53 protein-coding genes (1 of these 53 running past the window's edge) are annotated in these 56993 nt (G+C 60.9%); 34 read left to right on the top strand and 19 right to left on the bottom strand.

Translation table 11 applies throughout. From position 1 onward, the window contains the following. Positions 1–1205: the 3' portion of an alkyl sulfatase dimerization domain-containing protein gene (locus tag D8U71_RS00265; RefSeq protein WP_130886921.1), read on the top strand. Its footprint begins 769 nt before the window's first position; the window shows 1205 of its 1974 coding nt (coding positions 770–1974); the start codon falls outside the window, past its left edge; its stop codon occupies positions 1203–1205. Positions 1206–1542: 337 nt separating this feature from the next. On the opposite strand, the gene D8U71_RS00260 is transcribed toward D8U71_RS00265, so the two are convergent. Continuing rightward, complete coding sequence (locus D8U71_RS00260) at positions 1543–2394, bottom strand: helix-turn-helix domain-containing protein (protein WP_130886920.1); 852 nt, start codon at positions 2392–2394, stop codon at positions 1543–1545. Between the two features lie 97 nt (positions 2395–2491). Here D8U71_RS00260 and D8U71_RS00255 point away from each other — a divergent pair, with 97 nt between their 5' ends. After that, positions 2492–3436, top strand: coding sequence for a LysR family transcriptional regulator (locus D8U71_RS00255; protein WP_130886919.1), 945 nt, complete (start codon positions 2492–2494; stop codon positions 3434–3436). Further along, positions 3433–4452 carry an AraC family transcriptional regulator gene (locus D8U71_RS00250; RefSeq protein WP_130886918.1) on the top strand — a complete coding sequence of 340 codons (1020 nt, stop codon included), beginning with the start codon at positions 3433–3435 and terminating at the stop codon, positions 4450–4452. The genes D8U71_RS00255 and D8U71_RS00250 overlap by 4 nt, the downstream gene beginning before the upstream one ends. Positions 4453–4567: 115 nt before the next feature. Here D8U71_RS00250 and D8U71_RS00245 read toward each other — a convergent pair whose 3' ends face one another. Next, positions 4568–6265: a sulfatase-like hydrolase/transferase gene (locus D8U71_RS00245; RefSeq protein WP_130886917.1), complete on the bottom strand. Its 1698-nt coding sequence runs from the start codon at positions 6263–6265 to the stop codon at positions 4568–4570. 388 nt (positions 6266–6653) lie between these two features. Here D8U71_RS00245 and D8U71_RS00240 point away from each other — a divergent pair, with 388 nt between their 5' ends. The 18 genes from D8U71_RS00240 (at position 6654) to D8U71_RS00155 (ending at position 25955) form a co-directional block, all read left to right on the top strand. Continuing rightward, a complete protein-coding gene (locus D8U71_RS00240) occupies positions 6654–8006 on the top strand; it encodes a UDP-glucose/GDP-mannose dehydrogenase family protein (protein ID WP_130886916.1) in 1353 nt (450 codons plus the stop codon). Next, a complete protein-coding gene (locus D8U71_RS00235; RefSeq protein ID WP_130886915.1) occupies positions 8003–9037 on the top strand; it encodes an NAD-dependent epimerase in 1035 nt (344 codons plus the stop codon). Before D8U71_RS00240 ends, D8U71_RS00235 begins: the two co-directional genes overlap by 4 nt. A gap of 14 nt (positions 9038–9051) precedes the next feature. Then, a complete protein-coding gene (locus D8U71_RS00230) occupies positions 9052–9798 on the top strand; it encodes a sugar transferase (RefSeq protein WP_110646483.1) in 747 nt (248 codons plus the stop codon). Continuing rightward, positions 9798–10445, top strand: coding sequence for a CpsD/CapB family tyrosine-protein kinase (locus D8U71_RS00225; protein WP_024012451.1), 648 nt, complete (start codon positions 9798–9800; stop codon positions 10443–10445). Before D8U71_RS00230 ends, D8U71_RS00225 begins: the two co-directional genes overlap by 1 nt. Positions 10446–10466: 21 nt before the next feature. Then, the gene (locus D8U71_RS00220; protein WP_041478599.1) at positions 10467–11489 is read left to right on the top strand and encodes a polysaccharide biosynthesis/export family protein; all 1023 of its coding nucleotides are present in this window, start codon (positions 10467–10469) and stop codon (positions 11487–11489) included. Between the two features lie 16 nt (positions 11490–11505). Further along, complete coding sequence (locus tag D8U71_RS00215) at positions 11506–13098, top strand: Wzz/FepE/Etk N-terminal domain-containing protein (RefSeq protein WP_130886914.1); 1593 nt, start codon at positions 11506–11508, stop codon at positions 13096–13098. After that, complete coding sequence (locus tag D8U71_RS00210; protein ID WP_130886913.1) at positions 13095–14186, top strand: glycosyltransferase family 4 protein; 1092 nt, start codon at positions 13095–13097, stop codon at positions 14184–14186. Before D8U71_RS00215 ends, D8U71_RS00210 begins: the two co-directional genes overlap by 4 nt. After that, positions 14183–15553, top strand: coding sequence for an O-antigen ligase family protein (locus D8U71_RS00205; RefSeq protein WP_130886912.1), 1371 nt, complete (start codon positions 14183–14185; stop codon positions 15551–15553). The genes D8U71_RS00210 and D8U71_RS00205 overlap by 4 nt, the downstream gene beginning before the upstream one ends. Continuing rightward, complete coding sequence (locus D8U71_RS00200; RefSeq protein WP_130886911.1) at positions 15550–16518, top strand: glycosyltransferase; 969 nt, start codon at positions 15550–15552, stop codon at positions 16516–16518. Before D8U71_RS00205 ends, D8U71_RS00200 begins: the two co-directional genes overlap by 4 nt. Beyond that, positions 16511–17647 carry a glycosyltransferase family 2 protein gene (locus D8U71_RS00195; protein ID WP_122700568.1) on the top strand — a complete coding sequence of 379 codons (1137 nt, stop codon included), beginning with the start codon at positions 16511–16513 and terminating at the stop codon, positions 17645–17647. Before D8U71_RS00200 ends, D8U71_RS00195 begins: the two co-directional genes overlap by 8 nt. Positions 17648–17660: 13 nt before the next feature. Further along, a complete protein-coding gene (locus tag D8U71_RS00190) occupies positions 17661–18662 on the top strand; it encodes a polysaccharide deacetylase family protein (RefSeq protein WP_041478593.1) in 1002 nt (333 codons plus the stop codon). Further along, positions 18659–19963, top strand: coding sequence for an oligosaccharide flippase family protein (locus D8U71_RS00185; RefSeq protein WP_125926656.1), 1305 nt, complete (start codon positions 18659–18661; stop codon positions 19961–19963). Before D8U71_RS00190 ends, D8U71_RS00185 begins: the two co-directional genes overlap by 4 nt. Continuing rightward, positions 19960–21879, top strand: coding sequence for a hypothetical protein (locus D8U71_RS00180; protein ID WP_130886910.1), 1920 nt, complete (start codon positions 19960–19962; stop codon positions 21877–21879). The genes D8U71_RS00185 and D8U71_RS00180 overlap by 4 nt, the downstream gene beginning before the upstream one ends. Before the next feature lie 68 nt (positions 21880–21947). Beyond that, positions 21948–22637 carry an N-acetyltransferase gene (locus tag D8U71_RS00175; RefSeq protein WP_125926658.1) on the top strand — a complete coding sequence of 230 codons (690 nt, stop codon included), beginning with the start codon at positions 21948–21950 and terminating at the stop codon, positions 22635–22637. Positions 22638–22641: 4 nt separating this feature from the next. Then, positions 22642–23829: a GNAT family N-acetyltransferase gene (locus D8U71_RS00170; RefSeq protein ID WP_122700565.1), complete on the top strand. Its 1188-nt coding sequence runs from the start codon at positions 22642–22644 to the stop codon at positions 23827–23829. Further along, positions 23801–24592, top strand: coding sequence for a ChbG/HpnK family deacetylase (locus D8U71_RS00165; protein WP_125926659.1), 792 nt, complete (start codon positions 23801–23803; stop codon positions 24590–24592). The genes D8U71_RS00170 and D8U71_RS00165 overlap by 29 nt, the downstream gene beginning before the upstream one ends. A 57-nt stretch (positions 24593–24649) precedes the next feature. After that, a complete protein-coding gene (locus tag D8U71_RS00160) occupies positions 24650–25342 on the top strand; it encodes an N-acetyltransferase (protein WP_122700563.1) in 693 nt (230 codons plus the stop codon). Between the two features lie 304 nt (positions 25343–25646). Then, a complete protein-coding gene (locus tag D8U71_RS00155) occupies positions 25647–25955 on the top strand; it encodes an addiction module antidote protein (RefSeq protein ID WP_071171759.1) in 309 nt (102 codons plus the stop codon). 115 nt (positions 25956–26070) lie between these two features. Here the strand turns inward: D8U71_RS00155 and D8U71_RS00150 are convergent, their stop codons facing one another. Further along, entirely contained in the window at positions 26071–26868 is a 798-nt protein-coding gene (locus tag D8U71_RS00150; protein ID WP_130886909.1) for a class I SAM-dependent methyltransferase, read from the bottom strand. 308 nt (positions 26869–27176) lie between these two features. Here D8U71_RS00150 and D8U71_RS00145 point away from each other — a divergent pair, with 308 nt between their 5' ends. Then, entirely contained in the window at positions 27177–27368 is a 192-nt protein-coding gene (locus tag D8U71_RS00145) for a hypothetical protein (RefSeq protein ID WP_038862015.1), read from the top strand. Next, the gene (locus tag D8U71_RS00140) at positions 27358–27627 is read left to right on the top strand and encodes a type II toxin-antitoxin system RelE/ParE family toxin (protein ID WP_130886908.1); all 270 of its coding nucleotides are present in this window, start codon (positions 27358–27360) and stop codon (positions 27625–27627) included. Before D8U71_RS00145 ends, D8U71_RS00140 begins: the two co-directional genes overlap by 11 nt. A 76-nt stretch (positions 27628–27703) precedes the next feature. On the opposite strand, the gene D8U71_RS00135 is transcribed toward D8U71_RS00140, so the two are convergent. Continuing rightward, positions 27704–28603: a LysR family transcriptional regulator gene (locus D8U71_RS00135; RefSeq protein ID WP_130886907.1), complete on the bottom strand. Its 900-nt coding sequence runs from the start codon at positions 28601–28603 to the stop codon at positions 27704–27706. A gap of 191 nt (positions 28604–28794) precedes the next feature. Here D8U71_RS00135 and D8U71_RS00130 point away from each other — a divergent pair, with 191 nt between their 5' ends. Both D8U71_RS00130 and D8U71_RS00125 read left to right on the top strand, forming a co-directional pair. After that, the gene (locus D8U71_RS00130) at positions 28795–29814 is read left to right on the top strand and encodes an alpha/beta hydrolase (protein ID WP_122707088.1); all 1020 of its coding nucleotides are present in this window, start codon (positions 28795–28797) and stop codon (positions 29812–29814) included. A gap of 108 nt (positions 29815–29922) precedes the next feature. After that, entirely contained in the window at positions 29923–31350 is a 1428-nt protein-coding gene (locus D8U71_RS00125; RefSeq protein ID WP_130886906.1) for a mechanosensitive ion channel family protein, read from the top strand. A 209-nt stretch (positions 31351–31559) separates the two neighbouring features. On the opposite strand, the gene ycaC is transcribed toward D8U71_RS00125, so the two are convergent. From ycaC to D8U71_RS00095, 6 genes are all read right to left on the bottom strand, one after another. Further along, complete coding sequence (gene ycaC, locus D8U71_RS00120) at positions 31560–32183, bottom strand: isochorismate family cysteine hydrolase YcaC (RefSeq protein WP_016774080.1); 624 nt, start codon at positions 32181–32183, stop codon at positions 31560–31562. A gap of 68 nt (positions 32184–32251) precedes the next feature. Next, positions 32252–34090: an amidohydrolase gene (locus D8U71_RS00115; RefSeq protein WP_110598921.1), complete on the bottom strand. Its 1839-nt coding sequence runs from the start codon at positions 34088–34090 to the stop codon at positions 32252–32254. Between the two features lie 40 nt (positions 34091–34130). Beyond that, complete coding sequence (locus D8U71_RS00110; RefSeq protein WP_130886905.1) at positions 34131–34757, bottom strand: antibiotic biosynthesis monooxygenase; 627 nt, start codon at positions 34755–34757, stop codon at positions 34131–34133. Continuing rightward, a complete protein-coding gene (locus tag D8U71_RS00105) occupies positions 34750–35163 on the bottom strand; it encodes a DoxX family protein (protein ID WP_024012430.1) in 414 nt (137 codons plus the stop codon). Before D8U71_RS00105 ends, D8U71_RS00110 begins: the two co-directional genes overlap by 8 nt. 640 nt (positions 35164–35803) lie before the next feature. After that, positions 35804–36727, bottom strand: a complete 924-nt coding sequence (locus D8U71_RS00100) for a LysR family transcriptional regulator (protein WP_039762138.1) — start codon at positions 36725–36727, stop codon at positions 35804–35806. Between the two features lie 54 nt (positions 36728–36781). Then, positions 36782–37765, bottom strand: a complete 984-nt coding sequence (locus D8U71_RS00095; RefSeq protein ID WP_130886904.1) for an MBL fold metallo-hydrolase — start codon at positions 37763–37765, stop codon at positions 36782–36784. Positions 37766–38001: 236 nt separating this feature from the next. On the opposite strand from D8U71_RS00095, the gene D8U71_RS00090 reads away from it, so the two are divergent. Both D8U71_RS00090 and D8U71_RS00085 read left to right on the top strand, forming a co-directional pair. Continuing rightward, positions 38002–38433 carry an AraC family transcriptional regulator gene (locus D8U71_RS00090; RefSeq protein WP_071171751.1) on the top strand — a complete coding sequence of 144 codons (432 nt, stop codon included), beginning with the start codon at positions 38002–38004 and terminating at the stop codon, positions 38431–38433. Positions 38434–38567: 134 nt separating this feature from the next. Continuing rightward, positions 38568–41492, top strand: a complete 2925-nt coding sequence (locus D8U71_RS00085; RefSeq protein WP_130886903.1) for a winged helix-turn-helix domain-containing protein — start codon at positions 38568–38570, stop codon at positions 41490–41492. Here D8U71_RS00085 and D8U71_RS00080 read toward each other — a convergent pair. Both D8U71_RS00080 and D8U71_RS00075 read right to left on the bottom strand, forming a co-directional pair. Beyond that, positions 41457–42929, bottom strand: a complete 1473-nt coding sequence (locus D8U71_RS00080; protein WP_130886902.1) for a winged helix-turn-helix domain-containing protein — start codon at positions 42927–42929, stop codon at positions 41457–41459. The two genes, D8U71_RS00085 and D8U71_RS00080, sit on opposite strands and share 36 nt — an antisense overlap. Before the next feature lie 90 nt (positions 42930–43019). After that, positions 43020–43970: a GlxA family transcriptional regulator gene (locus D8U71_RS00075; RefSeq protein WP_130886925.1), complete on the bottom strand. Its 951-nt coding sequence runs from the start codon at positions 43968–43970 to the stop codon at positions 43020–43022. 220 nt (positions 43971–44190) lie between these two features. Between D8U71_RS00075 and D8U71_RS00070 the strand changes: the two genes are divergently transcribed. After that, positions 44191–44913 (top strand): pirin family protein, encoded by a 723-nt coding sequence (locus tag D8U71_RS00070; protein WP_130886901.1) that lies wholly within the window; start codon positions 44191–44193, stop codon positions 44911–44913. 41 nt (positions 44914–44954) lie between these two features. On the opposite strand, the gene D8U71_RS00065 is transcribed toward D8U71_RS00070, so the two are convergent. Together D8U71_RS00065 and D8U71_RS00060 are read right to left on the bottom strand one after the other, a co-directional pair. Next, on the bottom strand, positions 44955–45461 hold the full coding sequence (locus D8U71_RS00065) for a hypothetical protein (protein WP_241664185.1): 507 nt from the start codon (positions 45459–45461) through the stop codon (positions 44955–44957). Positions 45462–45642: 181 nt separating this feature from the next. Next, the gene (locus tag D8U71_RS00060) at positions 45643–46518 is read right to left on the bottom strand and encodes a LysR family transcriptional regulator (RefSeq protein ID WP_130886900.1); all 876 of its coding nucleotides are present in this window, start codon (positions 46516–46518) and stop codon (positions 45643–45645) included. A gap of 111 nt (positions 46519–46629) precedes the next feature. Between D8U71_RS00060 and D8U71_RS00055 the strand changes: the two genes are divergently transcribed. The 3 genes from D8U71_RS00055 (at position 46630) to D8U71_RS00045 (ending at position 49947) form a co-directional block, all read left to right on the top strand. Continuing rightward, the gene (locus tag D8U71_RS00055) at positions 46630–47829 is read left to right on the top strand and encodes a YbfB/YjiJ family MFS transporter (protein ID WP_130886899.1); all 1200 of its coding nucleotides are present in this window, start codon (positions 46630–46632) and stop codon (positions 47827–47829) included. Positions 47830–47890: 61 nt separating this feature from the next. Continuing rightward, positions 47891–48889 carry an NAD(P)H-quinone oxidoreductase gene (locus D8U71_RS00050; RefSeq protein WP_130886898.1) on the top strand — a complete coding sequence of 333 codons (999 nt, stop codon included), beginning with the start codon at positions 47891–47893 and terminating at the stop codon, positions 48887–48889. Positions 48890–49002: 113 nt separating this feature from the next. Continuing rightward, entirely contained in the window at positions 49003–49947 is a 945-nt protein-coding gene (locus tag D8U71_RS00045) for an alpha/beta hydrolase (protein WP_130886897.1), read from the top strand. 30 nt (positions 49948–49977) lie between these two features. On the opposite strand, the gene D8U71_RS00040 is transcribed toward D8U71_RS00045, so the two are convergent. Continuing rightward, complete coding sequence (locus D8U71_RS00040) at positions 49978–50307, bottom strand: hypothetical protein (RefSeq protein ID WP_024012417.1); 330 nt, start codon at positions 50305–50307, stop codon at positions 49978–49980. 186 nt (positions 50308–50493) lie between these two features. Between D8U71_RS00040 and D8U71_RS00035 the strand changes: the two genes are divergently transcribed. Continuing rightward, positions 50494–50769, top strand: a complete 276-nt coding sequence (locus tag D8U71_RS00035) for a hypothetical protein (RefSeq protein WP_024012416.1) — start codon at positions 50494–50496, stop codon at positions 50767–50769. A gap of 127 nt (positions 50770–50896) precedes the next feature. Beyond that, the gene (locus tag D8U71_RS00030; RefSeq protein WP_016774063.1) at positions 50897–51112 is read left to right on the top strand and encodes a hypothetical protein; all 216 of its coding nucleotides are present in this window, start codon (positions 50897–50899) and stop codon (positions 51110–51112) included. An 81-nt stretch (positions 51113–51193) separates the two neighbouring features. Here D8U71_RS00030 and D8U71_RS00025 read toward each other — a convergent pair whose 3' ends face one another. The 4 genes from D8U71_RS00025 to D8U71_RS00010 all read right to left on the bottom strand — a co-directional run bounded on the left by D8U71_RS00025 (position 51194) and on the right by D8U71_RS00010 (position 54719). Then, entirely contained in the window at positions 51194–51481 is a 288-nt protein-coding gene (locus tag D8U71_RS00025; protein WP_122707059.1) for a hypothetical protein, read from the bottom strand. A gap of 173 nt (positions 51482–51654) precedes the next feature. Next, the gene (gene rtcA, locus D8U71_RS00020) at positions 51655–52683 is read right to left on the bottom strand and encodes an RNA 3'-terminal phosphate cyclase (RefSeq protein ID WP_130886896.1); all 1029 of its coding nucleotides are present in this window, start codon (positions 52681–52683) and stop codon (positions 51655–51657) included. 9 nt (positions 52684–52692) lie between these two features. Continuing rightward, complete coding sequence (locus tag D8U71_RS00015; RefSeq protein ID WP_125926674.1) at positions 52693–53481, bottom strand: nucleotidyltransferase domain-containing protein; 789 nt, start codon at positions 53479–53481, stop codon at positions 52693–52695. An 11-nt stretch (positions 53482–53492) separates the two neighbouring features. Next, entirely contained in the window at positions 53493–54719 is a 1227-nt protein-coding gene (locus tag D8U71_RS00010) for an RtcB family protein (RefSeq protein ID WP_130886895.1), read from the bottom strand. Positions 54720–54914: 195 nt separating this feature from the next. Between D8U71_RS00010 and rtcR the strand changes: the two genes are divergently transcribed. Further along, positions 54915–56519, top strand: a complete 1605-nt coding sequence (gene rtcR, locus D8U71_RS00005; protein ID WP_125926751.1) for an RNA repair transcriptional activator RtcR — start codon at positions 54915–54917, stop codon at positions 56517–56519. The last annotated feature ends 474 nt before the right edge of the window (positions 56520–56993 follow it).

The following is a 56993-nucleotide window of genomic DNA, read 5'->3' as shown; positions in this document are numbered from 1 at the left end:
TGATCGCGCCTACCGATCTGATTGCCGAGCCGTTGGAAACCCGCACCATCGCTGGCCTGCAAGTCGAATTCCAGCTGACCCCGGGCACCGAAGCGCCAGCGGAAATGAACCTTTATCTACCGCAGCTGAAAGCCCTGTGCATGGCCGAAAACGCCACGCAGATGATGCACAACATCCTCACCCCGCGCGGTGCGCAGGTGCGTGACGCCAAAGCCTGGTCGCAATACCTCGACGACAGCCTCATGCGCTACGGTGACAAGGCCGACGTGCTGTTCGCTCAGCACAACTGGCCGACCTGGGGTGGCGAGCGGATTCGTACTCTGCTCGCCGATCAGCGTGACATGTACGCGTTCATCAACGACCGCACCCTGCACTTGCTCAACCAGGGCCTGACGCCGCTGGAAATTGCCGAAGCAATCAAGAAACTGCCCGGCTCGCTCGATCAGAAGTGGTACACCCGTGGCTATTACGGCTCGCTGAGTTTCAATACGCGCGCGGTGTATCAGCGCTACATGGGTTTCTACGACGGCAACCCGGCCAACCTCAATCCGCTGCCGCCGGTCGATGCGGCTAAACGCTCGGTCGAGGCCATGGGCGGTACCGCGTCGGTGCTGGAGAAAATGCGCAGTGCGATGGCCAGCGCTGACTACCGATGGGCCGCGCAGTTGGGCAACCAGTTGCTGTTCGCCGATCCGGACAACGCGGATGCCCGCACCGCTCAAGCCGAGACGCTGGAGCAGTTGGGTTATCAAAGCGAGAACGCCACCTGGCGCAACATGTACCTGACCGGTGCGATGGAGCTGCGCAACGGCGTGCCGCCGCAGTCAGCCAATACCGTGTCGGTGGACATGGTCCGGGCGATGAGTCCGGAAATGTTCTTCGACTACCTCGCGGTACGCCTGGACAGCGACAAAGCCGTGGCCCATGACCTGACGCTGAACTGGACGTTCGACGATGTGCAAAGGGATTTCACCCTGAACTTGCGCAACGGCGTGCTGACTCACCGCGCCGGTCTGAATCCGGCGGCGGATGCGAGCGTCAGCCTGAGCCGCGATACGCTGGAGAAGATCAGCCTGAAGCAATTGGACTTCCCGACAGCGATGCAAAAAGGACTGGTGAAGTTGCAGGGCAATGGTCAGAAATTCGGACTATTGATGGGCAGCCTGGATACGTTCGGGCCGCAGTTCAATATCGTCACGCCTTAGGCCAAACGGCCCTCACCCTAGCCCTCTCCCGGAGGGAGAGGGGACCGACCGAGTTGCATGTACGAGATACGCCGACGTGGGATACCGAGTTGAATGCAATTTTGAATAACACGCACATCAGCTCCCATGATTCATAAGCCCCCTTCCCGGAGGGAGAGGGGACTGACCGTGTTGGATGTACGAGATACGCCGACGTGGGATACCGAGTTGAACTCAGATTCCGAACGCCATGAAGATCGGCTCCCTTTCCCCCTCGCCCCCTTTGGGGAGAGGGCTGGGGTGAGGGGGTAAATCTTGCTGGCACCCTCGATAACGATCAATCACCTCAATCCTGCTTTCAACAAACCTGCCCCGGATTCAACCGAAACTGCTTCGGCGTAATCCCGAACTGTTTGCGAAACGCGCGGATAAAGTTACTCGGCTGGCGATACCCCAGCCGCTCGGCTATCCGTTCGATCGGTTGATCACCCGCCGTCAGCCAGTGTCGCGCCATTGTCAGATTGTCCTCACGCGCAGGTGCGCGAGTTTCAGCGTGCCAGTGGCGCAGCATGCTCCGGTGCAGAAACGGGTTGGCGCCCAGCAAGGTCTGATCGAGCCTCGAGCGCGGCAAGGTCAGGCACAGATGCTCGCCCTGCTCCACCGCGACACCCACTTCACGCAGCCAGCCACCGGCCATTTGCGCCGGACGCAGGCTGACATTTACAAACACATCTCCAGGCGCCGAGCCCAATCGACGGGCAATGTTGCGCACCAGCGTTATCACTGCCGCATCCAGAGCGAAATGATACAACTGCCCCTGCAGCGAACGCAGGCGCAAATGAGCGAAATCGCCCGCCTCGACCAGTTCCACCGCAACGTAACTGATCACCCTTGGCAAGCAGTCGATGAAGCACTTCAGACTGGCCCGCAAGGTCGCGGACGAGTCGAGCAGGATATTCAGTCCTTGCAGGCAATCGGTCGCCATCCCGTCGGCCAGTTCACAGCCAAACGTCGGCGCTACCCCTGACCGTTCACACTCACGCCACAACTGTTCAACCGCTTGTGCGGCGATCAATTGATGCTGCCCGGCGAGCACTGACGGGCAGATCCCCACGCGCGCCATCAAGCGTTGCGGGCACAGTCCGGACTGGCGAGCATGCGCGAGAATCGTGCGGGTGAACGCGCTGGAGGCGAACAGAGACTGAGACATGAAGGCGTGCCATCGAAGAACAGGCGTGTACTTATGCCAGCGGACGTGCTATCGATCCAATGCATTAAAAGTATCCGCAAAATGCAGGAGACGCATGATGGATCTTCGCCAGCTTCGCCACTTGGTCGCCCTCGCTGATTACCGCAACTTCGGTCGCGCCGCCGAGGCGATCAACCTCAGCCAACCGGCGTTCAGCCGCAGCATCCAGACTCTGGAGCGTGACCTTGACTGCGCGCTGGTCGAGCGCAGCAGCCGCGAATTTCGCCTGACCGGTCAAGGCGAGCTGGTGCTGCAACATGCGCGGCGCCTGCTCGCTGGCAGTCAGGCGCTGCACAACGAATTGACGCAATACAACGGCCTCACCGGAGGTGAACTGCAATTTGGTTGCGGTCCGTATCCGGCGCAGGTGCTGGTGCCGGAAGCGCTGGCCGACTTCATTGATGCGCATCCGGCGATTCGCACGCGGTTTCATCAGGGCGACTGGCAGCAATTGACGCTGTGGTTGCGCGAGCAGCAGATCGAGTTTTTTGTCGCGGACGCGCGGCACTTTGTCAGCGATCCGCAGTACCAGGTGCACCTGCTGCGCACGCGGCCGGGACGGTTTTTCTGTCGCGCCGGCCATCCGCTCCTCGCGCAACGAGACCTGCGATTGCGCGTCCTGCTCGATTACCCGATCGTCGGCACGCGCATTCCACCGATGATCCGCAAGGTGCTCGCCGATATCCTTGGTGAGCAGGACTTCAACCCGAGCGTCGAGTGCGCGCAATTCGACGCGATCCAGCGCGTAGTGCTGCGCTCCGACGCGGTGGGGCTGGCCACGCTTGAGGCCTTGCGTGAACAACTTGATCGAGGCCTGATCGAGCTGCTCGACTTTGTCGACGTCCCCCATGACGAGCCGGCGCTGCAACTGGGTTATGGCATCGTCAGCCGCGCCGGTTTTACCCTGACGCCAGCAGCGCGGGCGATGATCGAGGCGATCCTCAGCGTCGATCAGCGTTTGCTGGCGGCTAACGGAGCGACGGGAGACGCGCGCGCAACATGAGCAAAACCCATCCGCAATCCGTTAACGCTTTTTACGCGCCGACCCTGCTGCCGGCCATTGAAGAATTGCTCGCGCGCGGCGTTACCCAAGGCGCAATCGAAGCACAACTGCGCCGCAGCCTGTTCGATATGCGCACGCCGTTCACGCGCATGCCGTTGCTGATGTCGCGGCGCTTCTGGGCGTTTGCCGTGGAACAGAGCGGCGATCCACTGATCGGTCTGGCGGCGGGTGAACGCTTCGTTTCGACGGCCACCAATGGACTGACCTATCTGTTCGATGTCGCCGTGTCGCTGGAACGTGCCTGTGAGTTTTTCGCCGAGTACTTCGCGTTTTTCAACGGACATTTCCGTGTGCAAATCCTGCGTGAAGATGGCGGCGTAACACTGCGTCTGGTCGAAGCCGGCAGTCTTGGTCCTCCGGCGGCGCTGATCGACTACCTCCTCGTCAGCCTGTGCAGCCTGGTGCGACGCAAATTGCTCGCCAGCGGCGTGAATCGTGATCCGGTGCTGGGCGTGGCTCTGGTGTCGGCCAGCCGCGAGGAACATGCATCGGCGTTGCGCACCCCGGTAAGCGCAGAGCAGTCATGGGCGGCGATTTATCTGGATCCTCAGCTGTTCGTGATGCCGTTGACACCGGGTAATCCGGGATTGGAAACAACGCTTGTCGATCTGCTGGAACAGACCCGCCGCCTCAGTGAATCGACCTTGCTCGGACAGCTCAGCGATTATCTGATCGAAGATCTGGCTTCAGCGGATTGGCAGCAGTTCTGTGCTACACAGCATGTGCTTGAGCGCACGGCGGCAAGGCGCTTGAAGGCGTTGGGCTGGACTTTCAGCGAACTGCTCGATGAGCATCGGCGCTATCGGGCCGAGGACCTGTTGCAGTCCGGGGCGCTGGAGCTGGTCGAAGTGGCGGATCGGTTGGGTTACAGCGATGTGCAGGGATTCAACCGGGCTTTCGCGCGCTGGCTGGGGTGCGCGCCTGGGGAGTATCGGGCGCGGTTCAACAAGGGTTGAGACTGTCGCAGCCTGTCCCGACTTGTTCGCGAGCAGGCTCGTTCCCGCCCCTGGAATGCAATCCCCTGTGGGAGCGAGCCTGCTCGCGAAGAGGCCCGCCCGAGCAATCCAGAACTCACTGCCCCGAAGCCACACTCGCCGGCGCCCGCTCCGGCGTCACGATGCTGCCCAGATCGATATGTTTCCACTCGGGCTTGGCCCCCAACCGCGCATTGAAGCGGTAGTTGAAAGTGAACTCATCCGCCGTCGGCACGCTTAGCGGTTTGCCATACACCGCTTCGATTGCGCCCAAGTCGTAGCCCATCACCTGCAACAGCGTCGGGAAGATGTTGTAGTGGCTGGAGCGGTCCTTGTTTGCCGGCAGATTCGCCGCCCAGTCCGGCGTCTGCAATCCACGACCCTGGATCACCACCAGCGGCACCAGCCCCTCCTCTTCCACCGGGTCGCCGCCGCAATGAGTATTCAAGCCCGGGTTGCCGCGCTCATGCAGATCCTGGCCATGATCGGAGGTGTAAATCAGCAGCGCATTGTTCAGGTTGGCCTGGGCAAACACCCGGGCGAAGAACTCGCCGACGTTCCACAACAGCGTGTTCTTGTAGGCGTTGCGATACAGCACCCAGTCATCCGGCTGGCCGTTGAAACCGTTGCGTTCGCCAGTGTCGGCGACTTCGGTGAACTGTCCGCGGGGCAGCGTTGGCCGGTAGGCCATGAACGCGTCCGGGTACTTGTCATGCACCGGAAAATGCGCGCCGACCTTGTTGATCACGATCAGCTCGGGGCGATTGTCGTTGAGCAGTTCGATCAGCTTCGCCGCTGCCGCCATGTCGCGGTCGCGCACGCTGGTCTGGTCGAATTGCACGAAACTGTCGATGTCGTTTTTCTCGGCGGCGGTCATCAGGTTCTGCAGGTTGCCGGCGGTGCGCTGGGCGTCGATGTAGACCGTGCCGAGCCCGGCCTTTTTCGCGTACTGCCAGATCGACGGCAACGTGCTGTTGATGCGTCTGTAGTCGGCGCGGGTGCCGCCGTAGCGCAAGGTGACGTTGGTGTCGGCGCTGCAGTTGGCAATGGACGCGGCATAACCAAAGTTGAAGACATCGACCCCGGCCGGCGCTTGCTTGAGGTTGCTGTGCACGCCGAACGGCGCGTTGATGTCGAGGTAATTGCCGGAAATGCTTTCGTCGATGATCAGCACAATGTCATGGCCGACGGCGGGCGTGGCGCGCGCAAGCGTCACCGCTTCACGGGGGCCGACAGTATCGTGCAGCGCCTCGTAGGCAAACAGGTTCAGGTAGGCCAGCGGCGTGTACATGATCGGCAACCCACGTGCGCCCTCACCCGCTCGTAGAAACAACAATCCGCTGAGCATCAATACGCCGACGAGGGGCGCCGCTACCCGCAACGTGTTGGGTATGAACAGCGCATGACGCGGCTTGAGTCCGATGCCGAACAACAGCAGCAAGCCACTGAGCACCGCGCGCAGGATCGCATCGCGATACTGATAGGCCGCTTCCTGAATGAAGCCGCCGGAGTACACCAGCGAAACGAAATCGCTGTACCTCAGGTAATCCGCGGTAACCCGTGTGTAAACATCAAAAAAAACCGCTGCGGCAAACATTGTTAATGCGAATGCATGTCGAACGAGAGCCTGACGTATATAGGCAGTTAGATATAACGCGAAAGTAAGCGCCAAAAACATCGCGCCAAAAACAAGTACATTGAAACCCCACCCGATAGCATTTAACCGATCCACGTAATAGTCGGAAAAGAGCAACAGATGGGCAACTAAGAGCAGTTCCTTGGCGTATTTGAACATGGCGATACCGGTGATCGGAAAAGGGCAAATGTCAAAGGTTTGTCGGTCAGAACCTGACACTAGCACCCGGCCATCAAAGCGCAAGAAATGACTGATAGGCGGGGAAAGCGTCAAAAAAACGGCGACTCAAATCTGACACACCTGTAGCGGTGAAAGCCTTTAATATCGGGGACTTAGACCGTCTGTCGGTTAAATAAAATCTGAACAAATCTGCAAGAAATCAACAAATTCAATGGCAGCAATGACTTGATGGCCAATCGCCAAAAACGCCTCAAGTGTTATACCCGTGCAACATGTCATTTTGCTGACACGCTTTCCAAACCCTGCGCTATACCCCTTTAACAATCTCATCCGTAATTAACTTTTCTGGTTTTATTGAGGTGCGCAGATGGACGTGAGCGTATTTGGCACTGGCTATGTCGGACTTATACAAGCCGCTGCACTTGCCGATGTCGGCCATCGGGTTTTATGCATTGATATTGATCCGAACAAGATCAAACAACTGCAACAAGCGGTGCCGCCCATCAGTGAACCAGGCCTGTCCGCAACACTTGAAGAAAACATCAAGGCCGGGCGCTTGTTGTTCAGCACTCAGGCCAGTGATGCGGTGACTCACGCCGAGCTGATTTTCATCGCCGTCGGCACCCCGGCGGACGAAGACGGCTCTGCCGACCTCAGCCATGTGCTCAACGTCGCCCGGCAAATTGCCGGCCTGATGGAGGCCGATCGCACGCTGATCATCAAATCCACGGTGCCGGTCGGGACTGCCGATCAAGTCCTGGCCACGGCCACCAGCGAATTGCTGTTGCGCGGCAAAACCGAGCTGCAGGTGCGCGTGGTATCCAACCCGGAATTTCTCAAGGAAGGCAGCGCCCTCGCCGACTGCATGCGCCCGGACCGGATCATCATCGGCACCCGCGACGACGCTGCCCGCGAGCAGATGAGCGAGCTGTACGCGCCGTTCTGCCGCAATCACGAAAAACTGATGTTCATGGACAACCGCAGCGCCGAGCTGACCAAGTACGCGGCCAACGCGATGCTCGCCACCCGCATCAGTTTCATGAACGAACTGGCCAATCTCACCGAGCTGCTCGGCGCCGACATCGAAGCGGTGCGCAAAGGCATCGGCTCCGACCCGCGCATCGGCTACCACTTCATTTATCCGGGCTGCGGCTTCGGTGGCTCGTGCTTTCCCAAGGATCTGCGGGCCTTGCTGCACACCGCCGAACACAACGGCATGCCGCTGAAATTGCTGCGCAGCGTCACCGACGTCAACGACAGCCAGCGGCACATCCTGTTCAGCAAATTGCGCACGCAGTTTCCCCAGGGCCTGGCCGGCAAATCCATTGCGGTCTGGGGCCTGGCGTTCAAACCGAACACCGACGACATGCGCGAAGCCCCGAGCCGTTATCTGATGGACGCGTTGTGGGCCGAAGGCGCCAGCGTGCAGGCCTACGATCCGGAAGCCATGTCCGAGTGCCGGCGCATCTACGGCTACCGCAACGACCTGCACCTGTGCGCGACCCGCGACGACACCCTCGAAGACGCCGACGCGCTGGTGATCTGCACCGAGTGGAAAAACTTCCGCGTAGTCGATTTCGAGCTGCTCGCCGAGAAACTGCGTTCGAAGGTGATCATCGATGGGCGCAACCTGTACAACCCGGAACAGGTTGCCGCCGCCGGCCTGCATTACAGCGGCATCGGTCTGCGCCACATCGCCCCTGAAGGGCTGCGGCCATGAAGATTCTGGTGACCGGTGCCGCCGGCTTCATTGGTGCTCATTGCGTCCTGCGCTTGCTGCGCGACGGGCATTCGGTGGTCGGCCTGGACAATTTCAACCACTACTACGACCCGCAGCTCAAGCACGACCGCGTGCAGTGGGTGCGCGAGCAGGTCGGCGATTTTCCGCTGGCCACGGTGGATCTGGCCCACGCTTCGGCGATCGATGCGCTGTTTGCCCGCGAGCTGCCACAAGTGGTGATCCACCTCGCCGCGCAGGCCGGGGTGCGTTATTCGCTGGACAATCCACGGGCGTATCTGGACAGCAACCTCAACGGTTTCCTGAACATTCTCGAGAGCTGCCGGCATCACCCGGTCGAGCACTTGATCTACGCCTCGTCGAGTTCGGTGTACGGCGCCAATCAGCACACGCCTTACTCGGTCAAGGATGGCGTCAACCACCCGCTGTCGCTGTACGCCGCGACCAAAAAAGCCAACGAACTGATGGCGCACAGCTACAGCCATCTGTTCGGCATTCCCTGCACCGGCCTGCGTTTTTTCACCGTGTACGGGCCTTGGGGCCGGCCGGACATGTCGCCGATCCAGTTCTCCCGGGCGATCAGCGAAGGCGAGCCGCTGAAGCTGTTCAATTACGGCGAGCACCAGCGCGATTTCACCTACATCGACGACATCATCGAAAGCATCGCTCGCCTCATCGATCAGCCACCGCAAGCCAATCCGCAGTGGGATCGCGAGCAGCCCGACCCCGCCAGCAGCATGGCGCCGTGGCGCCTGTTCAACATCGGCGGGCAGCAGCCGGTCGCGCTGAAAACCTACCTCGCGCTGATGGAAAAACATCTCGATCGGCAAGCCATTGTCGAGCTGCTGCCGCTGCAACCGGGCGACGTGCTCAACACCTGCGCCGAGGCCAGCGATCTGGCCCAGGCCACCGGATTCCAGCCCCGGATAGAACTGGATGAAGGACTGGGCCGCTTCATCGCCTGGTTCCGCGACTACTACCCCACTGCCCGTGCGCCGCTTGCGGCTGATTGAATGCGGAGGACGCCATGACTGGACATGAAAGAAGTGTGTCGATTGCACAGATGCGCCCTGACAAGCGCGTCGACCCGGAACATCGCATGCGCCTCGACGCAGCGATCCACCGTCAGGGTCGCGGCTGGCTCAGCGGCCGCGATGGTGGCCGCCCATGGCAGCTGTCGCGGACCAATCGGGTGGTCGCCTGCCTCGGTGCGCTGACGATTCTCGTGCTGATCTCGCCGGTGCTGCTGGGCCTGGCCCTGGCCATCAAGTTCACCAGCCCGGGGCCGGTGCTGTTCGTGCAGAAACGCACCGGTTATCGCGGGCGCAAGTTCGGCATGTTCAAGTTCCGCACCATGGTCAGCAACGCCGAAGAACTCAAAGAGTCGCTGCGCCACCTGAACAAGCACGGGGCAGACGCCATCGACTTCAAGATCGACAAGGACCCGCGCGTCACCGGCATCGGCAGTTTCCTGCGGCGCACCAGCCTCGATGAGCTGCCCAACCTGATCAACGTGGTGACCGGCGACATGCGCCTGGTCGGCCCTCGCCCGACCTCGTTCAACGCTTACCGCTACAAGGACAATCACCTCGCGCGTCTGGCGATCTACCCCGGCATGACCGGTCTGTGGCAGATCTCCGGACGCAGCAACATCGACTTCGACCAGCGCGTTGAGTTGGACCTCAGTTACATCGCCGAGCAGAGCCTTCTGCTTGATCTGAAGATTCTGTTGAAAACCCCCTTCAAAGTATTCAGCGGCCACGGAGCAAGCTAATGGACGGTTCAACCAATAAAAGCCTGAGCATCGCCAGCCCCAGCGAATCGAATCTGACTTCGACCGTGCTGGATCTCGACCTGCGCATTCTGTTCCTGACCGCCGCCAACCCCGGCGCCGGCACCACCACCAGCGCGCTGGCACTGGCCAGTCAACTGGCGCAGATGAGCAGCGGCCAGGTGCTGCTGGTCGATGCCAGCCAGTCGGCGAACAACCTCACCCAGCAGATGAACCTCGGCAAGGAGCGCGGCCTGCGCGACCTGCTGTTCAACCCGGGCAACCCGCCGCTGCTGCAGGACTGCGTGGTGCAGGTCTCGAGCCTGCCCTTCCATGTGCTGCCCAACGGCCGGCCGATCCGCACGCTGGAACACCTGACCGCCGAGCGCCTGAGCCCGTTGCTCGACCAGTTGGGCAGCCAGTACCGCTTTGTGGTGATCGACGGCGACGCGGTGTATTCCGCCGCCGACACCCTGGTCATCAGCACTCAGGTCGACGGCGTGGTGTTTGTCGTGCGCGCCGAAGACACCCGCTGGGAAGTCGCCCAGGCCGCTGTGCAACGCCTGACTCAGGCCGGGGCGAAAGTGGTCGGCAGCGTGTTCAACCGGCGCAAGTACTACATGCCCAAATGGCTTTACAAAAACCTGTAAGCGAACGCAAAGGATGACGCCATGAACGCCAGAATGCTTGTCCTGCTGTTGCTGCCGCTTGCGGGCTGCTCCAGCACTTCCGACACCCAGAACATGCCGGTGAATATTCTCACCGCTTCCCCGGCCAACGCCCAGGCGACCGATATGCCGAAGATCGAGCAGACCCTGCGCCCGCAGGATGTGCTGGACGTGATCTTCCATATCAGCACCAGCGGTTCGGACGCCTACCGCGTGCAATCGGGCGACCAGATCGGCCTGAATTTCACCGCCGCCAGCCAGCTCAACGGCAATCAACTGGTGCTGCCCGACGGCACCATCGAACTGCCGGGCGCCAACACCTCGGTGAAAATCGCCGGGCTGACCAGCGAAGAAGCCCGTCAGGAAATCCAGCGCGTCTATCAGCGCAAACAGCTGTTCCAGCCCAACCGCAACCAGCTCACCGTGCAGATCATCAGCCCGCTGAGCAACGAGCAGAACCTGAAAAGCGCCCTCAATCACCCGGCCACCGGCATGAGCCGCGAGATCACCGTCGGCACTGACGGCTACGCGAGTTTTCCGGAAATCGGCGCCGTGCCGCTGCAAGGCATGACCGTCAATCAACTGGAAACCTTCCTCAACAAAAAGTACGCGCAACTGCCGGGCCGGATGACTGTGGACGTGCTGCTCAAGTCCACCGCCGGCAACGAGATCTACGTGCTGGGTGAAGTCGCACAACCGGGCTCGTATCCGATCCGCCGGCCGGTGTCGGTGCTCGAGGCGCTGACCCTGGCGCGCGGTACCAACGTCAAGGCCCGGCTGGATTCGGTGGTGATCATGCGGCGCAACGGCAATCAGGTGAAAGCGGTGCGCTACGACGTCGAAAAAGCCCTTTCCGGCGATGCCCCGCAAATCGCTTACCTGCAACCGGACGACATGCTCTACGTGCCAAAAACCAAACTGGCCAGCGCCGGCGAACTCGCCCGCCAACTGGCTGATGTGGTGCTGTTCCAGGGCGTCGGTTTCAGCTTCGGCTACCGCGTCGACAACAAAGACAGCGACAACTAACTCACAGGTGACCGACATGAACCCAAAGGAAAACTACCTGCATGAGTTCTTCAGGATTTTCTTCGCCAACAAGCAACTGGTGAAGCGCGTCTTCCTGACCTTTGCAGTCATCGCCCTGCTCCTGCCGCTGCTGCTCAAACAGAGCTTCGATATCACCGCGCAGGTCATCGTGCAGTCGAAAAAACTCTCTCAGGGTGACGCCACCACGTCGCTCACGGTGGACAACGCCACGTTCATTCCGCCGTCGCTGGCGGACATGGAAACCGAGAGCAACATCCTCCGCTCGCCAGCACTTATCCGTCAGACCATCAGCGAACTGCGCGACAACGGTGAATACAGCCCGCCACCCGGGGTGTTCGCCAAGTTGCTTGGCGAACCGTTCAAGCGCTACGTCTCGACACCGCTGCGCGAGTACGTCATCAACCCGCTGCGCAACGGGCTCGGCATGGAAACCGATCCGGTGCGTGACACCACCCTCGACGCCCTGACCCAGCAAGCCGTCGACAGCCTGAAAATCGAGACCCTGCCCGGCTCCAACGTGATCTCGATCACCTACAGCTTCCCGGATCCGCAGCAAGGCACGACGTTTGTCAGCGCCCTGCTGCAGAACTACCTGGTGAGCCGTCAGGCCCTGCAATCGATCGATTTGCCGCAGTCGTTCTACGAAACCAAAAAGCACCAGTATCAAGTGCGGCTCGATGGTCTGGAAGGTAACCGCCAAGCGCTGCTGGAAAATGTCGGCGCGGCGGATCCGAAGGAGGAAATCACCTTCCGCCTCAACGCCATCAACACTGAAGAACAGGCGCTGAACCTGTATCAGGATCGCCTGCTGCAAAGCCAGCGTTGGCTCGAGTATCTGAAAACCGCGCTGGCCGCCGCCAGCAGCAGCAAGCTCAACGACTACACCTTTCCCTACACCTTCACCACCACCGTCGACAACGTGGCGTTCGAGGATCGGGAAATCAAACAGATGGGCGAGCAACTGACCAGCCAGGTCAGCCGTTACATGAACGATCTGGCGGTATTCCAGCCCGGCAGCGAGCCGATGCTGTTGACTCGCGAACAGATCGCCCGCACCCGTCAGCAGTTTCTCAAAGTGGTGAGCAACCGCATCCAGGAACGCACCGCCGACCTGGCCGTGGTCAAGCAGGTGATCGAGCAGAAGACCGCGCGCATCGCCGAGTTCAAGAGCCGCATCCGTGACCTGCAGCAGACTCAGAGCAAACTGCGTCAGATGGACACCGAGATCGATGCGCTGCACGCAGCGTTTTCGACCTATGCCCAGCGCTTCGCCGAAAGCAGCACTACGCGCTCGCTCAACGATGACCTGTCCAACGCCCGGGTGCTCAGCCCACCGTTCGAACCGACCGAGGCGGCGTTCCCGAAACCGCTGCTGATCATTCCGTTCGGGCTGTTCACCGGCCTGCTGCTGGCGATCGCCTTCGTCTACGTTCGTGAATTCTTCGATCACCGCTTCAAGCATCCGGCGCAAATCAGCCATGAGCTGGGCCTGCCAGTGCTGTTGGTGCTCAACGAAGAAACGTCGCAGCCGGGCAATCCGCACAAGAACTGGACCATGCCGAGCCTGGTTCACTGGGTGCGCAATTGAACGCGGTGTCCACCCCAATCGTCGCCCTGCCGATCATTCATTTGCTCAGCAGCGGCGGCTTCTACGGGGCCGAGCGGATGTTGCTGGATCATTGCCTGGCCACGCCGGGGCAGCACCAAGTGCTGTTCCTCGACGCACCGCCTGAGCTGATCTCGCGCTTTCGTGAAGCCGGGGTGGACGCTCGCGCTTGTTCAGGGCTGGGCGAGCTGTTGCGGCACTTGCGTCAGCGCCGTGGCGACAAACCGTTGCTCAACACCCACAACTTCAAAGGGCTGTTGTTCGGCTGGGTCGGCGCCACGCTGTTGCGCCTGCCGCTGGTGATCACCCAGCACGGCTTCACCCCGCGCAGTCGCAAGCAGAAGTTCTACACCTGGCTGAGCCTGCAACTGTGCCGCACGGCGTCGGTGAAACGGGTGGTTTGCGTGGCACAAAGCATCGCCACGCTGCATCTGCAGGCCAGCGTGAGCGCGGAGAAGTTGCAGGTGATTCCCAACGGTTTGCCGGCAGCACCGGCAATGCAGCCGGTGGCGGAGCGGCAACGCTGGCTGGCCGGTTACGTCGGGCGGTTGAGCAGTGAAAAAGGCCCGGATCTGTTTCTCGATGCGCTGATTGCGTTGTGTCACCAGCATCCGCAACTGGACGCGGTGATGCTCGGCGACGGCCCGGAACGCGAGGCCTTGCAGGCGCGCATCGATGCTGCCGGGTTGCAGCAGCGGATTCGCCTGCCGGGCTACCAGACGGCGATGCAAGGCTGGTGGCAGCAACTCGATGCGCTGGTGATCAGCTCGCGCACCGAGGGCACGCCGATGATTCTGCTCGAAGCGATGCAGGCCGGCGTGCCGGTGGTGGCGTTCGCGGTCGGCGGCATTCCGGATGTCTTGCAGGATCGTCACAACGGCCTGCTCGCGGCGCCGACGGATACCGCCGCCCTCGCCCGCCAGCTCGACACCTTGCTGGCCGAACCGAAGCTGGCCGCGCAGTTGCGCGACAACGCCAGACGCACCCAACAGGAGCGCTACGACCTCAAGGCTTTGGCCGAACGCTGGTCGCAGCTGTACATCCAAACGGCACGGGAGACACGCGCATGATTTTCCCGCTCTCGATCGTCAGTCTGTTCGCCCTGGTCAGCCTCGGTTTGCTGGCCAGTCCCTGGCCGTATCTGGCACCGGGGGCGGTTATTGGTCTGGTCGGTTTCACCGTTCTGTACCGCAAGCCGACCTGGGGCCTGCTCGGCATTGCCGCGCTGGTGCCGTTCGAAGGGTTCTTCAAGGACAGCTCGGTGTCGGGCAGCAAGTTGCTCGGCGCCTCGCTGGCAGTGATCGTGATGCTGCAATTGGCGCTGCACCAGATTCCGTCGCAGCGCCTGCGCAGCAATCTGTGGCACTGCCTGATCGGCTTCATGGTTCTGTATTTTCTCAGCTTGCTCAATACCGATGACATGAGCATGTCGCTGGGGCACCTGCGCGAACTCAGCGTTGGTCTGGTGCTGTTTGTCATTACGTTGTTGATCGGCCGCGAACTGAACCTCGACCTGTTCGCCCGGCTGGTGACCCTCGCCGTCACCGCGACCTGCGCCATGGCGATGTTCTCGGCGAAGTTTCAGGATCAGGGCCGCGCCGCCGGCCTGCTCGAAGACCCCAACGCCTTCGCCATGCTGATCGCCTTCGCCATTCCTCTTGGACTGCTGCTGGTGATCCGCAGTCCGAACCTGCTGCACCGCTTGTTCTGGGGCGCTTGCTGCCTGCTGTTGCTCGGTGGCATGACCAAGACCGAATCGCGCTCAGGCCTGGTGGTATTGGCGTTGAGTCTGCTCATCGGCATCTGGCACTACCGCGCGCAACTGACCCACATCCGCCCACGGCACCTGGGTTTCGTCATGCTCGGTGCGGCCATCGTGATTCCGCTGGCGATCTACGCCATGCCGGCCGGTTACATGGCACGGATCCAGTCATTGAGCATCCTCAGCGCCGGCTCCAAGGCGCAGGACGAATCCCTCGGCCGCCGTGCTTCCTACATCGTCGTCGGCAGCCAGATGATCCGCGAGCACCCGGTGCTCGGCTCCGGCCCCGGGACCTTCCCGCTGCATTACGCGACCACCGGTTACGCCAAGGCGTTTTCCGCCAACCGCAAGATCGGCGACCTGTACCGCCGCGCCCACAACACCTATCTGGAAATCTTCAGCGAACTGGGCGTGCCCGCCGGGCTGTTCTTCGTCGGCATGCTCGGGCTCGGTCTGTACAACCTGATCCGCGCGCGGGCGGCGTGGATGCTGCGCGGTGACGGATATCGGGCTGACATGATGACCCACCTGGGGGTGAGCTTTCTGTCGCTGACCCTGTTCCTGATGTTCCTCAGCGCACCGAACCAGAAATACGTGTGGATCATGCTGGCGCTGACCAGCGTGCTGCGCATCAAGGCCGAGCAGGCGCCACTGACTACGGAGACGCAGGCATGAAGCGGATCAGCATCGTCATCCCGATGTACAACGAGGCGCGGCACATTGGCCGTACCCTGCTCGCTGCGCAGAAAGCCGCACACGCGGCCAATGTCGAGTGCGAGCTGATCGTGGTCGACAACGGCTCGACCGATCAGGGCCCGCAGATTGCCCGGCAGTTCGGCGCAACCGTGCTCAGTTTGCCGGGGCTGTTGATCGGCGCGCTGCGCAATCGCGGCACGGCGATCGCCAGCGGGGAATGGCTGGCCTTCATCGACGCCGACGTGGAAATGCCGGAAACCTGGTTGCAGCCCTTGTTCGACATCCAAGCCAGTGGCCAGGCCGATGTGTTCGGCTTGGATCTGCACACCCCGGCCGAAGCGCCATGGTTCGCCACGGCCTGGCAACGCCGCTCTTCGCAGCCCTCGCACCGCGTCAGCCACAGCGTCGATTGGCTGCCCAGTTCCAACCTGCTGATGCGTCGCGACTGGTTCGATAAGGTCGGCGGTTTCAACGAGACCCTGCGCACCGGCGAAGACAAGGAATTCACCCTGCGCCTGCACGAACAGGGCGCGCGTCTGCTGTCGGTCAATGACAAGGTCGCGCTGCACTGGGGTTACGAAATGAACTGGCGCGAATGGATGGGCAAGGAAATGTGGCGCCAGGGCAGCCATCTGCAACTGCTGCGCACCCATGGCATGAGCCTGCGCCTGCTGCGCTTTCCAATGCTGTCGTTGTTCGTCTGGCTGCTGGACTTTCTGGCGATTTCGGCGCTGCTCGACGGTTTTCCGCACCACGCAGCGCTAATGGTGACGCTGACCCTGATGCCGGGGCTGGTACTGAGCGTTCGCCAGAGTCTCAAGCACCGTGATCCGCTCCTGACCCTGCAACTGTGGGGCCTGCACTGGCTGCGCCTGCATCTGGCCGGCGCGGCGTTCATTTTGAGTCTGTGTCAGTGGAACGCAAGGAGGCCTGCCCGTGGCTGAGTTCATTTTCTGGATGTGCCTGTTGCTGCCGGTCTATGCCTACATCGGCTACCCGCTTTTGCTGACGATTCTCGCGCCGCTGTTTCCGGCGTGGCGACACACGCCGGCGCCGCCGCTGAACGTCAGCATCGTCATCGCCGCACACAACGAGGCGCGGCATATCGAGCACAAGTTGCGCACGCTGCTGGCGCAGGATTATCAACCGGCGACGCTGCAGATCATTCTCGCCAGCGACGGCTCGACCGATGACACCGTGGCCTGCGCGCACAAGGTGATTGATCCGCGCATCACCGTGCTCGACCTGCCGCGTCAAGGCAAAGCCGCCACGCTGAATGCCGGCGCGGCCCTGAGCAGCGGCGACATTCTGGTGTTCACCGATGCCGACAACCAATGGTCACGCGACACCCTCGGCCACTTGCTCGCGCCGCTGAGCGATCCACAGGTAGGCGCTTGCGCCGGGCACATGGTGATCCCGGTTACTGGTGGCGGCCTGAGCATCGGCGACAGCCTGTACCGGCATTACGAAGGCTGGCTGCGCCGGGTCGAGAACCGCACCGGCTGCATGGTCTCCGCTGACGGCGCCCTGCTCGCCCTGCGCCGCGAGTTGTTCCAGAACGTACCGGCCGAGGTCAACGACGATTTCTTCATCAGCACCTGCGCACCGGTGGCCGGCAAGCGCATCGTCTACGTGCCCGAAGCGCAGGTTATCGACCATGGCGTCGACGAGGCGGACAAACAGTTTCGCCGTCGTCAGCGTGTCACCGTCGGCGGCCTGCAAAGCCTGGCCCAGCGCCGCGAGCTGCTCAATCCGCTCAAGCATGGCCTGTATTCACTGGCGTTGATCAGCCACAAACTGATCCGCCGCCTCGCGCCGGTTCTTCTTCTGCCATTGCTGCTGAGCAATTGCTGGCTGTGGGACGAGCACGGCTTCTATCGCCTGAGCCTGATCGCGCAACTGTTCGGCTACAGCGTGGCAATTGCCGGCCTGCTGGATGCGCAACACCGCTTGCCGAAACCGTTCCGCCTCGCCGCGTTTCTGCTGGTCACCCTCGCCGGGATGAGTCTCGGCCTGTGGCAGTTCCTGCGCGGCCAGCGGTATGCCCAGTGGAATCCGGAACAGAACCGTTAAGAGGACCGAAGCCATGGCGATCAAACAACTGATAAAAAGCACCAGTGGCTGGCTCTACCTCAACTCGCCGGTGGGCCGTCAGCAGTTGCAGGGCGCGGGGGTGATTCTGATGTTGCATCGCGTGCTGTCCAACGACCGCGCCGCCGACCTGCCGCACCGCAATGAACTGTGCGTCGGACCGAAAGCGTTCGAGCATTTGCTGGTGTGGCTGCGCAAGCATTTCGATTGCGTGCCGCTGATGGAAATTCTCCAGCCCAACGCCCTGCGCAGCGAGCGCCCACGGGTGGCGCTGACCTTTGACGATGGCTGGCGTGACAACGCAGTCAACGCCTTCCCGTTGCTGCAGAAACACCAGGTGCCGGCGAGCATTTTTCTCTCCACCGATTTCATCGGCAGCCGCCAGCGCTTCTGGTGGGAAAGCCTCGGCGAAACCCTTTGGGGCAGCCATGGCGATAAAGCCCGCATGCACCTGATCGAATGCCTGCATGCGCGCAAGCATCCGCTGCCGGTGCTGCTTGATGACATCGATGTCGAGCGCCGCAGCCTGGCGCTGCTGCATTATCTGCAAGGGCTGAAAAGCCTGGCTCCGCAGGAACTGGAAGAGCTCACCGACGAATGCCCGAAGGACTCGCTGCCACAGGCACTGGATTGGCATCAGGTGCGGGCGATGGAAGCCTCCGGTCTGGTGCGGTTCGGCCCGCACGGCGCCAGCCACGCAATCCTCACCGGTCTCGATGATGCGCGCCTGAGCGAAGAAATCCGCCGCAGCCGCGACGCATTGAACAACGGCTGCAACCGACCTCTACCGGTGTATTGCTACCCCAACGGCGACAACGATGATCGCGTTCGCCAGCAGGTCGCGGACCACGATTACCCGTTTGCGCTGGGCACCGGCACCGGGATCTATCGCGGCGACGGCGATCCGCTGAACCTGCCGCGTTTTGGCGTCAGCCAGCGCACCGCGCGCCATCCGCAATTGCTGTCGTGGCGGATCTATCGGGGAGCGCGGCCATGAGCCGAGGCAACTACCTCAAGCATCTGGCGCTGAGCATGGGCACCAAGCTGGCGATGATCGCCTTGCGTTTGCTGCGCAACGTCTTGCTCGCGCGGATTCTCGGCCCCAGCGAACGCGGCCTGTTCGCCCTGCTCAGCACCCTGCCGGACCTGATCAGTGCGGCCACCAGCGGCGGTCTGAACTCGGCGGTCGGTTATCAGGCAGCGAAGCAGCGGCCGATGGGTTTGTTGCTCAGCCAGGTGCTGGTGTTCGGTTGTTTGCTGGCCGGTTTGCTGACTTTGCTGGTGGTGGCGCTGGTGCGCGAATTCGGCACGCAACTGGACATGACCATGCAACTGGGCCTGCTCGCCTGGCTGTTGCTGCTGGCGGTGCCGTTGACCGTGTTGAAAAGCGGCCTGCTGACTCTGCACAACGCCTCGGGTGGCGTGGTCGCATTCAACGTCTTGCGCCTGATCGAATCACTGGCGCCGCTGTTGCTGTTCGTCGCACTGTTCTGGATGTGGCAGAGCGCGGCGCTGGAGGCAGCGCTGATCAGTTGGCTCGCCGGAATCAGTCTGGTGGTGCTCGCCGGTTGGGTCTGGCTGAAGCGGGCGCAGCCATTGCAGCTGCAATGGGATCGCGCCAGCCAGAAGGAGCTGCTGCGCTACAGCGCGCGCAGCCATCCCGATCTGCTGTTCCAGCAAGTGATTCTGCGCTCCGATTACCTGTTCATCGGCGCCCTGCTCGGCAGCACCGCGCTGGGCCATTACGCCATGGCCAGCGCTGCTGCCGAATTGCTGCTGATCGTTCCCGAAGCGGTGACCACACCGCTGATGAAACGCCTGCTGCAACAGGATGAAGGCATGGACAAGGTCACTCCGCTGGCGCTGCGCCTGACCGCGACGGTGATGCTCGGCGCCTGCCTGAGTATGGCCGTGATCGGCGAATGGTTGATCGTCACGCTGTTTGGCGCTGCCTACCAGCCGGCGTACCCGGCGCTGCTGGCGTTGCTGCCGGGGCTGTTGGGTCTGTGCTACGCGAGCATTCTGCGCCTGGACTTGCTGGGCAAGAATCGCCCCGGCTCGGTGTCGTTGTTGATGGGCCTGGGCGCGCTGCTCAATCTGGCCCTGAACCTGGTGCTGATTCCGGCGTACGGCATCGTCGGCGCCGCCGCCGCCTCATCGATCGCTTATCTGGCGGTGACCGTGGCCATGCTGGTGCTGTATTGCCGTTTGAGCGCTGTGCCGTTCTGGCAAACCCTGATCATCCTGCCCCGCGACGTGCTGCCGATGTGGTCGATGCTGCAGAGGAAACCCGCATGAAAGGCTGGTACCTGCTGTTCGGTCTCGGCCTGTCGCTGGACGCTTTGGCGGCGTCGATGCGCTGGGGCGAGATTCGTGACGGCAGTCTGTTTCTGCAAACCGATCAGCCCGACAGCGTGACCGTGCGCTGGACCCCGGCGTGGCAAGCGGACGCCAACGAAGAGCAGCTGTACCTGCTCGACGGTCGCGGTAAATTGCTCGGCGAACGCTTGATCAAGGCCAGCGAAACCCGTGGCAGTCAGACCTGGCCGCTGCTGCCCGGCGCGGCGAGTTATCGACTGGAAATTCCCGGCTACAGCTTCCGCCACTACCGCATCGAACACGATGCGCGCACCGTCGCCCTGTTTGCCCCGGCCAAAGTGCACTTCAGTGCCGAAAGCAAAAATGGCGACGTGCTGTATTTCAAAGTTGCAGCCGGTGAGCGCGCAGTGCTCGCCGGCAAATTCCATGGCGGCGTCACCGCGTTGCAGGCGCAGCGGATCGGCGACCACCAGGCGCTGACTCTCGCACTGAAGCCTTATCGCGCCTATTGGCAGTTCGATCAGATTGCATTGCCAGTCAGCCCCCGCGAGCAGGTCTGGCGTCTGCAACTGCAAGGCAGCGGCAAAGCGGCGTTCTGGCTCGACGGCACAGCCAATCTGTTTGCGCAGAATCCGCAGCAACTGCAACCGCTGCGTGAAGAGGTCGCAGAGGTGCGGCTGGTACTGCATGACAAAGTCCTCGGACGCACGCCGGATCTTGGCATCGCTCTGCCTTACGTGATGCCGCCAGCGGCCAGCCACGCGCTGCTCGATGCGCTGAAGCCGACGGCGGCGAGCTATTACAGTTTTGTCGACGTCACGGCGCAGAATCCGCAGTTCGAGGACGCATTCCGCCGGGTGTACCAGCAGCGTTTCGGCATCCGCAACGACATCACCTTGTTGGCCGGCAGTCAGCGCCAGGCCGATCTGCGCGCCGACGTGCAGAGCAACAGCGGCCTCGACGCCTGGCTGGCGAGCACCCGCGCCCTCGGCGGCAACGGCACGCATTACATCGGATTTGCCGACGAACCCAATCTCAACTATTCCAGCTATGGGCAATATCAGGCGATTTTCACCAGCATGGCCCGTCAGGTGCGCAGCGACCCGGCGAATGCCCGCGCCGGTGTGCGCATCGCCATGCCGGCCAGCTCGCGACTGGTCAACGGCCCGTTCGCCGATAATGCGGCAGACAAGCGCGGAATCGATTGGGCACGGCGCCTGCTCAGCGAGTCAGCCGACCAGATCGATGCACTGGCCTGGCATGAATGGATGATTCGCGATCTGCTCGCCACCCGCGTCTACCGCGACAGTGTGCGGCGCGCCGCCGAACTGGTCGGCCTCGACGCCAATGGTCAGCCGCGCAAGGCCTTGCTGCTCGATCAGACCAACCTGTCCAGCGGCTCCAGCCTCAGCCCCTACGATCAGGAAACCCACTACACCTCGCTGTGGTGGGCGTCGGTGGTGATCAACGCCTCGCAGGACGGCTTACTGAGCATGCTCAACTGGTTTCAGGCCGCTGACGAACCGCAATACCCCAAAGGCATGTTGCGCATATTGGGCGAGGATCGCTTCGAGCTGAAACCGGTCGGTCTGGCCCAGCAATTCATCGCCCGCCACTGGCTGCGCCAAGTGCTGCAACTGGATAACGACGCCTTCGAGGTGGATGTGCTGGCGATGGCCGGCGACGAGCAGCGCACGTTGCTGGGAGTGAACAAAGGGACGCGCCTGCAACGCGTCGATCTGAGCGGCGCCAGGTGCCCGTTGAACCATGGCGCCCTGCGTTACTTCGGCGCCGACAATCGCAGCCGCGACGCACCGTTTGCCTGCGACAACGGGCGCCTGCGTTTTGAACTGCCGGGACAAACCCTGTTTGCCCTGAGCTGGAGCGCTTCATGAGCCGCCCTTCGATGCTCTGCCGCGCGGGCTTGATGCCGCGCGTGGCACCCTCATCAGGAGAAGAGACCATGGATGTTTTGCAAAAACTCAGCGGACATATTCGTCGTAAAGGCCTGCGAGCGACCTTGGGCAAGATCCGCAAACTGTACATTTTTTCCCATCAGCAACTGCTGTGGATGGAGCGCGACCTGGTCAGCCCGGTGCCGCCGCACCGCCTCAAACCCTATCCGCCACTGCGCGTGGTCAGGATTACGGCGGACAACGCCAGCGCTTTCGCGCGTTACTTTGGCGACCGTGTCGGCACGATGGCCGAGCTGGCCAAAGAGGGCCACACCGGGCACATGCATGTCGACGAGCAAGGCGATGCCGTAGCGTTTATCTGGGGTACGCCGCGGGATTATTTCGACCGGCATTACTACGGCTGCCGGTTCCCGGTGAAACCCGGTGAGTTCTTCGAGTTCGGTGGCGAACTGGCCCGGGCCTACTGGGGTACAGAGCTGTCGGTGGACCTGCAATTGCGTCTGTGGGAAGCCATGGCCGCCCAGGGCTGCCGCAAAGTGGTCGATGTCTGTGAGTCGACCAACATCCCGGCACTCAAGCTGCATCTGCGCATGAGCTATACCGAACAACGGCGGATCACAAATATCTACACGCTGTTCGGCCGCTGGCGCTTCTATCGCGAAACTCGCTACAGCGGTTCGCGCCTGGCGGCGCTGGGTAAAACTTCCCGTCCACCTGTCAACGCAACGGCGGCCTGAACCTATGGTGATGCGATTCGAATGGCGCACGTCCCTGTGCGCCGCCGACTTCCCGGCAACCGCGTATGAAACGCTGCGCCTGGGCGTGAGCGACCATACGCCGTTCAACAATCTCGGCTGGTTGTGCGCGGCCGAACAGGCTTTGGCCGAGGATCAGCGCCTGCACATTCTGCTCGGTTGGGAAGCCGCAGAACTGCGTCTGTGCCTGCCGCTGGTGGCCAGCCGCGAGCGCTTTGCCGGCGTGCCGTTTCGGGTCTTGCATCACTTGGGTTATCCGCTGGCCGATCGTCTGGCTTTGCTGTCGCTGCTCGGCGGCGAGGACATGCACGAGGCGCTGCTGCTGATTCGCCAGCGCCTGCCCCATGCACTGTTGCAACTCAATGAGCTGTCGGAACCTGCGGGTGAAGAAAGTGCCGTCACCGCATGGATGGCGCGCAGTTCCACTGCCGAACGGCGCCTGAGCTGCCGGGTGCCGGTGCATCTGATCAGCGAAGCCGACCATCAGGAAGTCTCCGGCGACCCGCGCTACAAACTGCGCCGGGCTCGCAAACGGATCGCCGCGTGCGGTGCGCAGATCCGCCGGATCACTCCAGATGCGCTGAGCATGGCTGCCTTGTTGCAGACCATCAGCGAAGTCGAGGCGGTGAGCTGGAAAGGCGATGAAGGCGTCGGTATTTTCGCCACACCGCGCAGCCGCCAATGGATCGAACGCGCCTTCACCGCCCTCGCCGGCCAAGGCCTGGTACGCGTGGTGATGCTCGAGCTGAACGGCCGCTGCATCAGCTATCGCCTCGGCCTGCTCGAACAGGGCCGGCTCTACGATTACAACCTCGCCTTCCTGCCGCAGTACGCCGACTTGGGCAGTGGCCGGGTGTTGCTGGAGGAATGGATTCGCTGGGGCCTGGATGAGCACTGGCACTGGATCGATGCCTCGCGGGTCAGCCTGGAAAACTCCAGCCATCAACTGCACGAACGCATGACCGGGCAGCTGGAACACTGGCGCTGGAGTTTCTATTCGTGGCGCCCAAGTGGGCTGGCATTGGGTCTGGCGCTGCGCATCTGGTATCGCTGCAAGCCCGCCGTGCAGCAGTGGCGGGCCCGCCGTGCAAACAAAAAACCTGCAGCGCTGGTGCAACCTGTCGCAATCACTCCGGAGGGCGGCCATGCCTCGCCAAGTCATAGTCAACGCTGATGACTTCGGTCTCAGCGCCAACGAAAACGCAGTGATCTTCGCTGCCTTCCAGGCCGGCCTGATCAGCTCGGCCACGGCCATGGCCAACATGCCGGCGTTTGAAGCTGCCTGCACCATGGCCCGCCATCCGACGCTGCAAGGGCGGATCGGTCTGCACTTCAACCTGACCTACGGGCGCCCGCTGAGCCAGGCGATCCTGGGGCGGCGGACCTTCTGCGATGGCAACGGCGTGTTCGACCTCAACCTGCCCCGCCACAGCCTGTGGCTGGGTCGCGCAGACCGTGACGCGGTGCGCGCCGAGTTGCAGGCGCAATGGCAACGCTGCGTCGATCACGACATGCGCCCGAGCCATATCGACTCGCACCAGCACGTACACAACATCTGGCCGATCGGCGAAATCGTCGCGAAGTTTGCCGCCGAGCAAGGCGTACCGATCCGGCTGGCGCGCAACCTCGGGCTCAACCTCACGCTGCCCAAGCGCCTATTCAAGGGTTTGCTCAATGGCCGTTTGCAGAGCCTGGCGCGGGTCACCGCCGACTACGTCTGCACCCCGGTGGACCTGCGCAATGCCAGCGTCCCCAGCGACGGCGTGCTGGAAATCGTCGCCCACCCGACCCGCCTCGGCGTCGATTTCGGTGATGCCTATCTCGACTCCGGCGAGTCGTTGAGCGAGGTACTCGAACAGGGTTTGAGGGGCGTCGCGCGAGTCTCGTATGCCGACCTCAACCGAGAAGAAACACAGGGTGCCACGGCGCTCGAATGAATCACCGCTGTAACGACATTCACCACAACATCCGGGCCAAGACCCTGGAGGGGCATCATGAGCATCATCACCAAAGTGCAAGATCGCATCAGACACAAAGGCCTGAGCCGCACCGTCGGGACGTTGTGGAAACGCTACGTGTTCTTCCACTGGGAACTGCTGTGGATGGAGCGCGACCTGGTCAGCCCGGTGCCGCCGCACAAACTGCGCCCGTATGAAGGCCTGCGCAAAGTCGACATCACCCCGGAGAACGCCGTGGCGTTCAGCAAACACTTCGGCGACCGAGTCGGCACCATGGCCGAACTGGCTGCCGAGGGCCACACCGGGCACATGTACCTGGACGCCGATGGCCACGCCGTGGGCTTTATCTGGGGCAGCATTCGCGACTACCACGACCGCCACTATTACGGCTGCACTTTCCCGGTCAAACCCGGCGAGTTCTTCGAATTCGGCGGCGAAATGATCCGCGCCTACTTCGGCAGCAGCCTGTCGGTGGACGTGCAGGTTGCACTTTGGCAAGCGATGGCGGCGCAGGGTTGCACCAAGGTCGTCGACGTCTGTGAAACCCATAACATCCCGGCGCTGAAACTGCATATCCGTATGGGCTATCAGGAACAGGGCCGGGTGACCCACGTCTACTGCCTGTTCGGCCGCTGGAAATTCTTCCGCGAAACCCGCTATGAAGGCTCACGCCTGGATCCGCTGCGCAAACCGGGTCGGCCGGTGGTAAGTGCCGCAGCGCAGGCTTGATGCGGTCGTGTGAAATGTGGCGGTCGCAACGCCGCCATCGCGAGCAGGCTCGCTCCCACATTGGAATGCGTTTCCCTGTGGAGCGAGCCTGCTCGCGAAGAGGCCAGTAGCTGCACCCGCAGCTCTCACAAGCGATTGGCTGGTTGCCTACAAACTGTGACGACACTTCCAACATTCGGAAAAGACTTGGCCGACTGTTTATCTGTATCCACTTGGATAGAGTCAAGCACGACATCGGGCGCGACAAATCCTCACAAAGCGCAGACATCCGACGCGCACAAAAAATGGCAAAGGAGGTTTAACCATGAGCCAGACTTTGACGAATTTCGACATGGTCGCGCTGCTGGACAGTGATGAAGCCATCAGTGAGTACCTGTCACAGGTGCTTGCAGACGGAGACAGCGAAGAATTCCTTCGCGCAATCGGCTACGTGTTAAAGGCGCGAGGAATGACGCAGATCGCCAAGGATTCAGGCATGGGTCGTGAAAGTTTGTACAAGGCTTTTGCTCCCGGAGCGAAGCCGCGCTTTGACACAGTGTTGAAGGTGATTCATGCGTTGGGCATTGATCTTTATGCGCAGCCGGGGCACGTACTCAATCGCGCCGTTACCTGAATTTTGTAGCGGTCGCAAGGCCGCCATCGCGAGCAGGCTCGCTCCCACATTGGGATGCGTTTCCCTGTGGGAGCGAGCCTGCTCGCGAAGAGGCCAGCCGTCGCAAAAAAGGTTCTCAGGCCTTGCTCACCACCAGGCTAAAGCACATCGGCAACTGCGCCTGCTGGTTCAGGTAGCAGTCATACACCTCTTCCCGGTTCGAATGCGCATATTCCTGAAAATCAACGATGCTCAGCCCCGCTCCAATGGCGCCGCTGAAGATCGCGCCCAGCGTATGCACGTACCAGTACGACTTTGCCGCCGGCTGCTCGACTTTACCTACGTAAACGATCGGCTCTTGCTGCACAAACGGCTCGGCACGGAAATACGAGCTGGCGAGGCGGTAGGGATCTTCAGCCTGCGGATCAACCATTTCCAGAAAAGGATGGGTTTCGTAGATCACCAGTTTGCCGCCCGGCTTCAGCACCTGCGCGACATGATGGAAGAATTCGCCGATGTCAGGCATCCAGTTGAGTACACCAATGGTAATCAGGGCTACGTCGAAGCGGTTATGCAGCGATGCGGGCAGATGGTGGATGTCGCTCTCGACGAATTCGGCAGTATGCGGCGAGCGGCTGTTGAGCTCGCGGGCCTGCTCAAGAAACGCTGCGGATTGATCGACGCCGACGACACTGCGGGCACCCAGCGCAAACAGTGACAGACTCTCCCGACCGTTATTGCAGCCCAGTTGAATCACGTCTTTGCCGTCGACGTCCAGCAAGCCGCGCGAGGTGTCATCAAGGCAGCAAAACTCCGCCTGCGCGACATCGTTGAGCAATGCCTGCCAGTCCGGCGAATCCTGATGATGACGGGCAGAATCGTTCCACGCCTGTCGATTGCTTTCGATGGCGGTTTTGGGGTTGGGCACTTCCATGGCGCTACTCCGGGTGAGACTCGTGATTGAGCGGCGTGAGTCTAGAACAGACCCGGGGTGGCGGTTGTTCCAATGTTGTAATCACACTGCGCAGTCCTCTTCAGCGAGTCCTACAGAAAAAGGAAGGAACTCGGGAAACCCCAACCGTTTTCCTACATCTTCCGTCGGTTGGCCGTCGGAAGCGCTCAGGCTAGGATTTGACGAACTACAAGTACTCATGGAGCTCGACCCAGATGCAGTTCATCCAGACAACGACGACAGCAATCCCTGTACCGAATAGACTGCCAGGCATTGATCCCGGAGGCACTATGGACGGCAAAATCTTTCCCGACGATTCAGGGTTTGAAAACGACGAGCAGGCTGCCAGTCATGATCGCTGGTTGCGAGCCAAGGTGCAGGCGTCCAGAGATGATCCCCATCCGAGTCTCCCCCATGAGGACGTGATGGCGGACATGCATGCCTTGATCGAATCCATGCGAAAAAAGGCCGATGCAGATTGAGTGGCGGCCCGAAGCCAAGGCCGATCTTTCGAATATCCTCAGATACATTGGCGAGAGAAACTTTGCAGCCGCAGTGAGTCTCTCGAAATCCATCGAAGAATCCACAACCTCACTCTCCGTTCATCCCCATCTCTACCGTAAAGGTCGATCTCCCGGCACCCGGGAAATCGTTGTACAGCCTAACTACGTAGTGATTTATGAGGTGACGGATCGAATCGAGATACTTAGCGTTTTGCATACCCGACAGGAATATCCATAAAGACATAGCAGGAAAAAACGGTGTGACGTTCGCCCGATCGATAACACGCCGTTTGTTTGCCCAGTAGGCACCACTATCAAAGATTCACATGACTCTGGTTAAGCCGCTCACGCAAAAACTCCACCAGCGCCTGCACCGGCCGCGAAGCCTGGCGATGCTGCGGATAAACCGCCGACAGGGTCAGTGGCTCCGGGCGTAAATCATCCAGCACTGGCACCAGCCGCCCGTCCTTCAACGCCGCGCCGACGATGAAGGTTGGCAGATAAGTAATTCCCATCCCCTGCACCGCGGCGTCCCGCAGCAGTTCGCCGTTGTTGACGCGCATGCGCCCGGTGACGTTGATCAGCAGCGGTTTGCCCGGAGCTTCGTTGAAGCGCCATTGCACCGAGCGACCGTGGCCGTAAGGCAGGCAATCGTGGCTGTGCAGGTCTTCGGGTCTGAGTGGTGTGCCGCGTTCGGCGAGGTAGGCCGGGCTGGCACAGTAGACCCGTTCGATGCTGGCGATGCGCCGGGCGATCAGTGTCGAGTCTTCCAGCACGCCGATGCGCAGGGCCAGGTCGTAGCCCTCGCCGAGCAGGTCGACCGGGCGATCGCTCAAGTCGACCTCCACGGTGACCTCGCGGTAACGCTGCAAGAATAACGGCAACAGACAACCCAGATGCGCCACGGCAAACGACAGCGGCGCGCTCAGACGAATCGTGCCGCGCGGCTCGGCGGTTTCGCCGGCGATGCCCTGCTCGACCTGCTCTACCTCGCCGAGCAAACGTAGCGCCGATTCGTAATAGCTCTGCCCCAGCGGCGTGACGTCGAGGCGGCGGGTCGAGCGATTCAACAAGCGCACACCAAGTCGCTCTTCCAGTTGCATCAAACGGCGGCTGACGAATTGCTTGGACAGGCCCAACTGATCGGCCGCAGCGGTGAAGCTGCCGGAGTCCATGACCTGGCAAAAAATACGCATGTCTTCGAACGGGTTCATTGTCACTCTCTGGTGGACAGTTAAACGCTTTATAGCCGCTTTTTCGCTTTTCAGCAGCCCATTAATCTTTGCTCACGGTTTGAAAACAACCCTGAACACGTCCCCGGCTGCATTCCCACGCAGAGCGTGGGAACGATCAGATCGCAGCCTTCGCCAGCTCCTACATCACACATTCAAAAATGGAATTGAACATGAGCATCAAGAAAACCCTCGCCGCGTCCCTCCTCGCCCTCTCCGTCAGCAGCGCTTTCGCCGCTGGCAGCCCTGGCGTCGAACACAACACCCAAGCGTTCCTCGATGCCCTCGCCGCTGGCGGTGGTCGTCCGCTGGAGCAACTGAGCCCGAAAGACGCCCGTGCGGTGCTGACCGGTGCGCAGGCTTCGGTGAAGGTTGATCTGTCCGGTGTGGAAGTCAGCGACAAGGCGATCAAGGTCGATGGCCAGACCCTCAACCTGAAAGTGGTGCGCCCGGCCAAGGTCAAAGGCGAGTTGCCGGTGTTCATGTTCTTCCACGGGGGCGGCTGGGTGCTGGGCGATTTCCCGACGCACCAGCGCCTGATTCGTGATCTGGTGGTCGGCTCGGGCGCTGTTGCGGTGTATGTCGATTACACGCCATCGCCGGAAGCGCAGTACCCGACCGCGATCAACCAGGCGTACGCCGCGACGAAATGGGTGGCCGAGCACGGCAAGGACATCGGTGTCGATGGCAAGCGTCTGGCGGTGGCCGGCAACAGCGTCGGCGGCAACATGGCAGCGGTCGTGGCGTTGATGGCCAAGGAGCAGAAAACCCCTGCCCTGCGCTTCCAGCTGTTGATGTGGCCGGTAACCAATGCGCAGTTCGACGACGGTTCGTACCAGCAATTTGCCGAGGGCCATTTCCTCACCAAGGGCATGATGCAGTGGTTCTGGGACAACTACACCACCAACCCGGCCGAGCGTGCGCAGATCCATGCCTCGCCGCTCAAAGCCAGCGCCGAACAGCTCAAGGGCCTGCCCGCTGCGCTGGTGCAGACCGCCGAGTTCGACGTGCTGCGTGACGAAGGCGAAGGCTATGCGCGGCATCTGGATGCAGCCGGCGTGCCGGTGACCTCGGTGCGCTACAACGGGATGATTCATGACTTTGGCCTGCTCAATCCGCTGAGCCAGATTCCGGAAGTCAAAGCAGCGGTGCGTCAAGCGGCGGCCGAGTTGAAGACTCATCTGAATCCATAAAAGCGAAAGATCGCAGCCTGCGGCAGCGCCTACCCTGGAATACGATTCCCTGTAGGAACTGCCGCAGGCTGCGATCTTTTTTCTCACCAGCGTCGCGGAGTACCGGTCATGACTCTTTTCTACGCCCACCTGCTGTCCTGGAGCGCCGTCCTGCTCCTGCTCGACGCCGCACTCTGGCACTTCTCGCCCTTCAGCCACCGCGCGCCGCGAGTCGGCGTGCGTCTGGCGCTGTTTCTGGCGTTCAGCGCGCTGGTGATCAATGCGGGTGTCAGCCCGTTGCAGGCTCCGCTGTTCGCCGATGATCGCGTGGCGCAGCTGGGTGCGACGGCGCTGGGGATTCTCTGGTGGTTGTACGCAGCACGGGTGCTGACCGAAGTGATCGGCCTGGCGCTGATGCGCCGCATCGGTCACAGCGGACGCTTGTTGCAGGATGTCATCGGCGCGCTGGTGTTTCTGGTCGCCATTGTTGCGGCAGCCGGTTACGTGCTGGAGCTGCCAGTCAAAGGTCTGCTGGCCACTTCCGGGGTAGTCGCCATCGTGGTCGGTCTGGCGCTGCAAAGCACCCTCGCCGACGTGTTTTCCGGCATCGTCCTCAACACCACCAAGCCGTATCAAGTGGACGATCTGGTGATGATCGACGGCGTCGAAGGCAAGGTCTTCGATATCGACTGGCGCGCCACGCACCTGCTGACCAGCGCCGGCACCATGGCCGTCGTACCGAACTCGGTGGCGGCCAAGGCAAAGATCGTCAACCTCAGCCGGCCGAACAACATGCACGGCGTCTCGATCAGTATCAAGGTGCCGAACCACATTCGTCCGCGTCGGGTATTGGATGCCCTTGATCGCACCTTGCAGGGCAGCAGTTCTCTGCTGCTCAGCCCGGCGCCGAAAGCCGTACTCAAAGAGGCCGGCGAAACCATGTCGGAATACGTTGCCAGCGGTTTCATCGCTGAGCTGGGCAAGAAGAGCGAAGTGCGCAATCAGCTGTTCGACCTCGCCCACCGCCATCTCGAAGCGGCGGGTATTTCCCGGCATCCCGACGGCGTGATCGAACCGTCGAGCCGCGCTCGTGCGTTGCTGGACGAGGTGAAGATTTTCCGTTCGCTGAGCAGTGAAGAACGCGATCGCCTCGCTGAGTCGATGGTCGCGCAGCAGTACACGGCCGGTCAGGTGGTGCTGGATCTGGACGAGGTGCCGGACAGTCTGTTCGTGATCGCCACGGGCGTGGTCAGCGCGACGGTGCCGGACGGCAATGGCCAGACCGAGGCCGGGCGCATGGGGCCGAGCGAAGTCATGGGTGAGCAGAGCATTCTTGCCGATACACCGTCGCAGGCGACGTTCACAGCGCTGACGTCGAGCATCATCTATCGTCTCGACAAACAGTTGACCCGTGAGTGCATGGACAAGCGCAGCGAAGTCGGCCGGGCCTTGAACAAGTTGCAGGCGGTGCGTCAGCAGAACAGTCGCCTCGCGTTGATGGCCAAACCGGTGGCGGTGAAAAAAGTTGGTTTCTTGGGTTGGTTGCAAAAACGCTGATCTGAAACTTTGAAGATCAAAAGCTCCCCCCCTCACCCCAGCCCTCTCCCCCTAAGGGGGCGAGGGTGAAAGGGAGCCGATCTCCATGCGTTTCAAGAGCGGAGCTCGGCTCGGTATTGCAGGTCGATGCAACTCTAGCAAACAACGCTGTCAGTCCCCTCTCCCTCCGGGAGAGGGCTAGGGTGAGGGGCTTTTGACTTTCGACCAGATTACTTGGCAGTGAACTTGGTGTAGCTGTTGATCAGGTTGCGATAGTTAGGCAGACGCTCGGACAGCAGATGCGCCAGACCTTCCATGTCGTTGCGCCAGTCGCCCTGCAGCTCGCAGGCCACAGCGAACCAGTTCATCAGATGTGCACCGGCGGCGGACATCCGCGCCCACGCTGCTTGTTGCACGGTGGTGTTGAAGGTACCCGACGAGTCGGTGACGACGAACACTTCGAAGCCTTCAGCGATCGCCGACAGGGTCGGGAAAGCTACGCAAACGTCGGTCACGACACCGGCGATGATCAGTTGCTTGCGGCCGGTGGCCTTGATCGCTTTGACGAAGTCTTCGTTGTCCCAGGCGTTGATCTGGCCTGGACGCTGAATGAACGGCGCGTCTGGGAATTGCTCGAGCAGCTCAGGCACGATCGGGCCGTTTGGACCTGCGTCGAAGCTGGTGGTCAGAATGGTCGGCAGCTTGAAGAACTTGGCGATGTCGCCCAGTGCCAGCACGTTGTTCTTGAACTCGTTCGGCGAGAAATCCTGCACCAGCGAGATCAGACCGGTCTGGTGGTCGACCAGCAGGACGACGGCATCATCTTTGTTCAGACGCTTGTAAGGAACGCTCATGGCAAAACTCCTGGATGGATGGTTGTTACGGGAAGCGCCGGCCCTGATGACCGGCGCTTTTTTCAAACTCAGAACGCGAAGCAGGAACAGCCGAACGCGCCCCAGAAACCGGCGAAATCGCTGACCGGTGCATTCGACATCCGCGCTTTTTCATGGCTGTGGGTGTGCACGGCGCATGGCCCGCTGCACTGGTGAACCTGCGCTTGCAACGGCGAGTTCGGGCGCCAGTGGCCCGGGACTTTGACTACCGGCGACCAGTCCGGCAGCACCGGAATCGAGCGCGGGCCGAGGTCTTCGAAGTCGCCGGCGGCGTAGACAATCTTGCCGCCGACCACGGTCATCACCGACTCGATCCACTTGATCGCTTCTTCTTCAACGCTGAAGAAGTCCGCGCTCAGTGCAGCGAGGTCTGCCAGTTGGCCGACACGGATCTGGCCCTTCTTGCCCTGCTCCGAAGAGAACCAAGCGCTGCCGTGGGTGAACAGTTCCAGCGCGGTGCTGCGTGGCAAACCTTCTTCGTACAACGCCAGACCGCCAACGGTGCGACCGCTGACCATCCAGTACAACGAAGTCCACGGGTTGTAACTGGACACGCGGGTGGCGTCGGTACCGGCGCCGACCGGCACGCCTTCGGCGAGCATGCGCTTGATCGGTGGCGTGGCCTCGGCGGCTTGTTTGCCGTAGCGATCGACGAAGTATTCACCCTGGAACGCCATGCGATCCTGAATCGCGATGCCGCCGCCCAGCGCTTTCACACGCTCGATGTTTTGCGGGGTGATGGTTTCGGCGTGGTCGAAGAACCACGGCAGACCGTTGAACGGAACGTCGCGGTTGACCTTCTCGAACACGTCGAGCATGCGGCTGATCGATTCGTTGTACGTGGCGTGCAGACGGAACGGCCAGCGCTGCTCAACGAGGTGGCGCACCACCGGTTCCAGTTCCTGCTCCATGGTCTGCGGCAGGTCCGGGCGCGGTTCGAGGAAGTCTTCGAAGTCGGCGGCGGAGAACACCAGCATTTCGCCGGCGCCGTTGTGGCGCAGGTAGTCGTCGCCCTGATGCAACTTGACGCTGCCGGTCCAGTTCTGAAAATCGGTCAGCTCTTCTTTCGGCTTCTGGGTGAACAGGTTGTAGGCGATGCGTACGGTCAACTGATCGTCTTTGGCCAGTTGCTCGATCACCTGGTAATCGTCCGGATAGTTCTGGAAACCACCGCCGGCGTCGATTGCACTAGTCAGGCCGAGGCGATTGAGTTCACGCATGAACTGGCGGGTCGAGTTGACCTGATATTCCAGCGGCAGCTTCGGCCCTTTGGCCAGGGTCGAGTAGAGAATCATCGCGTTCGGCCGCGCGACCAGCATGCCGGTCGGGTTGCCGTTGCTGTCGCGCACGATCTCGCCACCCGGCGGGTTCGGCGTGTCGCGGGTGTAACCGGCCACGCGCAGGGCGGCGCGGTTGAGCAGCGCACGGTCGTAGAGGTGCAGGATGAACACCGGAGTATCCGGCGCGGCCTGGTTGATTTCTTCCAGGGTCGGCATGCGTTTTTCGGCGAACTGGAATTCGTTCCAGCCACCGACCACGCGCACCCACTGCGGGGTCGGCGTGCGATCGGCCTGGTCTTTGAGCATACGCAGCGCGTCGGCGAGCGATGGCACACCTTCCCAGCGCAGTTCGAGGTTGTAGTTCAAACCGCCACGAATCAGGTGCAGGTGCGAGTCGTTGAGGCCAGGGATGACGCAGCGGCCCTTCATGTCGACCACTTGTGTGGCGCTGCCCTTGAGGGCCATGGCCTCGGCATCGTTACCGACGGCAACGAAGCGGCCGTCCTTGATCGCCACCGCACTGGCCAGTGGTTTTTCCCGGTCTACGGTATGAAACTGGCCATTGAATAAAATCAGATCGGCGCTCATCGCAGTTCCTCAAGCGAAAGTGAAAAGAAGCAAACCCCGCTCAACGCGGCGAGGTTTCTTGGGAATCGAGGTGTTCATGGGCCTGACTGGCTTCCAGCCACGGGGTGAACAGACGGGTGACCGGCGGCATCACCACGTAGACCACCGAGAGGACGATGGTCAGGGTGATCAGGAACGTGGCGACCACGTAGTTGGACAGAAGCGGATGCAGCGCCAGCAACGGCCCCCAGATCAGCGGCACCAGCAGGGTGTGCGGCAGAATCACTAACAGGGTGACGACAGCCTGCTTCCAGCGCGGCGGTGGCGAGCCGGCTTCGGCCAGCGGTGTGAACCAGAATTCATTGACCGGCGCGACTTCGGTCTGATCACCGTCAGCCAGCATCGGTGCGGCTTCAGCCACCAGCGCCTGACGCTCGGAGGATTCCAGCCAGCCCTGCATCGCTTCGGTGGAGCTGAAGCGCAATACGCACGTGTAAAAATCCAGACGCCCGCGCTTGCCGCGCACCACGTCCACACCCAAATGCCCTTCGCGCTGCCCGGCAACGCGCACGATGTTGCGCAGCCATGCTTCATACGCCGATTCGAAACCGGTTTTGACCGAGTGTTTGATGATCAACGTGACGGTCTTATCGGCCCCCGGTGCTTGTGAATTGAGGACTTCAGGCATAACGCAGCACTCCGGGCAAACGAACAGGAATCGCCAGCCGTCCGGGCCCGGCGATCAATACGGTGGTGAAAAGAATCAATAGCAACCAGCCAAACTGCCCTTCAGCCACACTCCATTGCGGATGCACGACCAGCAGCGCCACGAGCAGTACAAAGAGAATAGGCAAGCAGGCCAAACGCGCCAGCACACCGGCGACGATCAGCAACGGGCAGAGGACTTCGGCGAAGATCGCCAGGATCAGGGTCAGGTGGGCGCCGAGATGGAACGGGTCTTCGATCAGTTGCAACTGCGCGGTGAAGTCCAGCAACTTCGGCAAGCCGTGCACCCACAACAGAAACAACCCGCCGCTGACCCGCAGGAACAGCAACCCGATGTCGCGCGCCTGTTCATCCCTCGTAGCAATCATGACCCGACCCTTTGAATGTCATTGACGGGAATCATGCCAAGGCCGGCGCGGAAGAAATTGGATGGGTGTGCTTAGTTGCTTTTCAGGTCTTTGATGTTCTGCCGCCAGCCACAAAACAATGTGGGAGTGAGCCTGCTTGCGAAGGCGCCAGGTCAGTCATATATACGTTGATTGACACACCGCTTTCGCGAGCAGGCTCGCTCCCACAGGGATTGGTGGCGTGCATTCGATTTGCAGACCGCCACAAAAACAATGTGGGAGTGAGCCTGCTCGCGATTGCGTCAGGTCAGTCACATCCACACTAACTGACACACCGCTTTCGCGAGCAGGCTCGCTCCCACAGGGATTAGCGGCATGCGCTCAATTTGCAGACAGCCACAAAAACAAAGTGGGAGTGAGCCTGCTCGCGAAGGCGTCAGGTCAGTCACATATACGTTGCCTGGCACACCGCTTTCGCGAGCAAGCTCGCTCCCACACGGGGATTGGCAGCGTGCATTCAATTTGCAGACCGCCACAAAAACAAAGTGGGAGCGAGCCTGCTCGCGAAGGCGTCAGGCCAGTCACATCCACACTAACTGACACACCGCTTTCACGAGCAGGCTCGCTGCCACAGGAGAACTGCTTGTGTAATCGAGGGCGGTTAAAGCGCCGGAATATCCAGCGGCGCCGCCATGAACTGGCTAATGCGCGAGCGCAGCCATTTCTCTGCCGGGTCGTTGTCGTGCACCCCGCTCCAGGCCATCGACAACTGCGCGGCATCGATCGGGAATGGCGGGTCTTCGGCACGCAGTGCGCAGCCTTCAACAAGGGCACAGGCGGCGTAATCCGGCACCGTGGCGATCATCTCGGTACCGGCGAGCAAGGCGCGCAAGCCGCTGAACTGCGGCACACCAAGAACCACCCGGCGGCAGCGGCCGATCTTGGCCAGATCCAGGTCGATATTGCCGCTCAGATCACCGGAGAACGACACCATCGCATGCGGACGCTCGCAATATTCGTCCAGCGTCAGCGGCCCCGGACGGTCGTCGCCGCGCAGCACTTTGCAGGGAATATCACGCAGCTTCTTGCGCTTGGCATTGGCCGGCAGATCCGTGGTGTAGCTGACACCCACGGAGATTTCTCCAGAGGCCAACAGCGCCGGCATCAACAGGTAGTTGGCGCGGCGTACCACCACGACAATCCCCGGCGCCTCCTGCTGAAGCTGGCGCAACAGCGGCGGAAACAGACCGAACTCGGCGTCGTCCGACAGTCCGATGCGAAACACATCGCAACTGCTCGCCGGTTCGAATTCCTTGGCGCGGCTGACTGCGCCGGAAATCACGTCCATCGCCGGTTGCAGCTCCTTGAGGATCGCCAGCGCCCGCGCCGTCGGTTCCATACCGCGACCGTTGCGCAGCAGCAACGGATCGTCGAACAGATCACGCAAGCGCCCCAGCGCAGCACTGACCGCCGGTTGGCCCATGAACAGTTTTTCGGCAACGCGGGTCAGGTTCTTTTCGAACATCAACGCTTCGAAAATCACCAGCAGGTTCATGTCGACGCGGCGCAGATCGTTACGGTTCATGGGCGTGGTTTCCTTATCGGTGTCAGACGCTTTATGCCACTGGCGCTGGGCACTTTACTCGATCAACGGCACTTTCGCCGCGCGTTTGTAAGGGCCGTACTCCACCGGCACCCACTGGAAATGCTTGCCCTCGGCGGCGATGTGGCCGATGCCCGGGAACGGCAGATGCGCTGCCGTCACCCAGGTCTTGCTCGCTGCCGCAGCACTGAACACTGCCTGCCGACTGGCGATCGCTTGCTGACTGTTGACGTCGAAACCGATCGAGACTTCCGGGTGCAAGAACTGCACCGCGAGGTTGTGCACCAGATCGCCCATGAACACGATGCTCTGCTGCTGCGAGGTGAAGCGGTACGTGGTGCTGCCCGGGGTGTGCCCGGCTTCGAGGGTTGCTTCGACCAGTCCCGGCAATGGCGACTGCCCGGCGGCAAACGTCTTGAAGCGGCCAGCGGCAACGTAGGGCGCCGTCGAATCCTGGGCAATTTTGAAAAACTCTTTGGCTCCCGCCGGAGCTTTGGCCAGTGCTGCCGGATCGAGCCAGTAGTCGGCCTCGGCTTTGGCTGCAAACACGGTGGCGTTGGCGAACACCGGTTTCTTTTCGGCATCGACCAGACCACAGACGTGATCAAGGTGCAGGTGGGTCAGCAAAATTGTGTCGACCTGCTCAGGCTTGTAACCGGCGGCCTGCATGTTGGCCGAGAGTTGGCCTGCGGTGGCGCCGATGCACTGCCCTGCGCCGGTGTCGACCAGAATCAGTTGTGTGCCGGTGTTGACCAGAAAGGCATTGAACGCCGTCTGCACGCCCGGGGTTTCAATCGAACGGCGTGCGAGCAGCGCGCGAATCTGACTCTGGCTCATGCCCTGCAACAACTTCGGCGACAAATCGTTGTAACCGTCGAACAACGCGGTGACTTCGTAATCGCCCACCGCCAAGCGGAAATAACCCGGCGCCTGAGTGCCCACCTGCGGTGCCTGCGCCATCGCGCCGGACATTGCCAGCATGACCGCCAGGGTCGTTGCTGCTTTCACCAAGCCTTTCATTGCATTCCCCTTTGAACCTGGCCAACGGCGGCCGTGCTTTGTCGACATCGTCGCGCAAAGCACCGGGCGCTGACTTGCAAGGATGTGCTGAGTTCCAGCCTGGGCGAGGAAATTAACAACGATTAACTCGTCAGCCTCAAGCCCTCGCCCAACAATGAAGCCCTCTGCGCAGCGTTGCTTTTTTGACCTGAGGGAATGCGCCGACCGTGTATTCCCCACCGACACGGACCTTGGCCATGGCTTATCTACAGCAAACCGTCGCCCTCGCCCCTGCCTGCGAACCGCGGAAGAACACGACTGGCGGACTCAGTCCGCAGCGCGAACGCCAGATCAAACAGTTGATCCTCGATCGCTTGGGCGAAAGTCTCGAAGTGGCTGAACTGGCCCGCGCCTGCTCACTGTCGCGCAGTCACTTCTCCCGTGCATTCAAATGCAGCACCGGCCTGTCGCCACAGGACTGGATCCGCGCCCAGCGCCTGGCCCGGGCCAAGTTGCTGATCCAGCACACCGACTTGAGCCTGACGCAAATCAGCCTCGAATGCGGCTTCTGCGATCAGGCGCACTTCTGCCACATGTTCACCCGCAGCGAGGGCATCAACCCCTTCGCCTGGCGCTGTCGAGTCATGGGCAGACCGAAAAACAACGCAGCGCAGCCTGCGGTGTTTTGACTGCTGCCGTTACGCCACCCGTTGCACTGATGCTCAAACCTGAGGATTATGCCCGGACACCCCGGATCAGAAGGCCTGCGCATGCGCCAGGGACTGATTCGCCCTGTCCGCCGCATCACCGCAGGAGCGCGCTGTTGAGTTTCTCCCCGAATCAGGCCATTGCGTTTGGCCCCTATCGGATTCATCCCGGGCAACGACTGCTAATTGAAGGCCAACAGCCTCTGCGCCTGGGACGGCGGGCGATGGATATCCTCCTGATTTTGCTGGCCCACGCCGGTGAAGTGGTGAGCAAACAGCAATTGATGGCCTGCGTCTGGCCAGACAGCGTCGTCGAAGACATCAATCTGCGCGTGCACATGGCGGCCCTGCGCAAAGCGCTTGGCGACGGGCAGAACGGCCAGCGCTACATCGTCACCGTGGCGCAGCGCGGCTACAGTTTTGTCGCACCGATCGTGCTCGACAGCATCGAACAAAAACCGGCGATGCCCGTCGCCAGACACAACCTGCCGCTGCGTCGTACGCGGATGATTGGGCGCCAGCCCGTGATCGATCACCTGATCGCGCAACTGCCGCGCCGACGCTGCATCACTCTGGTCGGTCCCGGCGGCATCGGCAAGACCACCGTCGCCCTGCGCGTCGCCGAACAATTGCTCGACCAGTATCGCGACGGCATCCGCCTGGTGGACTTGGCGCCCATCGCCGATCCCGCGCTGATCGGCTCGCATCTGGCGACGCTGCTTGATCTGTCCGCGCCAGAAGGCGATGCGCAGGCTGGTCTGGTCGACGGCCTGCGAGAACGGCAAATGTTGTTGGTGATCGACAACTGCGAGCACTTGATCGATGCGGTCGCGTCGCTCAGCGAGCAGATTCTGCGGGGAGCGCCAAAGGTGCATATCCTCGCCACCAGCCGCGAGAGCCTGCGCGCGGAGGGCGAGTTCGTGCAGCGTCTGGAATCGCTCGAATGCCCGTCCATGTCGTCGCCGATGGAGCCGGCTCAGGCGCTGGGCTTTGCCGCGCTGCAACTGTTTGTCGAGCGCGCCACCGCGGCGCGGGAAAGCTTTCAACTGAGTCGCGCCGAGCTACCGCAGGCGATCGAAATCTGCCAGCGCCTGGACGGCATTCCGCTGGCGCTGGAACTGGCCGCCGCGCAGATCAGCGAATTGGGCATGGACGGATTGCTCAAGCAATTGCGCGAGGGTTTGCCGCCATTGTCGGCCGGACACCACAGCAGCGCCGAGCGCCACCTGACCCTGCGCGCAACGATGGACTGGAGCTTCAACCTGCTCAACGCCTGCGAGCAAACCTGTTTGCGGCGATTGGGAATTTTCCGCGGCAGCTTCACGCTCGCCTCGGCGGCAGCGGTGGTCATCGGCCAACAGATCGACCCCGGCGCGGTGTTCACCGCTGTCACGCAGCTGGTGGCCAAATCCCTGCTGAGCGTCGAAGTGGGCGACGAAGATGTTTTCTACCGGTTGCTCGACACCACGCGCCACTACGCACTGGAAAAACTCGAACAGGCTGACGAGCTCAGCGCAACCCGCCAACGCCACGCCGAGCGCTGCCTGACACTGATGCAGCAGGCGCAGGCGGATTGGGACAATACTCCGACTGTATTGTGGATGGAGCGCTATGCGAGGGGGCTGGAGGATTTGCGCGCGGCGCTGGATTGGAGCCTCGACGGGCCGGGACCAGATGAGCTGGGCGTGCAGCTGGCAGCCGCGTCGGCACCGTTGTGGCAGGAGCTGTCGTTGCTGCGCGATTACAGCCGCTATGTGCGCCGGGCACTGAGTTTGCTGGAGGCTTCGCCAGCAGACTCGCTGCTACCGCCCTGCCCTCGCCTGCAAATCGCCTTGAAACTGGCGCTCGGTAGCGCCAGCTATCACACCTGGGGCGGCACGCCACAAACCATTCAGGCCTTCGTCGACGCCTGCCAATTGGCCGAGGAACACGGCGATCTGGCCGGGCAACTGCGTGCGATATCGGGGCATATGGCGGTCAATCTGAGTTGCGGGCATTACCGCATGGCGCTGGCGCAGAGTGAGCAATTTGATCGCATCGGCGTGCACGACGAGCCATTGCTGTCGCTGAGCACGCATCGCTTGCGCGTGCTGGCCCTGCATTATGCCGGCGACCAACCGCAGGCGCGCGTACATGCCGAGCAGGTGCTGCAACGCATGGCCCACAGCGGCCATCTCAATCGTTTCACCCATGGCTTTGGCGTGCAGTACGACCAGAGCGTCGCTTCGCTGACGGTACTGGCCCGCGTGCTATGGCTGCAGGGTCTGCCAGAACAGGCATGGCGCGCGGCACGGCAGGCGCTGGATATTGCCGTGCAGATCGACCATGGCACATCGATCTGCTACACGCTGGCGCTGGCCAGTTGTCTGATCGCCCATTACAACGGCGACGCCGCCAACGCCCGCGCGCTCCTGCAATTGTTGCTGGAGCAGTCGCAGAAGCATTCGGTACTGCTGTTCAATAATTGGGCGCGGCACTACGCGCAGGTGATCGATCCGGATAATGCCGCGCCGGTATCGACGCAGAGCAGCGGTTTGATCCGGGAAGTGATGGTTACGCTGGATGAGCGTTTTGTCGATGATGCACTGGTGGAGCGCGCGCGCACCGGGGATGCGGGTTGGAGTGCAGCGGAGATAGTGCGGGCACGGGCGGTGGCATTAGTGAAGGGTTCAGAATGGCCCCTTCGCGAGCAGGCTCGCTCCCACAAGGGGTCGGTGTCGGGCGCAAATTCCGAGTTGTGCGCTGTTTCCTGTGGGAGCGAGCCTGCTCGCGAATCGGCCTGCTCAGACACCGCTGAAACCCGAGAAGCCGAACAAACCCTGCAACAAGCTCTGGCCATCGCCAGAAGCCAGGGCGCGTTGGCCTGGGAGCTGCGCAGCGCCACGGACCTCGCCCGATTATGGCAGCGCCAGTCCCGCCATCGCGAAGCATGGGATTTGCTCAGCCCCATTTACCAGCGCTTCACCGAAGGCTACGCCACCCCGGACTTGCGCAAGGTCCGCCTGCTACTCGACAGCCTGCGCGAGCAGTGCCTGGCCTGACGCATTGCGCGTGCGGCTGAGATAGCGCGCATGACGCTGTTGCAGTTCGAGCCTGTCGTCGCTGCGCTCAAAGCGATCACGGGCATAGCGGCGCACGGTGTTGAGCATCCAATAGCGTGCCGTTGCCCGGTTGGGTTCTTGAATGAGCAGTGACTTGCGCGCCAACCCTTCGATAATTGCGCTCAACCTGGATCCCGCCAGATCCACGCTGCTGATCACGCTCAGCGCAGCCTCCAGAGTAAAGCCCGTGCTGAACACCGACAGACGCAGCAGCACCCGCTGTTCCATTTCCGTCAGGTACTGGAAGCTCCAATCGATCGCAGCGGCCATTGACTGATGGCGCGGCTCCGCAGTGCGCCGTCCTTGGCCAAGCAACTGCAGACCGTTTTCAACCTGTGCCTGTAAGCCGATCAAGCCCAGCGCGTCGATCTGCGCAGCGGCGAGCTCGATCGCCAGCGGCAGACCGTCCAGTTGGCGGCAGATCTCGCGCACGCCTGACAAATCCTGTTGACGCAAACTGAAGCCCTGTTGCCGCGCTCGCGCGCGATTGACGAACAACTGCACCGCCGGATAGCCCATGGCTTCCTCGACGGAGTTCAATGTAGAGCGCTTGGGAATCGCCAGCAGCGGCACGTAATGAACGGCTTCCTGTGGAATGTGTAAGGCTTCGCGGCCGGTGACCAGAATCGACAGGCGAGGCGCGGCATGCAACAGGGTCTCTACCAGAGTCGCGCAACTGTCGCGCCGGTGATCGCAGTTATCCAGCACCAACAAGGCGTGCCGGCCCGTCAGTGTGAAAAAGTCTGTATTCAGGGCGTGCAACAGGTGGTCGAGCAAGGGTTTGTCATCTTCGAGCATGGCAAGGTCGACCCACCAGGCGCCATCGCGAAAGTATTGCAGCAGCAATTCCGCCACGCGCAGTGCCACAGTGGTTTTGCCAACACCCGGCGCACCGGTAATGGTCATCAAGCGGCACACCGGCATTTGTCGAACCAGACTACCGATCAGGGCGTCGCGCCCACTGACTGGCGTCAGTCGTGCCGGAAGATTGTGCAGTGGCGTGAGGGCGGCAGCGGGCATGTGCAGCGCATCACTTGTGCCCTGCTCCACCGGGGCGACAAAACTGTAGCCGCACTGCGCCACGTGAATGATGAAACGCTGACCGTTTATGCCGTCACCCAGTGCGCGGCGCAACGCTGCGATGTGCACCCGCAGGTTGATCTCTTCGACGATCGAAGTCGGCCACACACGAGCAATCAACTGCTCTTTGCTGACTACCTCGCCCGCGTGTTCGAGCAGCACCTGAAGAATGTCCATGGCGCGCCCACCCATGCGCAGCGGCTGCTCGCCTTCAAGAACCAGACGCTGGCGCACATGAAAGGCGTAGGGGCCAAAACGCAGCACCGAACCTTGGCTTGTGTCGTTGTGATTATTCATGCCAAACATCTTGGCACTGTTGCGTGACGATACAACCGCCGGAGCCGACGCAGCACGGACATCCGGCTGCGTCTGACGGACAGAACCGCTCTAGCTGAACTGTTCGCGGTATTGTAACGGCGTAAGACCGAGCTTTTCGGCGAATAGCGAGCGCATGTGCCGGACACTGCCGAAACCACTTTTGTAGGCGATGGTTTTCAGCGGCAGATCGCTGGTTTCCAACAGGTTTCGCGCGCAGTCAATGCGGGCATTCTGCAGAAACTCCATGGGAGTCATGTTGACGTCACGGGCGAACAGGCGAGCAAAGTGCCGTGCGCTCATATTGGCCAATCCGGCCATGCGCTCGACTGTGAAGGGCTCATCCAAGTGTTCAAGTACGTAATTCTGCGCGCGGGTGATGGGCGTTTGTTGCGGTGAGACGGCCGCCATCAATGGGCTGAACTGGGCTTGCCCACCCTGACGCTTCATCACCACCAACAAAACCTTGGCGACGTCCTGGGCGATTTTCTTGCCGTGATCCCTGGCCACCACCGCCAGTGCCAGATCGATGCCAGCGGTCACGCCGCCCGAAGTGATGAGATTGCGATCCTCAACGTAGATCTGGTCGGTGGTCACCGTGGTTTTCGGGAAAGCCTTGATCAGGCGCTCGGTGTAGTTCCAGTGCGTGGTGACGCGATAACCGTCAAGCAGGCAGGCATGGCCGAGGATGAATGCGCCAGTGCAAATCGAACCGTAACGCTCCGCGCGCGGCACGGCTTTTTTCAACCAGCCAAACAGCTCGGGAAATCTCTGGTTATAGGCGCCGGGGCCGCCGGGCACCAATAACAGGTCATAGCGCTCGGCCGCCTCGTCGATGTGCAGATCAGCCTGAACCTGTACACCATTGGAAGCCTTGAGCAAGCCGCGCTCCGTCCCTAGTGTCGTCAGTTGATAGTGCAAATCAGGTTTCAGATAACGGTTGGCGACTGAAAACACTTCCAGCGGCCCGGCCATGTCGAGCATCAGAAAGTCGGGGAACAGCACCATTGCCACGGTTTTCATGGTAGGCATCACACATATTCAAGGGTCAATACGCACGCTACAGCCGGGGCATTATGGCCAACTGAGTCGTGATGAGCGTAATCGAATACGTGAACCATAACGCAAAACTGTCAACCTGAGCCGGACAGTCTTTCAATTTCCATCTACTTATTGCCTCCCAAGGTAACCAGTAACCTTCTCCTCACTCGGACGAATTCACGTCCAACCAGGAGATTTCATCATGCTGACTCTTCGCAAAGCCTCCGATCGCGGCCTCGCCAATCACGGCTGGTTGAAGTCGTTTCACACCTTTTCTTTCGCCAGCTACCGCAACCCGCGTGAACAGGGTTTCTCCGATCTGCTGGTGATCAACGATGACCGGGTCGCCGCCGGCAAAGGTTTTGGCCAGCACCCGCACCGCGACATGGAGATCTTTTCCTATGTGCTCGAAGGCGCGCTGGAACACAAGGACACCCTCGGCACTGGCTCGGTGATCCGCCCCGGTGATGTGCAATTGATGAGCGCCGGCAGCGGCGTGGCGCACAGCGAGTTCAACCACTCGGCCACCAAGCCCGTGCACTTTCTGCAAATCTGGATCGTGCCGGACGTCAGCGGCGCCAAACCGCGCTATCAACAGGAGCATTTCAGCGCGCAGAAAAAACGCGGTCGTCTGCAACTGATCATCTCGCCGGACGGTAGCAACGGTTCTCTGAAAGTCCGTCAGGATGCGCGGGTCTACGCCGGGTTATTCGACGGCAAGGAAAGTGCCACGCTGAAATTGCCGGCCAGTCGTTACGCCTACGTGCACGTTGCGCGTGGCAGTGTCGAACTCAATGGCCAAGCCTTGCAGGAAGGCGACGGCGTGCGGGTTCGTGAAGAACAGCTGCTCACTTTGAGCAACGGTATCGATGCCGAAGTGCTGGTGTTCGACTTGCGCCCTCACGAGTTGCCGGAAATGCCATGATCTGGCGCGATGCAGAACGGCCTTCCAATGAAGGCCGTTTTTTATTGCGGCGGCACTGTTGAGGGCTGTACGACAGGTTTGGGTGACGATACCTCTTTGCCAATCTGAATCGCTGCCAGCGTGGTCTGTATGGTGGTCAACACCGCCGCCTGATTGGCGAAATGTGCGCCAACAAGCAAGGAAGCCACGCCGAGGAAATGCACAGTGGTGGCAGCCCAGTAATTGGCCTTTACCGTCGATGCCTGCCTGATCGCTTCCCGCGATTCGTCGGCAATTTTCTGCACGCCCATCCACATCACGTCATAACGCTTGTCCCGCTCCTGCAGTGCCTTGTCCCGTTCAAGATAGACCTTGTCCCGCTCTGCCTGAGCAGCGAGGAACCCGCGAATGTCGGCGCGCATTTCTGCCACGCGGCCGTCCATCCTCGTCTCGATGGTCTCTATCCTGGCATCGAATTCTTCGCGACTTATGCTGCTCATGGTTTGCCTGTCCCGCCCTGCATTCGATCTGTCCGTGACCGCATATTGATTCACTTCCCTGATTTTCAATTCGGCACCTTTCTGCGGCTACGCGGCCTTCCCTGGCTCTCCGTTTCGATGCGTCACTGAGGTCTGCATCGAGCTGTAGTGACAATAGAACTCATCACGGACTACAACAAGCCGGCCCATTCTGTCTCGGACGTAGGCTGTTTCGTCAGCAATTGTAGCCTCGGGCAAAACCCTGAACCACTTATTCGTTTTCCAGCGCAAAGGCCTCAACGATCTGCTCGATGACCGCCCGTACCCGCGCGGTGTGACGCAGGTCGGCATGGGTGACCAGCCACACTTCATACGGCAGCGGCCGGGTCCGCTCCGGCCAGAGTCTGACCAGGCCGTCGCGTTGCCCCATGTAAACAGGTATCTCGCCTACCCCGAGGCCAGCGGCAATAGAGCGGCGCACCAGAAGGCTGGAGCTGAGCGTGGTGACGATGCGTCCGCGGGTCAACGGTTCAGAGACCAGCGTAAGGTCTTTTTTGCTCTGTAAGTACGGCTGATAGACCACCAGATCATGGCCCTCGAAAGCGCTGCCGGGCTGCGGTTCTCCATGGCGATCGACATAGGCCTGTGCTGCGAAAAGTCCTACAGGCCAACGGGCGATCCGTCGAGCGATGAGATCGGGGTTATCCGGCCGGGTATTGCGCACCGCGATATCGGCCTCGCGCTTGGCCAGACTGAGGATTTGCGTCGACGCATCCAGCTGGATCTGCACATCTGGATGTTGATCATGCAGGCGCGCCATTGCCGGAATGATGAAGTCAATGGCCATCGAGTCGGTGGTGCTGACCCGTACGTTACCGGTCAGACGGTCATCCAGCCCGTGGATGTGTCGCTCCAGTTCCAGCGCCGAATGCTCCATTTTTTCCACACTTTCACGCGCCGCTTCACCAACGGCGGTCAGCGCGTAACCGTCGGAGGTACGCAGGAACAGCGTCGCGCTCAATGCCTTCTCCAGCGCAGTAATGCGCCGTCCGACCGTGGCCTGATCGACGCCCAGAACACGCGCAGCCCCGCGCAATGTCGACTCGCGACAGACCGCCAGAAACACTCGCGCATCATCCCAATTCATACTGATCCTCTTTGAAGCATTTTTGCATCATTGTGCCGCTTAATCGCTGCGTATGCGCAGCAACGATAGCCGATAAGCTGAGCGCCATACACCTCTTGTGAGATCGCGATCATGCGTACTGCAAATTCTACCGGCATCTGGCTGCCGATCTTCGCCGGACTTTGCGCCAGTCTGGTCAGCATTGGTCTGGCGCGTTTCGCCTACACGCCGCTGATCCCTTCGCTGATTCAGGCGCAGTGGTTTTCGGCCAATGATGTCGTCTACCTCGGCGCGGCCAATCTGGTTGGCTACTTGATCGGCGCCCTGCTCGGTCGGCCCATGGCTCACCGAACAGGCAACCGCAACGCCTTGCGCCTGATGATGCTGGCGGTCACGGCGGCATTCTTTGCCTGTGCTTATCCGCTGTCGGTGAGCTGGTTCTTCGGCTGGCGTTTGCTCTCCGGGATTGCTGGTGGCGCGATCATGGTGCTGGTGGCGGCAACCGTGCTGCCTCACGTTCCGGCTGCTCGCAGAGGCTTGGCCAGTGGCGCAATCTTCCTTGGCATCGGCCTGGGGATTGCCGGCTCCGGCACCATCGTGCCGCCACTGCTGACTCTTGGCTTGCAGGCAACATGGCTGGGACTGGGCGCGCTGGCGTTGTTGCTGACCGCGGTGAGCTGGTTCGGCTGGCCTGCGGATACCACGCATGCCGTGGCTGCGCACGCAACGTCGGCTGATGAGCCAACACCGCCAGGCGTTTACCTGTTATTCGCTCAATACGCGTTCATGGCCGCCGGGCCGGTGCCTGCAATGGTGTTTCTGGTGGATTACGTAGCGCGTGGATTGGGTGCCGGGGCACATATCGGCGCAATGGTCTGGGTCATGTATGGCCTGGGGGCGATTGTCGGGCCGGTGACTTACGGGTTTCTGGCTGACCAGCTTGGCGCCCGTACTGGTATTCGACTGGTGTTGGTAGTGCAAGCCATCGCCCTCGGTTTGCTGGCCGTCTCCCATTCATTTCTGGCGCTGGCTTTACTGGCGGTGATTCTCGGCTCGTTCCCGCCGGGCATCGTGCCGCTGGCCCTGGCCCGGGTGCATGAACTGGTGCCGTCGCATCACCGTCAGCAGATCGCCTGGAGCCGTGCCACTGTGTCATTCGCAACCTTTCAGGCGCTGGCCGGGTTTGCCTATTCGGCATTGTTCAATGCCTCGGGCGGCCAGCACACGCTGCTGTTTGTGATCGCCGCTGGCGCAATCGTCGTCGCTCTACTGCTGGAGCAAGCCATGCGCTGGCTGCCCTCTACAACTGAACCCCGTTGCGCGGCGAACTGAAGGGAATCATTGCGCGCTGCCAGCGTTCCCATCTACACGACCTTTTTCACAGGAATCGACAATGTCACTGCCCAACGAAATGACCCGTATTGAAATCACCGAACCCGGCGGCCCTGAAGTATTGCAAGCCAGGCGCGTGCCTCTGCCGACCGTTGCCGAAGGCCAAGTGCTTATCCGCGTTCACGCTGCCGGCATCAATCGTCCGGATGCCTTGCAGCGCGCCGGCAAATATCCGATGAAACCCGGGATGGACCCGATTCCCGGCCTGGAAGTGGCTGGCGAAGTGGTTGCACTGGGTCCCGGAGTTACGCGGTTCGCTGTGGGCGATCGTGTGTGCGCACTGACCAATGGCGGCGGATACGCCGAGTATTGCGCGGTACCCGCCGGCCAGACTTTGCCTGTGCCGGATGGAGTCGATTGGGTCCAGGCCGCCGCGATTCCGGAAACGTTTTTCACCGTCTGGGCCAACCTGTTTGGCCTCGGCGGTGCCAAGGCCGGCCAGCGCGTGCTGATTCACGGCGGCACCAGCGGCATCGGTACCACCGCGCTGATGCTCTGCCGTGAATTCGGTATTGAGGCGTTCGCCACCGCCGGCAGTCCTGAAAAATGCGCCGCAATCAGCAAACTTGGCGGGCAGCCGATCAACTATCGGGAAGAAGATTTTGCCAAGATCATTGCCGAGAAGACCGCAGATCAAGGCGTGCACGTGATTCTCGACATCATGGGTGGCTCGTATCTGAACGGCAACATCAGCGCACTGGCAATGGATGGCCGACTGGTGATGCTCGGCTTTCTCGGTGGCGCCCGCGCTAACGACGTGGATCTGCTGGCGATCCTCGGCAAACGCGCGGTGGTCACCGGTTCGCTGCTGCGCGCACGTACCGCTGCGGAGAAAGCCGCCATCGCCGATCAACTGCAAGAACACGTTTGGCCTGCCCTCAGCGCCGGGCGCTGCCTGCCGATCATCGACAAGGTTTACCCGCTGGCTGACGCGGCTCAGGCCCATGCCCGCATGGAGGGCGGCGATCACATCGGCAAGATCGTCCTGCAAGTGGCGTGAGCGATTGCAGCATCTTGTAATCGTTGCACATGCACGGTGGTCGAAAATAATCACGCGCAGACCGAGGCATCTGGTAAAAAGCGTTCTTTGTCTGCGCCGTGGTGAAACGATTAATGTTCCTGTCCTTGCTGACTCGTCTGCGACGCCGCCGCCTGGCGTTCGCCATGATGGCCGCGCTGATCATTGGCGTGCCGACGAGTTGTGCGGTGCTGGAACACACCGAGCGCAAACTGCTTTTTCGCATTGAGCCGGGCACTGCCGGCTGGTATCGCGGACTGCCCGGGAGCGTTCAGGAATTCGATCTGCAACCGAAGAGTTTCAAGGCCGGGCAGAACATCCATGCCTGGTGGTGGCCGGCGGAACGTGCCAATGCCCCGGCAATCCTTTACTTGCATGGCGTGCGCTGGAACCTCACCGGACAGTTGTTCCGCATAGAGCAACTACGCGCGGCGGGCTATTCGGTGCTGGCCATCGATTATCGAGGGTTCGGCCAAAGCAAGGGTGATCTACCATCCGAAAGCAGCGTTTATGAAGATGCCCGCGTGGCGTGGGAGCGCTTCCAGTTGCTGCAACCGGACCCGAACAAGCGCCTGATCTACGGCCACTCTCTCGGTGGCGCGGTGGCGATTGATCTGGCGGCCGAACTGGGACAGAACGCGGCGCGCAACCACACACCTCTGCCGGTACGCGGTCTGGTCATTGAATCGACCTTCACTTCTCTCGCCGACGTAGCCGCCGCCGTGGCCAACACCTCGCTCCCGGTGCGCTGGTTGCTCTCGCAGAAATTCGACTCCATCGACAAGATCGCCGATATTCATATGCCGCTTTTGGTGGTGCATGGCCTGGCTGATGCCTTCGTGCCGCCGCGCTTCAGCGAGCAGCTGTTCAATGCCGCTGAGCAGCCCAAGCGCCTGTTGCTGGTGCCCGGAGCAACGCACAACAACAGCATGGCGCTTGGCGGTCAGGGGTATCGCAAGGCTCTGGATGCGTTGATGCAGAGCAAGCCGTTGCCGCGGGTGGCCGGGCCGGCAGTCGCCAAGGGTTCTGGCGATTCCTAAGCTGTGTTACCAGTGCTGGATAAAGGGGCATCAGCGCCGAGCCAATTCGTGGCGTACGCATTGCTCATAATAGGTCTGCTTGACCGCTGCCGGTTTGAGCTTGGAACTGCTGTTGTAGGTCTGCTCGGTAATCCCCATCGCGGTCATGCGCATCCAAGGCTGCTGGAACCGGCGAACCTGCAATTGCTTGCGCGCGCCATACAATGAAACTCCTGACAATTTCGATCGCTGCGCCCCGGCAGCGATATCCGAGCCCCAAGTGCAGGCAAAGCGATGGCCTTTGCTTAACTCTTTTGCCTGCACTCCCGAGGCGATCAAAGCCAGGGAAAGCATCGCAACGGTGATGACAATCGTCCGCATATAGCCAACCTAACCTTTTGAAAAAAGGCGATTTTGCCGGGGCAAAATGTCTCTGGGGGCCAGCAATTTGCCTGCTGTCAGGATTTTTTTCATCAGGGTGAAATTCGCCGCTCGTCCAGTACCGCGCACCTTTGCCAGACAGGCCTATCCAACGCTGTACATCCCACCGCGCAGAAGGCCCACGTGATGAACAAGAAAATTTTCGCCTTGTCGTTTTTCAGCCTGTGCCTGATCGGCCCGATTCACGCTTCGGCAGCCGAATCCACGGCGGGCGCAGCAACCCCTGCCACGGCCTTGCCCGGCGTCAATCATGCAGAAAGCTCTCGCGACCATGACGAGAAGGCGAACAAGAAAGGCGAAGAGTCCTCAGGCGCCAACGCGGGATCAGAGCCGCATGAGACAGAAAAGGATGCCGCGACGTCGAGCGATTCCGAAGACCTGGATAAAAAACCCGCTCAGTAAGAGTGGATTCGCTTTTAGTAACGAAAATCCGACACCGAAACTAGCGCAACACCGGGTGATATCAATATGATGCGCGCACTGGCCGCCATAGAGGGCGGCCAGAGGAAAATACATCCAAAGAATGCAAATGAAAGATTTCGTCATCGGCGTCAACAACATCGTTCTCTACATCGCATTGGCGGTCATCCTGATCGTTTCCCTCTTCATGATGAGCCAGAGCTTTCTCTCGGGTCTCGGTATGTTCGTAGGCGGCACCCTGGGCTGGTGCATTGTCTCCGGCTTCTGGTTCGTGCAATCGGCGACCTATGAAGAACTGCGCAAGTTGAACTCGAAAACCAACTGATCTGCGCCGAGTATTCGTTAAAGAGAAAAGGCCAATGTCATCGACATTGGCCTTTTTTTTAGCGGCGAAGAGGCTGGTTCGTCATTGTTTGGTGCACTGAGCGCCCAGTCCCATGCCCATGGAACCCAGAGCTACCATCGGGCCGCTCGGCAGCTCGCACATATACTCACCGCTTTCGGTTTGAGCGGTATAGAAAGTTGTATTGAAGTCACTGCGGATGTTGGAAACCTTGATCACGGGTTTGCCGATGGTGGTCTGTGCGCGATTCTTGAGATCACTCTCCCCCGGCTTTACGGTCTGGCATCCAGTGACCGCGAGGACCAGTGTTGCGATTAAAGCGAGAACCGGAATAGTCCTTGATGAGTTCATTGCAGATCGACCTTTTTGATTTTGTACCGGAAAAATTTGACAGTCAGCTGCCAAGCGACAGGACTTTAAGGTCGAGCCGGAACAGGGGCAATTAGGTCGAATGTGCTAATGGCTGAGGGCTAGTGGCGCTCTCAGTGAGGTTTTGCGACTGTCTTCGGGATCGCAGGTCGCTACTAATGAGTTGGTGAAACTGCTATCCGCAAGCGATCACTGCCCTCCTCCTGACAATCAATACGGACCGGCAAAAACAGCTGGATGACTTCAATGTTGCTGCGTAAATGATCAGTCATGCGCGGCGTGGTGAACGATCCACCGCCGGCCAGCGCCATCGGCAACAGCAACTGATCGGCCAGATGCTCAGCCACCGCAGCACCACTACGCAGCCAGTCAGCAGCCTGATTGATCGCGGCATCCGCTACTTTCTCAGCGCGTAACGACACTTGGCCAAATGCGCTGAACACTTCAGTGACGTGTTCGAAAACGTACTCCAGCAATAATACATTGCCCGGGCCGCGCGCCGGATCAAGCGTCACTTGGTGCAGCGCGTCCGCTGGCCAGTTCAACCGCTTGGCCACTTGGCTCAGTTCTCGCTGAGCGACGGTAGGCGCAAGTCCGGCAGTCAGCGCCAGAGCCTGTCGTGAAATCGCCTCGCCGCGCTCACACACATCCAGTCGCGTCAGGCGCGACGGCTGCACCGTCACGGCAATCTCGCCACCGCCAGCCGGTACGAAACCATGACGCAGCAACTCCAGCTCGACATTGCCGCCCATGCGCCGCAGCAGCGGTAGCCAACTGCGCGAGAGGAAATCCGTCGGCGGTGCCAGCGGATTGTGGGTGCCACCGGAGATCGTCACTCGGCTGGCCTGCGGCGCCCGCAACAAGGCTGGCAACAGCGTCTGTAGCACCAGCGTGCAACTGCCCGCCGTGCCAATAGCGAACTGAAAGTTGCCTCCGCGAATCTCGCCCGGTTCGAAGCTCAGGGCTTGCGACCCCAGATGCGCACCAGATATCTCTGCACCACAAACCTCGGCCGCCGCCATCACGGCTGTCAGATGTTGACGCAGCAGTCCCGGACGGCTGCGTCTGGCGCGGATCTGTTTAATACGAAACGCCCGGCCTGTCACCATCGACAGGCTCAGCGCACTGCGCAACACCTGGCCACCACCAATGGCGCCGTCCAGTTCAATTACATCCTTTTTCATTGCAATTCCTTACGCGTACAGCCTGACGGTGTTCCTGAGGTAGCGATCCAGCCGCCGCGAGTCTTCCTGAGTTCTGGGTAATGTTGGCGCTTCGCGCTCAAGCTCAGCCGCGATGAACCGGTGCAGCGCCGGACGACGCGGCCCGTAAGCGCTCTCGTCGGCATTGCGCTTGAGCGCCAGCAGTTCGTCGACTTCGCTGAGCAGCGCGCGATCATCGACGGTGCTCAGCAGGTCGGCGAAGACCATCGGTGGTCGGCCTCGCCCCTGATCGATCCAGCGCACCGCGAGCAAGGGCCGTAGCACATAGAAATACTTTTTGAAGCGAACAGTTTCGCCTTGCAGGTAACCACGAAAGTTCTTCTTCGCCATCGACAGATAGTGGTTGCGTGCCGCTGGCGGGCTGTAGAACGCTTCGGCCAGTTCGCGCAACTGCGCCACCTGAGCGCTCTCGCTGCGATAGACCAGCGGCGAATCGAGCCACTCGAGCAACGTCGGATTGGATTTGCGCAACAGACCGAGGGTCTTGCGCAATTCCCATCCGCTGACGTCGAGCTCATCGTCCAGCGGTCGCTCGATTACATCACGAGGCGTATCGACCTGGACGAACCACTCAGGCTTTTCCACGTACACAAACCGCACGTCGTAATCGCTGTCGGTGGAGGCGAAGCCCCAGGCCCGACTACCTGATTCACACGCATATAAAACAGTGACATTGCGCTCGCGCTCCAAACGCGCCAGCTCGGCCAGCACCCGTGTGCGCATCGTGCCGCACAGCGGGTGACGCTCTTCGAATTCCATAACCTCTTTCCTTATCCTTTGACGCACACCACCTGACGCAGGGTGTGCAGCACTTCCACCAGCTCACGCTGGGCGTGCATGACTTTGTCGATGTCCTTGTAGGCCATCGGAATTTCGTCAATCACCGCTTCGTCCTTGCGGCATTCCACGTGGGCCGTGGCGCGAATCTGATCGGCGACGGTGAAGGTATTCTTGGCCTTCGTGCGGCTCATGGTGCGCCCGGCGCCATGGCTGCAGGAACTGAATGACTCTTCATTGCCCAGACCGCGAACGATGAAGCTCTTGGCGCCCATCGAGCCCGGAATAATCCCCAGCTCGCCCTTCTTCGCTGACACGGCGCCTTTGCGGGTAATCAGCACGTCTTCACCGTAATGCCGTTCCTTCTGCACGTAATTGTGGTGGCAGTTGACCGCCTCCAGCGCCACTTCGAACGGCTTGCGGATGATCTGCCGCGTGGCCTGAACCACCGCGCGCATCATCAGTTCACGGTTCTGTCTGGCGAAGTCCTGCGCCCAGCCAACCGCCTCCACGTAATCATCAAAATGCTGACTGCCCTCTTCGAAATAGGCCAGGTCACGGTCCGGCAGGTTGGCAATGTGCTGACGCATATCGGCTTGGGCCATCTGGATGAACAGGTTGCCGATAGCGTTGCCGACGCCGCGCGAACCACTATGCAACATGAACCAGACACGGTTGGCTTCATCCAGGCACACTTCGACGAAGTGGTTGCCACTACCGAGCGTCCCCAAATGCGCCCGGTTGTTGGTATTGGCCAGTTTCGGATACTTGTCGGTGATCAATTTGAAGCGCGGCTGCAACCCCGCCCAGGCCTGATCGGCTTGCTGCGGAACCTGGTCCCAGGCGCCTTTGTCTCGCCGCGAACGATTCGAACTGCGGCCGTGCGGCACCGCTTGTTCGATTGCAGTACGCAATCCATGCAGGTTGTCTGGCAGATCTGCAGCCGTCAGCGACGTACGCGCAGCGATCATGCCGCAACCGATGTCGACGCCCACCGCTGCGGGAATGATCGCGCCGACCGTTGGAATCACGCTGCCAATTGTCGAGCCCTTGCCCAAGTGCACATCGGGCATGACCGCCAGATGCTTGAAGATGAACGGCATTTTTGCCGTGTTCATCAACTGCGCGCGGGCTTCGTTTTCAACCGGGACACCTTCGGTCCAGAGTTTGATGGGCTTGCCGTTGGCGACTTCGAGAAGCTGGTAGGTTTGGTCTTTCATATCTTGGTGTCCATGTTCGTTTCCATCAGCATTGCAGCCGCTGTGCCAGCTTTGGATGCGGCTATGGTTGTTTCTGCTATGTTTCTGATTTTGATAGCTTTTATCTCTGATTGGACGAGGCTCGATAATCTATGGAAGACAAATCTAACCAGCAAAATTATCATTGCATATCGTCATTTATCTTATGAGATAAGCATGCCCAACAAACGCACGGTCGCCATCGGATTTATCGGAGCCACCCTCGATCGTGTCGGCAAAGGTGCCAGCCGGTGGAATTATTGGCGACCAAGCGTAGGTCTGTGCCAACAAACAGGTCTCCCTATCCATCGGCTTGAATTGATTCACGGCCTCGACGCGCGCGACGTCAGCCTCGCCGAGCGCGTCCGAGCGGACATCCAGCAGATTTCTCCAAGCACCGAAGTGCGCCTGCATCCACTGTCGCTGCGCAACCCTTGGGATTTCGAGGAGGTGTACGGCGCCCTGCACGACTTCACCACTGCGTACAATTTTGACACCGAGCACGAGGATTACCTCGTCCACATCACCACCGGCACCCACGTCGCACAGATCTGCTGGTTCCTGCTCACCGAGGCGCGCTATCTGCCGGCCCGACTGATCCAGACCTCCCCCGCCAAGCGCAAGAGCGAGAACGAGCCCGCCTGCGGCACTCATGCGCTGATCGATCTCGATCTGTCGCGCTATGATCGGATTGCTTCACGCTTCGCCAGCAAACGTCTGGAAGGCCTGGAATTTCTCAAGTCCGGCATCGCCACGCGCAACCCGGCCTTCAACCGCTCCATTGAACAGATCGAGCGCGTTGCGCTGCGCTCCAAAGCCCCCATGCTGCTGATCGGCCCGACCGGCGCCGGCAAATCCTTCCTGGCGCGGCGCATCTACGAACTCAAACGCAATCGCTATCAGATGCAGGGCCGCTTTGTCGAAGTCAACTGCGCCACTTTGCGTGGCGACGGCGCGATGTCGGCCTTGTTCGGCCACGTCAAAGGCGCCTTCACCGGCGCGCAGAACTCTCGCGATGGCCTGCTGCGCGCCGCCGATGGTGGCATGTTGTTTCTCGATGAAATCGGTGAGCTCGGCGCAGACGAACAAGCGATGCTGTTGAAAGCAATCGAAGAGAAACGCTTCTTCCCGCTGGGCTCGGACAAGGAAGTCGAGAGTGATTTTTTGATCATCGCTGGCACCCACCGCGACCTGCGCAGCCGGGTCGCCGAAGGCCTTTTTCGCGAGGACCTGTACGCAAGGATCAACCTCTGGACATTCGACCTGCCCGGCCTCGCCGGTCGCCGCGAAGATATCGAGCCGAACATCGACTTCGAACTGGAACGCCATGCTCGAGAACAGGGTGAGCGGGTGCGCTTCAATCTGGAAGCACGCCGACGCTACCTGGCCTTCGCCAGCTCACCTGCAGCAGCCTGGCTGGGCAACTTTCGCGAGCTGTCCGCATCGATTACGCGGATGGCAACTTTGGCCGACAGCGGGCGCATCGATGAAGCGCAGGTCGATGATGAGATCGAACGATTGCGATATGCGTGGGGCTTGGCGCATCCCTCTGCGCTATCGACTGAGTTGCCAGGAGATGGCGAGAGCATGGACTTGTTCGATCGCTTGCAATTGAAGGCTGTCATTGAGGTGTGCCAGCAGGCGGACAGCCTGTCGGATGCCGGCCGACAGTTATTCGGGGTTTCCCGGCAGGCCAAGGCGCAACCCAATGATGCCGATCGCTTGAGGAAGTATCTGGGGCGGTTCGGGCTTGAATGGGGTGAGGTAGTTGGCGCGAAGTAACGCTGTGTTCCTGCTTATGCGGCGCGAATGACTACTGTAGAAAAAATGAATTAGCCGCCTGATCTCTCGGTCAAGAATTATGAACGCAGTAAATCTGACGAGGTGACAGCAATGACTATCCAGGCAGAGACACTCGTACAACTGACCGAAGCGCTTCAAGAGCGCGGCATGAAGATGGTTTCAGATGTTCATTTCACTCGCGCGCCGTACCGATACAACCACCGTTGGATCTGCATAGTCGAGTAAACACGCTTGTTGCCGGCGCCTGGATCGATCATTCAGGTGCCGGCGCCGCTCGGCTTCGCCCTTAAAACCCAGATAACCGTCCCCACATAAATCTCGGCTACGTTGGGAGAGGATTCGGTGGCAATAAAAAACCCGGCGCGATAAGACTGTGTGAAAACGCACTGATGGCGGTCCCAGCAAACGCCCCGACTTGTACGGGGCGTTTGCTTTTGTGCTCACAGCAGACGA

This window comes from Pseudomonas sp. Sample_21, assembly GCF_004307525.1.
In the GTDB taxonomy this organism is placed as follows: Bacteria; Pseudomonadota; Gammaproteobacteria; order Pseudomonadales; family Pseudomonadaceae; genus Aquipseudomonas; species Aquipseudomonas atacamensis.
The sequence above is the reverse complement of the archived record's forward strand: the minus strand, read 5'-3'. Positions and strand labels throughout refer to the sequence as shown.

Coding starts and splice junctions, on each gene's coding strand:
- D8U71_RS00070 (WP_130886901.1), top strand. CDS start 44,191: ATGCTGACTCTTCGCAAAGCCTCCGATCGCGGCCTCGCCAATCACGGC.
- D8U71_RS00225 (WP_024012451.1), top strand. CDS start 9,798: ATGGACGGTTCAACCAATAAAAGCCTGAGCATCGCCAGCCCCAGCGAA.
- D8U71_RS00040 (WP_024012417.1), bottom strand. CDS start 50,307: ATGCGGACGATTGTCATCACCGTTGCGATGCTTTCCCTGGCTTTGATC.
- D8U71_RS00170 (WP_122700565.1), top strand. CDS start 22,642: ATGGTGATGCGATTCGAATGGCGCACGTCCCTGTGCGCCGCCGACTTC.
- D8U71_RS00190 (WP_041478593.1), top strand. CDS start 17,661: ATGGCGATCAAACAACTGATAAAAAGCACCAGTGGCTGGCTCTACCTC.
- D8U71_RS00060 (WP_130886900.1), bottom strand. CDS start 46,518: ATGAATTGGGATGATGCGCGAGTGTTTCTGGCGGTCTGTCGCGAGTCG.
- D8U71_RS00200 (WP_130886911.1), top strand. CDS start 15,550: ATGAAGCGGATCAGCATCGTCATCCCGATGTACAACGAGGCGCGGCAC.
- D8U71_RS00180 (WP_130886910.1), top strand. CDS start 19,960: ATGAAAGGCTGGTACCTGCTGTTCGGTCTCGGCCTGTCGCTGGACGCT.
- D8U71_RS00260 (WP_130886920.1), bottom strand. CDS start 2,394: ATGTCTCAGTCTCTGTTCGCCTCCAGCGCGTTCACCCGCACGATTCTC.
- D8U71_RS00045 (WP_130886897.1), top strand. CDS start 49,003: ATGTTCCTGTCCTTGCTGACTCGTCTGCGACGCCGCCGCCTGGCGTTC.
- D8U71_RS00245 (WP_130886917.1), bottom strand. CDS start 6,265: ATGTTCAAATACGCCAAGGAACTGCTCTTAGTTGCCCATCTGTTGCTC.
- D8U71_RS00095 (WP_130886904.1), bottom strand. CDS start 37,765: ATGAAAGGCTTGGTGAAAGCAGCAACGACCCTGGCGGTCATGCTGGCA.
- D8U71_RS00230 (WP_110646483.1), top strand. CDS start 9,052: ATGACTGGACATGAAAGAAGTGTGTCGATTGCACAGATGCGCCCTGAC.
- D8U71_RS00155 (WP_071171759.1), top strand. CDS start 25,647: ATGAGCCAGACTTTGACGAATTTCGACATGGTCGCGCTGCTGGACAGT.
- D8U71_RS00130 (WP_122707088.1), top strand. CDS start 28,795: ATGAGCATCAAGAAAACCCTCGCCGCGTCCCTCCTCGCCCTCTCCGTC.
- ycaC (WP_016774080.1), bottom strand. CDS start 32,183: ATGAGCGTTCCTTACAAGCGTCTGAACAAAGATGATGCCGTCGTCCTG.
- D8U71_RS00010 (WP_130886895.1), bottom strand. CDS start 54,719: ATGAAAGACCAAACCTACCAGCTTCTCGAAGTCGCCAACGGCAAGCCC.
- D8U71_RS00220 (WP_041478599.1), top strand. CDS start 10,467: ATGAACGCCAGAATGCTTGTCCTGCTGTTGCTGCCGCTTGCGGGCTGC.
- D8U71_RS00185 (WP_125926656.1), top strand. CDS start 18,659: ATGAGCCGAGGCAACTACCTCAAGCATCTGGCGCTGAGCATGGGCACC.
- D8U71_RS00215 (WP_130886914.1), top strand. CDS start 11,506: ATGAACCCAAAGGAAAACTACCTGCATGAGTTCTTCAGGATTTTCTTC.
- D8U71_RS00150 (WP_130886909.1), bottom strand. CDS start 26,868: ATGGAAGTGCCCAACCCCAAAACCGCCATCGAAAGCAATCGACAGGCG.
- D8U71_RS00080 (WP_130886902.1), bottom strand. CDS start 42,929: ATGAATAATCACAACGACACAAGCCAAGGTTCGGTGCTGCGTTTTGGC.
- D8U71_RS00105 (WP_024012430.1), bottom strand. CDS start 35,163: ATGATTGCTACGAGGGATGAACAGGCGCGCGACATCGGGTTGCTGTTC.
- D8U71_RS00145 (WP_038862015.1), top strand. CDS start 27,177: ATGGACGGCAAAATCTTTCCCGACGATTCAGGGTTTGAAAACGACGAG.
- D8U71_RS00125 (WP_130886906.1), top strand. CDS start 29,923: ATGACTCTTTTCTACGCCCACCTGCTGTCCTGGAGCGCCGTCCTGCTC.
- D8U71_RS00090 (WP_071171751.1), top strand. CDS start 38,002: ATGGCTTATCTACAGCAAACCGTCGCCCTCGCCCCTGCCTGCGAACCG.
- D8U71_RS00160 (WP_122700563.1), top strand. CDS start 24,650: ATGAGCATCATCACCAAAGTGCAAGATCGCATCAGACACAAAGGCCTG.
- D8U71_RS00025 (WP_122707059.1), bottom strand. CDS start 51,481: ATGAACTCATCAAGGACTATTCCGGTTCTCGCTTTAATCGCAACACTG.
- D8U71_RS00035 (WP_024012416.1), top strand. CDS start 50,494: ATGAACAAGAAAATTTTCGCCTTGTCGTTTTTCAGCCTGTGCCTGATC.
- D8U71_RS00140 (WP_130886908.1), top strand. CDS start 27,358: ATGCAGATTGAGTGGCGGCCCGAAGCCAAGGCCGATCTTTCGAATATC.
- D8U71_RS00235 (WP_130886915.1), top strand. CDS start 8,003: ATGAAGATTCTGGTGACCGGTGCCGCCGGCTTCATTGGTGCTCATTGC.
- D8U71_RS00110 (WP_130886905.1), bottom strand. CDS start 34,757: ATGCCTGAAGTCCTCAATTCACAAGCACCGGGGGCCGATAAGACCGTC.
- D8U71_RS00135 (WP_130886907.1), bottom strand. CDS start 28,603: ATGAACCCGTTCGAAGACATGCGTATTTTTTGCCAGGTCATGGACTCC.
- rtcA (WP_130886896.1), bottom strand. CDS start 52,683: ATGAAAAAGGATGTAATTGAACTGGACGGCGCCATTGGTGGTGGCCAG.
- D8U71_RS00255 (WP_130886919.1), top strand. CDS start 2,492: ATGGATCTTCGCCAGCTTCGCCACTTGGTCGCCCTCGCTGATTACCGC.
- D8U71_RS00050 (WP_130886898.1), top strand. CDS start 47,891: ATGTCACTGCCCAACGAAATGACCCGTATTGAAATCACCGAACCCGGC.
- D8U71_RS00250 (WP_130886918.1), top strand. CDS start 3,433: ATGAGCAAAACCCATCCGCAATCCGTTAACGCTTTTTACGCGCCGACC.
- D8U71_RS00115 (WP_110598921.1), bottom strand. CDS start 34,090: ATGAGCGCCGATCTGATTTTATTCAATGGCCAGTTTCATACCGTAGAC.
- D8U71_RS00240 (WP_130886916.1), top strand. CDS start 6,654: ATGGACGTGAGCGTATTTGGCACTGGCTATGTCGGACTTATACAAGCC.
- D8U71_RS00075 (WP_130886925.1), bottom strand. CDS start 43,970: ATGAAAACCGTGGCAATGGTGCTGTTCCCCGACTTTCTGATGCTCGAC.
- D8U71_RS00165 (WP_125926659.1), top strand. CDS start 23,801: ATGCCTCGCCAAGTCATAGTCAACGCTGATGACTTCGGTCTCAGCGCC.
- D8U71_RS00175 (WP_125926658.1), top strand. CDS start 21,948: ATGGATGTTTTGCAAAAACTCAGCGGACATATTCGTCGTAAAGGCCTG.
- D8U71_RS00055 (WP_130886899.1), top strand. CDS start 46,630: ATGCGTACTGCAAATTCTACCGGCATCTGGCTGCCGATCTTCGCCGGA.
- D8U71_RS00030 (WP_016774063.1), top strand. CDS start 50,897: ATGAAAGATTTCGTCATCGGCGTCAACAACATCGTTCTCTACATCGCA.
- D8U71_RS00100 (WP_039762138.1), bottom strand. CDS start 36,727: ATGAACCGTAACGATCTGCGCCGCGTCGACATGAACCTGCTGGTGATT.
- rtcR (WP_125926751.1), top strand. CDS start 54,915: ATGCCCAACAAACGCACGGTCGCCATCGGATTTATCGGAGCCACCCTC.
- D8U71_RS00015 (WP_125926674.1), bottom strand. CDS start 53,481: ATGGAATTCGAAGAGCGTCACCCGCTGTGCGGCACGATGCGCACACGG.
- D8U71_RS00205 (WP_130886912.1), top strand. CDS start 14,183: ATGATTTTCCCGCTCTCGATCGTCAGTCTGTTCGCCCTGGTCAGCCTC.